The organism is Acidiphilium sp. JA12-A1, assembly GCF_000724705.2.
Lineage (GTDB): Bacteria > Pseudomonadota > Alphaproteobacteria > Acetobacterales > Acetobacteraceae > Acidiphilium > Acidiphilium multivorum.
Map to the genome: position 1 here is coordinate 1 of NZ_JFHO01000046.1, position 45,089 is coordinate 45,089.

Below are 45,089 nucleotides of genomic sequence, written 5' to 3' on the forward strand. Positions count from 1 at the left end.
CTCGCCGCGTCGACCCGCTCCGCCATCGCCCCGCTCGCATTGCAGGTGAGCAGTTCGGCCATGCCCTGGACGGAATCGACGAGATCGGCGCGCATCGTCGCCTGCAGCGCGACGGCGGCGCCGGCCGGGCGGCGGCCGAGGCCGAGGCTCGCCAGCGGCACCGCGACCCCGGCGACGACCAGCCCGAGCAGGAGCAGAAGCCCGGCCTCGGGCGAGACGATGGCGAAGCCGAGCGCCATGACCAGCGCCGCCGCCGCCGCGATCATGAAGGGCGAGGCGACGCGGAGGAAAAAATCGCCCAGCCGGTCGATATCGGCGACGAGGCGGGAGAGCAGGTCGCCGCCGCGCTCGCCGGCGAGGCCGACCGGGGCGAGCGGTTCGAGCCCGGCATAGGCGACCATGCGCAGCCGGGCGAGCAGGCGGAACGTCGCCTCGTGATCGACCAGCCTGCCGGCATAGCGGGCGAGCACGCGCAGGGTTGCGAAGAAGCGCACCCCGGCGGCCGGGGTGAAGAAGTTGAAGGCGTTCTGCGCCGCATAGCCGGCGACACCGACGACCCCGGTGGCGGCGAGGAACCAGCCGGAGAGCGCGAGCAGCGCGAAATTCGCCAGCACGGTGAGAACGCCGAGCCCGATGCCGGCGAGAACCCAGACCCGGTAGGGCGCGTAGAGGCGGAGCAGGCGGATCAGGTCGCGCATGGAGCCTCCGCGGCGCCGAGCAGGGCGGCATAGGCGCCGCCGCGGGCGAGCAGCTCGTCGTGCGTGCCGGATTCGGCGAGGCGCCCGCCCTCCAGCACCAGGATGCGGTCGGCCCGGCGGACGGTGGCGAGGCGGTGGGCGATCAGGATCGCGGTGCGGCCGCGGGCGAGGTCGGCGATGGCGGCGGCGATCTCGGCCTCGGTCTCGAGGTCGAGATGGGCGGTGGCCTCGTCGAGGATCAGCAGCGGGGTGTCGCGCAGGAAGGCGCGCGCGAGGGCGAGGCGCTGGACCTGGCCGCCGGACAGCCCGGCGCCGCCATCGCCGATGCGGGTTTCGATGCCGGCGGGCAGGCGGTCGATCTCGTCGAGCAGGCGGGCGCGGCGCAGGGCATCGCGCAGCGCCGCATCGTCCGCCTCCGGCCGGCCGAGGCGCAGGTTCTCGGCGATCGTGCCGGCGAAGACGCGGGGGGTCTGCGGCACATAGGCCAGCCGCGCCCACCACGCCTCGCGGTCGAGCGAGGCGAGCGCCGTGTCGCCGTTGACCATGACGGCGCCGGATTGCGGGGCGACGAAGCCGAGCAGGGCGGCGGCGAGTGTGGACTTGCCGGCGCCGGAGCGGCCGACGATGGCGGTGAGCGAGCCGGCGGGAAAGGCGCAGTCGATCCCGTGCAGCACCGTCTGGCCGGGTTCGTGGGCGATGGTGAGGCCGGCGCAGCGCAGCGATGGCGGGCCGGCGGGGGGAATGGCGCTGCCCCAGCTTGTGGCGGGCTTCGCGTCGAGCACGTCGAAGATGCGGCCGGCGGCGGCCAACGCCGTCATCCGCGCGTGATAATGGGTGGCGAGGCCGCGCAGGGGGAGAAAGAATTCCGGCACCAGCAGCAGCACGAAGAAGGCGGGAAAGAAGTCGATATGCCCGTGCAGCAGCCGCGCGCCGAACAGCACGGCGACCAGGGCGATCGAGAGCGAGGCGAAGAATTCCAGCACCGCCGAGGTGAGGAAGGCGACGCGCAGCCCGGCCATGGTGGCGCGGCGGTATTCATCGGCGATCCGCCCGATCAGCGCGATCTCGTCACGCGCCCGGCCGAACAGCCGCAGCGTGGTGATGCCCTGCACGGCATCGAGGAAGCGCGCGCTCATGGTCAGCAGTTCGCGCCATTGCCGGCGGTTGATCGCCTCGGCGCGGTAGCCGACGAAGACCATGAAGACCGGGATGATCGGGCCAGTGACGAGCAGGACCAGACCGCTGATCCAGTCGACCGGGAAGACGGCGGCGAGGATGGCGAGCGGGACCAGCGCGACCAGCGCCATCTGCGGCAGGTAGCGGGCGAGATAGGGCTCCAGCGCCTCGACCCCGTCGAGCATGGTGGCTGCGAGGTCGGCGCTGCGCTCGCCGGCGGCAAAGGCGGGGCCGAGGGCGAAGAGATGGTCGAGCAGCGCGCGGCGGAGCGAGAGCTTGACCGCGGCGGCGGCGTGGTGGGCGGCGAGTTCGGAGGCAAAGCTCAGCGCCGCGCGCAGGAGCAGAAGCCCGGCCAGGGAAGCGAGCGGCAGGGCCAGCGCGGCGGGGGCGGTGTGGCGAAAGATCAGCGCGGTGACGACATGGGCGAGCAGCAGCGCCTGGCCGATCACCGCGAGCCCGGCGGCGAATCCGAGCCCGATGGCGAGCGCGAGAAAGCGCCGCGCGCCCTGCCCCGCCGCGATCAGGCGGCGGTCGAGCGTGCGGCGGGGCGGGGCGGCGTCGTGGTTGTCTGCCTCGGTCAAGTCTGTCCTCTCACGCGGATCCGGCGGCCGCAGCGCCGGGCGCGGGCGGCGGACGGTTCACATGCGATGCCTGTTCTGGCATTGACATGAATCAATCGGTGTCGGGCAAGCCCTGTCCACGCTGGCCGGCCGGCGGAGGCTCCGGCCTCACGCAGGAATGACAGTCAAGGAGACCGGCCGGAATGGCGGCTTTGAAACGCAATCTCATTTTCGTGCTCGCCGCCATCATCACCGGACTGGTCTCCATCGCCTTCGGCATCGGCGTCGTCCGCGCGACGGCGCTGTTCCAGAACGTGACGGCGCAGCGCGGCTGGATCGTGTTCCTGCTCTGCCCGGCCGGGCTCGCGCTGATCGTCTATCTCACCCGGCAGGTGTTTCCCGGCGCGCAGGGCTCGGGCATTCCGCAGGCGATGGCCGGGTTGCAGATGCAGGATTCGGCCGATGTCGATTCGGTGCTGTCGCTGCGGATCGCGGTGGGCAAGTTCCTGCTCACCCTGATCGGCTTCGCCACCGGCGCGTCGATCGGCAAGGAAGGGCCGACGGTGCAGATCGGCTGTGCGGCGATGAACATTTGCGGGCGGATGGGGCTGGAGCGCACCCATGCGCTGCAACGGCTGCTGATCCTCGCCGGGGGTGCCGCGGGCATCACCTGCGCCTTCAACGCGCCGGTGGCCGGCATCGTCTTCGCGATCGAGGAGATGGCGCGCAGCTTCGACGACCGGCAGGTGCGCTCGATCATTCTCGCCGCCTTCGCCAGCGGCATCACCCTGCTCTTCGTCCTCGGCTACCAGCCTTATTTCGGCTTCTCGCACGCGGTGCTGAGGCTCGACTGGATCTGGCTGCTGATCCCGGTCTGCGCCGTGATCGGCGGGCTCGCGGGCGGGCTGTTCGCGCAGATCCTGGTGACGCCGTGGAAGTTCCTGCCCGGCACGGTCAACCGGCTCGCGCAGAAGCGGCCGGTGGTCTTCGCCGCCTTCTGCGGCCTCGTGCTCGCGGCGATCGGCTACGCCTCGCACGGGATGGTGTTCGATGCGAGCTATGCCAATGCGCGGGATGCGATGGTCTCGGGCGTGCTGCCGCCGGTCGATTTCGGGCCGCTGAAATTCCTCGCCACCCTGGTGTCGTATCTCTCGGGGATTCCGGGGGGGATTTTCGCGCCCTCGCTCGCCGTGGGCGTCGGTGTCGGCACGGCGTTCGTGCATCTGCTGCCGGGCCTGCCGGTGGCGGGATTCGCGATGGTCGGCATGGCCGGGTATTTCGCCGGCGTCGTGCAGTCGCCGCTGACGGCGGCGGTGATCGTGATCGAGATGACGTCCGATCCGTCGATGTCGGTGCCGGTGGGCATCGCCGCGATTCTCGGCACCATGGCCTCGCGGCTGGTCTGCAAGGAGCCGGTCTATCACGCGATGTCGCACCAGTTCCTGCGCGTCGTCGAAAACCGGCCGATGCCCAAGCCCAATACGGTCGAACCCGCCCCCGCCGCAGAGCATTGAGGCCCGCGCGGCGGCTTGCCTGAACCGCGCCGCAGCCGCATCTTCATCAACGAGGATCGATCTTCGGGAGACCGCCATGGATGCCGCCGAACTCCGCGCCCTGCAGGCGCCGCTGAAGCAGAAATACCGCGAGGACGCCGCCGCGGCGCGGATCGTCTCGCGCGCGGTGGGCGAGATCGTGCAGGGCGGGATCGCCTGCGTGGTGCGCGGCCATGACGGCGAGGTGACCGCCGGGCTGCACGAGGCGGCCGGCGGCGACGGCTCGCAGGCCTGTTCGGGCGACATGCTGCTGGAGGCGCTGGTCGCCTGCGCCGGGGTGACGCTCTCCGCCGTCGCCACCGCGATGGGGGTGATTGTGAAGCGCGGCAGCATCACCGCCGAGGGGGTGTGGGACGCGCGCGGCACGTTGGCGATCGACCGCGCCGCGCCGGTGGGTGTCACCGACATTTCGCTCCGCTTCGATCTCGACACCGATGCGGACGAGGCAACCGTGGCGCGGCTGATCCAGAGCACCGAGCGGCATTGCGTGATCCTGCAGACGCTGCGCAACCCGCCGCGGATCGAGGCGACGCGCGGCTGAACCCAATCAGCCGGGTTTTTGATCCGGCTGAGGTCAGTCAGCCGGGTTTTCGCGCCGGCTGAGGTCAGTCAGCCGGGTTTTTGATCCGGCTGAGGTCAATCAGCCGGGATCGAGGCGGAACAGGCCGGTCTCGCCGACATCGAGCGTGGTGAAACGCGCTGCCGGCAGGCCGGCGGCCTCACGGGCGGCGGCGAGGTCGCGCTCCGGGGCGTCGATCGCCTCGTCGGTGAGTTGGAACGTGCCGAAATGCATCCCCACCGCGCGGGCGGCCCCGAGCTCGGCGAAGGCGCGCACCGCATCCGCCGGGTTCATGTGGACATTGCCCATGAACCAGCGCGGCTCGTAGGCGCCGATCGGCAGCAAGGCGAGGCCGGGGCGGCCGAGGCGCTCGCGGATCATGCGGAAATAGCCGGTATAGCCGGTGTCGCCGGCGAAATAGAGCTGTCCGGCGGCGTGGCGCAGCATGAAACCGCCCCAGAGCGTGGTGTTGCGGTCGCGCAGGGTGCGGGCGGCGAAATGCCGCGCCGGGGTCAGGGTGATGCGGGTGCCGTGCAGCTCGGCATGGTGCCACCAGTCCAGTTCGGTGACCGGGCCGAGCCCCTTGTGGGTGAGAAAGGCGCGGTTGCCGAGCGGCGCGAAGATCGGGGTGCGGCCGAAGCGCGCGTGCAGGGCGGCGAGGGTCGGGATGTCGCAATGGTCGTAATGGTTGTGCGAGAGCAGGATCGCGTCCGGCTTCGGCATCGCGTCGAGCGTGAGGCCCGGCGGGCGGACCCGGCGCGGCCCGGCCCAGCCGACCGGCGAGCAGCGCTCCGACAGGATCGGGTCGGTCAGCAGCACGAGGCCCGGCAGGCGGATCAGGAAGCTCGCATGGCCGATGAACGTCACCGCCGCCTCGCCCTCCGCCACCTCGGCGGGCGGCGGAGCAAAGATCCGGTTTTCCACCCGGTCGGGCCATTTTGCCCGTCCCTCGCGCCGTGTCACCCAGCGGAGCATCGGGAAGCGGCCGGTGCGGCGGCGCGCACCTTCGGGGTTGAAGAAGCGCGCGCCGTCGTAATGATCCGAGACCGGGTAGGGCAAGGTCAGCCGAACGCCGCGTTGAAGGCGCCGCCATCGAGCAGCAGGTTCTGGCCGACGATGAAGCCCGCCTGTGCCGAGCAGAGGAAGGCGCAGGCATCGCCGAATTCCTCCGGCGTGCCGACGCGGCCGGTCGGGTTGGCGGCGGCGCGGGCGGCGAGTTCGTCCTCCACCGAGCGGCCGGAGGCGCGGGCGGCGGTGGCCGCGTTGTCGCGCAGCCGGTCGGTCATGAACGGGCCGGGGAGAAGATTGTTGATCGTCACGTTGTGCTTCGCGACCTGGCGGGCGAGGCCGGCGACGAAGCCGGTCAGCCCGGCGCGGGCGCCATTCGACAGGCCGAGGGCGGGGATCGGCGATTTCACCGCCGCCGAGGTGATGTTGACGATGCGGCCGAAGCGGCGCTCGATCATGCCATCGACCGTCGCACGGATCAGCGCGATCGGGGTGAGCATGTTGGCGCGCAGGGCGGCTTCCCAGTCGGCATCGGTGAACTTGCGGAAATCGCCGGCCGGCGGGCCGCCCGCGTTGTTGATCAGGATGTCCGGCGCGGGGCAGAGGGCGAGCGCCGCGGCGCGGCCCGATTCGGTGGTGATGTCGCCCGCCGCGATCTCGACCTTGACGCCGGTCTCGGCGCGGATCGCCGCCGCCGTTTCGGCCAACGCCGCCTCGCCGCGCGCGGTGATCACCAGATCCACGCCCTCGCGGGCGAGGGAAAACGCGACGGCGCGGCCGAGCCCCTTGCTCGCCGCGCACACGATCGCCCGCCTGCCCTTCAGTCCGAGTTCCATCTCTGCTCCCTTCCCTGTCCTGCTTGTGTCGAGGCCGCGTCCATAGCATCAGATGGGCGCGATACCGAATTCGACAGGGGACCATGACCACCGCCATGACCGAGCGCGCGCTGACCGGGCTGAAGGTGATCGACCTGACCAGGGTGCTGGGCGGGCCGTATTGCACGATGATCCTCGCCGATCACGGCGCGGACGTGATCAAGATCGAGCCGCCGCAGGGCGACGAGGTGCGCGACTGGGGGCCGCCCTTCCTCGAACGGGCGGACGGAGCGCGGGATGCGAGCTATTTCCTCGGCGCCAACCGCAACAAGCGGGCGATGACGCTCGACCTCGCGCACGAGCAGGGCCGCGCGGTGCTTCTGCGGCTGCTGGAGGACGCCGACGTGCTGGTGGAGAATTTCAAGCCCGGCACGCTGGAGAAATGGAATATCGGGCAGGCGGCGCTGGCCCCGCGCTTTCCGCGCCTCGTGCATTGCCGGATCTCGGGGTTCGGCGCCGACGGACCGTTCGGCGGGCTGCCGGGCTATGACGCGGTGGTGCAGGCGATGACCGGGCTGATGACCATCAACGGCCGTCCCGGCGAGGGGCCGCTCAGGATGGGCACGCCGGTGGTCGATCTCGCGACCGGGCTGTATTCGGCGATCGGCATCCTGATGGCGTTGCAGGAGCGGCAGCGCTCGGGGCGCGGCCAGTTCATCGACATGACGCTGCACGATGCGGGCATGGCGCTGCTGCATCCGGCGGCGGCGAACTACCTGCTCAACGGCAAGCGGCCGGCGGCGACCGGCAATGCCCATCCGAACATCGCCCCCTATGACACCTTCCCCACCGCGACCTGCGAGATCTTCGTCGCCGGCGGCAATGACGGGCAGTTCCGCAAGCTTTGCGCGCTGCTGGAGCGGCCGGACATCGCCGCCGATCCGCGCTTCGCCACCAATGCCGACCGTCTCGCCAACCGCGCGGCGATGACCGCGGCGCTGACCGAGGCCCTCGCCGCGCATGACGGCGAGGCGCTGGCCGAGCGGATGATCCGCGCCGGGATTCCCGCCGGGCCGGTGCGGCCGGTGGACGCGGCGCTGGAGAGCGCGCATGCGCGGCATCGCGGCATGGTGGCGGAACTGGACGGGGTGCGCACGCTGGGCACGCCGATCAAGTTCTCCCGCACGCCGGGCGGGCCGCACGCGCCGCCGCCCGGCTTTGCCGCGCATCTCGACGAGATCCTCGCCGAGCATGGCTATACCGAGGCCGAGATCGCCGCGCTGGAGGCGGCGGGCGCGATCCGCCGGGTGCGGCGCGCCTGATTTTTTTCTCCGCCGCGGCGCGGGGCTGGTCCCTGCCCTGCCCCGCGCGGGGCGGGGTCAGTGGATCAGGATGTAGTGGATGGTTGCCGTTACCTGCTCGGATTTCGCTTTCGAGCCTGGCGGGAATTTCGGCACATGCGCGCCGTTGAACAGACCGTACCACGCCATGTCGAGCAGCGGCGCGCCGGAGCGGCGGACCATGCGCAGGTCGATCACCCGCCCGTCGGGCAACACGGTGAAGCTGACCGTCACCGAGCCCTGCTGGCCCTGGGCGGCGGCACCCTCGGGGTAATAGTCGTGGGTGTTCACCCATTTGTTGAATGCGCTCTGCCAGTCCGGACCGGCCTTGCCCTTGAAGACGATGTCCGGCGCGTGCCGGTTGAAGTCGGGTGCTGCGGGGGCGAGGTTGAGCGCCGTGCTGCGGTGGGCGAGCGCGGTGGTCGGCCGGGTGCCGAACGACATGCCGTTCATCACCATGTAGGAGTGGCGCGGCGCGGGCCGGGCCTGGTGCGGCGGTGACTTCGGCACCGGCGGCGCCTGCGGGATGATGGCGGCCTGCATCGCCGGCGGGGTGAAGGTCTTCATGTTGAGATGAACCGCCGGCGGCGGGGCGGGCGACGGTGCCGGCCGAGGCGCCGGTTGCGGCTGTGGCGGCGGCGCGGCCATGGGCGGCGGCGGCGGCAGGTTCGGCACCGCGTTCGGCGCATGGGTCGGCGTCTTCGGCGCGGCGTTCCGCTTCGCGGTGTGGGTGAGGCCGGAATTCTGGAACACGACCGCGATGCCGGATTCGGGTTGCGGCTCCGGCAGCCGGCGGGAATGCACCACGTAGAGCAGCAGCAGCAGGATCGCCGCGTGCAGGGCCAGCGAAACCGGCAGGGGAATGCGCCAGCGCGGCCGCCGCCGCCTCTCCCGCGTCATCGGCGGCGGCGCGGCACCAAGCGCCGCGCCGCCGGCCCGGACCGGATCAGTAATGCGGATAGGCGTAGTAGCCGGGCGGCGCGTAGGCGGGCGCGCCGTAGTTGTAGGCCGGTCCGTATCCGCGCGCATAGCCTTCCATCTTGTTGCCGTGCGCCACCATACACTGCGCATAGGCCACGTTGTAGCGCGCCTGCATCGAGTCCGCCGCGTTCTGGGCGTTGCCCCCGCCCATGGCGCTGCCGAGCAGCAGGCCGGAGCCCGCGCCGATCGCGGCGCCGGTGCCGGCATTGCCGCCCGCGGCGCCGAGCAGCGCGCCGGCCGCGGCACCGAGCAGCGTGCCGCCGACCGCCGTGTTGGTGGCCGACTGGCCGGCGGCCTGCGCCTCGGCCGGGTTGATCTGGCGGCTCGCGTAATAACGGCAGAGCGAGTCGTCATGGCGGAACTGGTCGAACGAGACGCCCGGCCCGGGCATCGAGACGACGCTCGGCCCGCTCGGCGGCGCCACGGCGCAGCCGGCGAGCAGAAGGGCGATGGCGGCGGCGGCAGGCAGAACTGGCTTCATGTCCTTCATCCTGTTGGTTGTAGCCCCGTCCAGATAGTTGGCGCGCGGGCGGCGGAACGCAACGGCGATCGCCCGCGAGGCAGGCCGCCGGCCGTGAGGCGCGTCACAGCCCGTCGAAGAATTCCTTCACCTTGGCGAAGAATCCCTCGTGTTCCGGGCTGCCGGAGGCGGTGTTGCCGGCCTCGCGCTCGAATTCCTCGAGCAGTTCGCGCTGGCGCTTCGTCAGGTTCTGCGGCGTCTCGACCGCGACCTGGATATACATGTCGCCCCGCGCCGTGCTGCGCAGCACCGAGAACCCCTTGCCGCGCAGGCGGAACTGGTCGCCCGTCTGGGTGCCGGCGGGGATCTTGACGCGGGCGCGCGTGCCGTCGATCGCCGGAACCTCGATCTCGCCGCCGAGGGCGGCCTGGGCCATGCGCAGCGGCACACGGCAGAACACGTTGGCGCCATCGCGCTGGAAGATCGGGTGCGGGCGGATCGAGACATGAACGTAGAGATCGCCGGGCGACGCGCCGCGGCCGCCGGCCTCGCCCTCGCCGGAGAGGCGGATGCGCGTGCCGTCCTCGACGCCGGCGGGAATGGTGACCGAGAGCGTGCGCTCGCGCGGCACGGTGCCGGCGCCGGAGCAGACCCGGCAGGGATTGCGCACGGTGCGGCCGGCGCCACCGCAGGTCGGGCAGGTGCGCTCGACGACGAAGAAGCCCTGCTGGGCGCGCACCCTGCCGGCGCCGCCACAGGTCGGGCAGGTGTCGTTCGCGGCGGACTTGTCGGCCGAGCCGGTGCCCGAACAGGCATCGCAGGACACGCGCGTGGGCACGCGGATCTCGGTCTTGGTGCCGGTGAAGGCCTGGGTCAGGTCGATCTCGACGGCGGCGCGCAGGTCGGCGCCCGCGCGCTCGGTGCGGCCACCGCGGCGGCCGCCCATCGCCTCGCCGAACATTTGCTCGAAAATGTCGCCGATGCCGCCCTCGAACCCGCCGAAGCCGCCGAACCCGCCGCCGAAGCCGCCGGCCCCCGGCCCGCCGCCATTCTCGAACGCGGCATGGCCGAAGCGGTCATAGGCGGCGCGCTTCTGCTCGTCCTTGAGGACGTCGTAGGCTTCGTTGATGTCCTTGAATTTCTGCTCGGCCGCGGCGTCGCCCGGGTTGCGGTCCGGGTGGTACTGCATCGCCAGCTTGCGATAGGCCTTCTTCAGCTCATCGGCCGAAGCGCCCCGCGACACGCCGAGAAGTTCGTAATAATCCGTCTTCGCCATGGTCCCGGCTTAACCCCGACAATCTCTGAAACAAGAATGTCCCGGACCATTGCTGGCCCGGGACTGGTAACCGTCTATCGCGCGGCGGACGACGTCACGCGGACTTCTTCTTGTCGTCGACATCCTCGAATTCGGCGTCGACCACCTTGTCGCCCGGCGCGGCCGTCTCGGCGCCCGGCTGGGCGGCGCCGGCCTCGGCCTGCGCCTTGTACATCGCCTCGCCAATCCGCATGGCGACCTGGGTCAGCCGCTCGGTGGCCGACTTGATCGCCTCGAGATCGCTGCCCTCCAGCGCGGAGCGCACCGCGGCGATCGCTGCCTCGGCCTCGCCCTTGTCCTGGGCGGAGACCTTGCCCTCGTTGTCCTTCAGCGTCTTCTCGGTCTGGTGGACGAGGCCGTCGGCATGGTTGCGGGCATCGACCAGCTCGCGCTTGGCCTTGTCGGCCGCGGCGTTCGCCTCGGCGTCCTTCACCATGCGCTCGATATCGGTGTCCGACAGGCCGCCGGAGGCCTGGATGCGGATCTGCTGCTCCTTGCCGGTCGCCTTGTCCTTCGCCGAGACGGAGACGATGCCGTTGGCGTCGATGTCGAAGGTGACCTCGATCTGCGGCACCCCGCGCGGGGCCGGGGGAATGCCGGTCAGGTCGAAATTGCCGAGCAGCTTGTTGTCCGCCGCCATCTCGCGCTCGCCCTGGTAGACCTTGATGGTCACGGCGGTCTGGTTGTCGTCGGCGGTGGAGAAGGTCTGGCTCTTCTTGGTCGGGATCGTGGTGTTGCGGTCGATCAGGCGGGTGAACACGCCGCCCAGCGTCTCGATGCCGAGCGAGAGCGGGGTGACGTCGAGCAGGAGGACGTCCTTGACGTCGCCCTTGAGCACCGCGCCCTGGATGGCGGCGCCGATGGCGACCACCTCGTCGGGGTTGACGTTGCGGGCGGGTTCCTTGCCGAAGAAGGTCTTCACCGTCTCGATGACCTTGGGCATGCGGGTCATGCCGCCGACCAGGATCACCTCGTCGATCTCGCCGGCGGTGACACCGGCATCCTTCAGCGCCGCGCGGCACGGGCCGAGCGTGCGCTCGACCAGATCATCCACGAGGCTTTCGAGCTTGGCACGGGTCAGCTTCATCACGAGATGCTTCGGCCCCGAGGCGTCGGCGGTGATGAAGGGCAGGTTGATCTCGGTCTCCTTCGAGGAGGACAGCTCGATCTTCGCCTTTTCAGCGGCTTCCTTCAGGCGCTGGAGGGCGAGCTTGTCCTTGCGCAGGTCGATGCCCTGCTCGCGCTTGAACTCCTCGGCCAGGTAGTCGATCACGCGCTGGTCGAAATCCTCGCCGCCGAGGAAGGTGTCGCCGTTGGTGGACTTCACCTCGAACACGCCGTCGCCCAGTTCGAGGATCGAGATGTCGAACGTGCCGCCGCCGAGGTCGTAGACCGCGATCGTGCCGCCCTGCTTCTTGTCCATGCCGTAGGCGAGGGCCGCCGCCGTCGGTTCGTTGATGATGCGCAGCACCTCGAGCCCGGCGATCTTGCCGGCGTCCTTGGTGGCCTGGCGCTGGGCGTCGTTGAAATAGGCCGGGACGGTGATGACCGCCTGGGTCACGGCTTCGCCGAGATAGGCCTCGGCGGTTTCCTTCATCTTGGTCAGCACGAAGGACGAGATCTGGCTCGGCGCGTAGCGCTGGCCGCGCGACTCGACCCAGGCATCGCCATTGTCGCCGCGCACGATATTGTACGAGACGAGTCCCTTGTCCTTCTCGACGGTGGGATCGTCATAGCGGCGGCCGATCAGGCGCTTGACCGCATACAGCGTGTTCGTCGGGTTGGTGACCGCCTGACGCTTGGCGGACTGGCCGACCAGACGCTCGTTGCTCTCGGAGAAGGCGACCATCGACGGTGTCGTGCGTGCGCCCTCGCTGTTCTCGATCACGCGGACATCCTTGCCCTCCATGATCGCGACGCAGGAATTCGTGGTGCCGAGGTCGATACCGATGACCTTACTCATAGAAACGCTCCTTTCAGCGGGTGAGCCGGACCCGAAGCATCGGGCGCACCCCTATTGTTTCACCCCGTTGATGTATTGAACCACCCCCGAAGGCACAAGGGGCGGCCGGCCGGCGGCTGCGGAAATTTAGCCGCCCGGCGTTAACGAAAACTCAAGGCTCACGCCTCGATATCCAGCGGCTTGCCCGCCTGCGCCCTGGCGACGACGACCATCGCCGGCTTGAGCAGGCGGCCGTTCAGCGTCCAGGTGCGGCTCCAGGCCTGGATCACCGTGCCCGGCGGGGCATCGGATGTCTCCTGCTCGCCCATCGCCTGGTGCTTGTCGGCGTCGAATGTCGCGCCCATCGCCTCCTCGGCGCGGATGCCGTGGCGTTCGAGCATGGCGATGAAGCTGCGCTCCACCCCGGCGAAACCGTCGCGCAGCCTGGCGAGCAGTGGCGACTCGCCCTCCTGCGGCGGCGGCAGCGCATCCAGCCCGCGGCGAAGGTTCTCGGCGGTCTCGGCAACGTCGGCGGCGAATTTCTGCACGGCGTAGAGCCGCGCATCCTCCACCTCGCGCCGCGTGCGGGCCCGCAGGTTCTCCATCTCCGCCTGCGCGCGCACCCATTTGTCCCGCAGATCGGCGGACTCCGCCTCGAGGGCGGCGATCCGCTCGCGGGCGGCGGCAAGCTGCTCGGCCTCGGAAGCGGGCGCCCTCTCGCTGCCGGCCTCCAAGGGATCCGCCCCCGCGTCGAGCACGGGTTCGGCGTTCAGCGTGTCTTCGGTCATGCGCCGCAATTAGGACACGGCCCGACCCTGCACAAGGGCCGGCGCGGTCGGATGGCCGCGGAACGAAAGCCGCAACGATTACAATTTTTAATTTTGGGCGTTACATGACCACACGTATAACGTGCATATGCCAATTGCCGATCTCCGCCCGACCGACCTTCCGCGTTCCCCTGTCGATGCCGTCTTCCGGCGCATGATCGCGAGCCGCGACGAAAAGATCGCGGGATTGCAGGACCGGATTCTCGACCTCGAGGAAAGGCTGCGCCGGCAGGAGGCCCGCCATGCGCTGGACGCGGTGCACGCCGCGGCGCTCGCCCGGCTGAACGCCGAACTGGTCTGGCCCGATGGGCCCTGGCCGGTGCGCGCCGTGCTGCCGCTCGCCCGGCTGATCCGCCGCGTTACCCGGCGTTGAACGACACGTCGCGCTGCCGGCGCATCAGGTGCTCGCCGGCATCGACATAGAGCGTGGTGCCGGTGACCGACGGGGTTTCGACGATGAAACGCACCGCGCGCGCGATGTCCTCCGGCTGCGAGCCGCGCCGCAGCGGTGTTGCGCTCTGGCCGCGGCGGAAATTCTCCTCGCTCTGCTTCGCGGCGATCAGCGTCAGCCCCGGGGCGACACCGCAGACCCGGATCGCCGGCGCCAGCGCCATCGCGAGCATCTCGGTCGCCGCGGCGAGGGCGGCCTTGGACAGCGTATAGGCGAAGAAATCCGGGTTCAGGTTCGCGAGTTTCTGGTCGAGCAGGTTGACGATCACGCCCTGCCGGTCGCCGATCCGTGCCGCCATGTCGCGCGCCAGCAGCACCGGCGCGGCGAGGTTCGGCGCCATGTGGGCGGCGATCGAGGCGGCGGTGACGCTGGCGGCGGAATCGAACTCGAAGCGCGAGGCGTTGTTGACCAGCACGCTGATCGGCCCGGCCAGCGCCTCGGCCCGCGCGATCAGGGATTCGACCGCCGCCGGATCGGCGAGGTCGGCGGCCAGGACATGCGCCACCCCGCCCTGGGCGCGCAGCTCGGCGGCAAGGGCTTCGGCCTTGCCGGGCGAGGCGCGGTGGTGGATGACGACCGGAAAGCCGGCCTGCGACAGGCTGCGGACGATCGCGGCCCCCAGCCGCTTCGCGCCGCCCGTCACGAGCGCCGCGCCCTCGAACGGGGCGGTCATGGGAACAGCGCCGCGGCGAGGGCGGCGGGATCGTCGAGCAGCGCGGTCGGGCGCGGGGCGAGCAGGTCGAACAGCCGCGCGGTGCCGAAAGCGGCGAGATCGACATCCATCATGTCGGCGACCATCGCCTCGTAGTTGTCCTCGAGGCGGCGGCTCGCCGGATCGAGCCCGGTGACCAGCAGCAGCCCGGTCGGCGGGGCATCCAGCGCCAGCAGCCGCAGCTCCGGCCGGTAGCGGCGCAGCAGCACGGCGACCTTCCAGACATCGCCGGCCCACCAGCCGGGCACCACGGCGTCGCGGCGCAGGTCGGGGTTCTGGTCGCGGTTGGTGATGCGCGGGTCGATCGGCAGGCAGTCATGCAGCGCGATCACGCTGCGCCCGTGGCAGACATGCTCGGTGTTGACGATGTCGCGGAGCAGGAACTCGAAGCGGTGCATCCCGTCCAGGAAGGCGAAATCGACCGGGCCGCCGAGCAGCGCCAGCGGGTCGCGCCGGGCGAAGAAATCGTCGCTCGTGCAGGCGAAGAGATGGCAGGCGGGCTTGCCGGCGAGCACGTCGCGGTCGAGCCGGAAATCGGGGTCGATCGCGAGGCTCTCGGCTTCCGCCAAGGCCAGCGACTCGCCGCGCCAGACGCCGATCTCGAGATAGCGGCGCGGTGCAAGGGCACGGTGCAGCCGGCCGAGGCAGTCGAGATAGTCCGCACCCTGGTGGTGCGCCATCACCTCCGGCGCCGGCACGTTCATCGCGCCGTGCCGCGCGCCTGGCCGAGTTCGGACGGCGTCATCTGGAAGCCGACCAGCACCTGCTGCGCGGCGCTGCGCGGCGCGTTCGGGAAATCGAGCCGGATCGGCTTCGTGGTGGCGACGGCCTGCGTCGCGCCGTTGCGGAAATCGAAGCGCACCGGATAGACCTGCTTGGCGATGATGCTGTCGCCCTCGGTGATCGCCACGAAATACGGCAATGTGAAGTCGTCCTGCCGGGCGGCGAGGCCCTTGGTCGCGGCGAAGCCGATGCGGAAGACGACACGCTCGCCATGATGGCCGCGCGCGGTGCACTTGCCGGCGACGCCGGTGACCCTGGCATCGATGATCCGGGCCGCGACCTCGTCGGACGGGCCGGCGCTGCGGACCAGGCGGCTCGCCTGCTGGAGCACGGCGACCTGCGGGCAGTCGAGCTTCGGGCCGGACCCGCCGGCGCAGGCGGCAAGAGCGAGCGGGACGAACAGGGCGGCAAGGCGGGCGATGCGGGTCAACTCTGTCTCCATCCGATTTGTCGGTTCTCCCTTGCCATCAAATCGGCGATCGGTCATCTCCCGGGGCCATGGCAGTCTATACGGAAGTGACGGACGACGCGCTGGCCGCGTTCCTCGAAGGATACGACATCGGCCGCATGGTCGCGTTCCGCGGCATCGCCGAGGGGGTCGAGAACAGCAATTATTCGCTGCGCACCACCGAGGGCGACTTCATCCTCACGCTCTACGAACGGCGGGTCGACCCGGCGGACCTGCCCTGGTTTCTCGGGCTGATGGAACATCTCGCCGCGAAATCCCTGCCCTGCCCGCTGCCGGTGCGCGCGCGCGACGGCGCCAATCTCAATCCGCTGGCCGGGCGGATCGCGGCGATCACCACCTTCCTGCCCGGCGTGTGGCCGCGGCGGCCGACGGTCGCGCATTGCGGCCCGCTCGGCGCGGCGATGGCGCGGATGCATCTCGCCGGCGAGGATTACGCGCCGACCCGCGCCAACGCGCTCGGCCCGCAGGGCTGGCCGCCGCTGCTCGCGCGCTGCGGCGACAGCGGCGATGCGGTGCGGCCGGGCCTGACCGGCGAGGTTCGCACGGCGCTGGACGCCACCCTCGCCGCCTGGCCGGGAGCGCTGCCGCGCGGGCACATCCATGCCGACCTGTTCCCCGACAACGTGTTCTTCCTCGACCACGCGATCTCGGGGCTGATCGATTTCTATTTCGCCGCGACCGACCTTTACGCCTACGACATCGCGGTGTGCCTCAACGCCTGGTGCTTCGAGCCGGATTTCAGCTTCAACATCACCAAGTCGCGCGCGCTGCTGCGCGGCTACCAGGCGGTCCGCCCGCTCTCGGCCGCCGAGACCGAGGCGCTGCCGGTGCTCTGCCGGGGGGCGGCGATCCGCTTCCTGCTCACCCGGCTCTATGACTGGATCAACACGCCGGACGACGCGCTGGTGACGCGCAAGGACCCGCTCGACTATTACTGGCGCCTGCGCTTTCACCTGCAGGCGGGATCGGCGGCCGATTATGGCGTCTGAGCCGGGCGGACTGGTCGAGATCTGGACCGATGGCGGCTGCAAGCCCAATCCGGGCGCCGGCGGCTGGGCGGCGGTGCTGCGCTTCGGCGCGGCGGAGCGGGAAATGTCCGGCGCCGAGCGCGAGACCACCAACAACCGCATGGAACTGACCGCCGCCGCCGCCGCGCTGGAAGCGCTGAAGCGCCCGTGCCGGGTGAAGCTGCACACCGACAGCGAATATCTGCGCAACGGCATCACCCGCTGGCATACCGGCTGGGTGCGGCGGAACTGGCGCAACGCGCAGGGCGACCCGGTGGCGAATTACGAGCTCTGGCAGCGAGTGCTGGCCGCGGCGAAGCCGCACGAGATCGAATGGATCTGGGTGCGCGGCCATGCCGGCGACCCGATGAACGAGCGGGTCGACCAGCTCGCCACCGCAGCCCGCGAGGCGATGCTCCGCGAGCCGGCGGAGACGTCCACGGCCCGCAGGTAACCGCCCGCGGGCGGACGGTCAGGCGACGGTGAACCCGCCATCGACCGGCAGGATCGCGCCGTTCACCATGCTGGCCGCATCCGAGAGCAGGAAGGCGATCACCGACGCCACCTCCTCCGGCTGCGCGAACCGGCGCAGCGGGATCCGCGCCAGCATGGAGCCGGCCTTGGCGGGATCGCTCCAGGCGCGCTCGGCCATCGGCGTCAGCGTCACCACCGGGTTGACGCTGTTGGTGCGGATGCCGAACGGGCCGAGTTCCTGCGCCATCGTCATCGTCAGCGAATCGAGCGCCGCCTTGGACGCGCCATAGGCTGCGTGATCCGGCGTGCCCCAGAGGCTCGCGATCGAGGAGACGTTGACGATCGTCCCCTTCACCCCGCGGCGGATCCAGTCCCGCGCCACGACCTGGGCGACCAGCATCGGCGCCCGCGCGTTCACCGCCATGATCCGGTCGAACATCTCGGCCGTGGTGTCGACGAACGGCGCGAGTTCGGCGATCCCGGCATTGTTGACCAGGGCATCGACCGGCAGCGCCGCCTCCGCCATGGCCGCCGCCGCCGCCGCATCGGCGAGGTCGACGGCGTGGATCCGGCAGCCGGTCTCGGCGGCGAGGCTTGCGAGGTCGTCGGGCGCGCGGCTGGCGGCGATGACCTCCGCGCCCTCCGCCGCGAGCATCGCGACCGCGACCCGGCCGATACCCTTGCCCGCGCCGGTGACCAGGATGCGCCGCCCCGCGAAACGCCCGGTTCCCGAACCTCCCATCGCGTTCCTCCTCAATGTCCCGGCGGGCGCAACGCGGCCCCGCCTTGCGCGTCGAAGAGATGCATGTTGTCGGCCGGCACGGCGAGGTCGATCCGCTCGCCCTCGCGCCAGTGGCGCTCGTTGCGCGGCCGGCGGACGACGACTTCCTGGCCGTCCGCGGTGCGGAAATGCACCTCGATCTGCGCGCCGAGATGCTCGACCACGTCGATCACGCCGCCGATCGCCATCTCGCCGGGGGCGGCGGCGCCGGGCCGCGCATCCTCGCCGCGGAAGCCGACCAGCACGTCGTCCGGCACGGCCACGCCGGGCGGCAGCGGCGCGCGGAGCGACGGCGTGTCGATCACGTCGCGCCCGATGCCGTGGGCGGCGCGCACGAGGTTCATCCGCGGCGCGCCGATGAAGCGGGCGACGAAGGCGTTGGCCGGGCGGGCATAGATGTCGTCCGGCGTGCCCATCTGCTCGACGCGGCCGAAATTCATCACCGTGATGCGATCGCCGAGGCCCATCGCCTCTTCCTGGTCGTGGGTGACGTAGATCGTCGTCATGCCCACCTTGCGGTGGATCCGCAGCAATTCGGCGCGCATGATGGTGCGCAGCTGGGCATCGATGTTCGACAGCGGCTCGTCCATCAGCGAGACCGACGGCTCGCGCGCGATGACGCGCGCCAGGGCGACGCGCTGGCGCTGCCCGCCGGACAGCGCGCGCGGCTTGCGGTCGAGATAGGGCGCGATCTGCACCAGGTTGGCGACGAAGCCGATCCGCCGCTCGATCTCCGCGGCATCGAGGCCGCGCAGCTTCAGGCCGAGCGCGATGTTCTGCCGCACCGTCATGTGCGGATAGAGCGCGTAGTTCTGGAAGACCATGCCGACGTCGCGGCGGGCCGGCGGCAGCAGCGTCACGTCGGTGCCGCCGATCAGGATGCGGCCGGTGCTCGGCGTCTCGAGCCCGGCGATCATGCGCAGCAGCGTCGTCTTGCCGCAGCCCGAGGGGCCGAGCAGCACCATGAACTCGCCGTCGGCGATCGCGAGGTCGACCCGCTGCAGCGCCTCGACCGCGGCAAACCGCTTGGTCACGCCCTCGATGATGATCTCTGCCACGCTTGTCTCCCGCCGGCTACTTCACTGCGCCCAGCGTCAGGCCGCGGGCAATGTATTTGTGGATCGCGATGCCGCCGACGACGACCGGCGCGCAGATCATCACGGCGCAGGACATCACCGTCTGCCACGGGATGATGTAGCCGCCGAGGAATCCCATCATGACGACCGGCGCCGTCCGCGCATCGTTCGAGGGGGTGAGGATGAAGGCGTAGAGCAGGTCGTTCCAGGCGAAGATGCCGGCCAGGATGGCGGCGACGGTGATGCCCGGCAGCGTCAGCGGCAGGGTGATGCGCAGGAAGATGCCGAACCGGCTCATGCCGTCGAGCAGCGCCGCTTCCTCAAGTGCCACCGGAACCGCGCGGAACTGGTCGACCAGCAGCCAGACGACCAGCGGCACGACGAAGGTCTGGTAGATCAGGATCAGCACGACCGGGTTGTTGATCAGCTGCAGGTCGGCCGCGAGAAGATAGAACGGGATCAGCACCACGACGGGGATCAGCATCCAGTTCGTCACGTACCAGAACTGGATCTGCGCGCGGCCGCGGAACTCGTAGCGGGCCAGGGCATAGGCCGCCGGCGCGCCGACCGCGAGGCCGAGCGCCACCGCGCCCACCGTCACGATCACCGAATTGGCGAGGGCGCGCAGCATGTCGTTCTGGGTGATCGCCTTGGCATAACCGGCAAGGTCCGGCGCGAAGCGCCACGCCGGCGGCAGGCGGAAGATCAGCGATTCCGGCTTCAGCGAGGAGGCGATCATCCAGTAGAACGGAAACACGATCACCAGCGCCACGGCGAGCAGGAACAGTCCGTGCAGCAGGGTGAGGGCGCGCTGTTTCATCGCTAGCCCTCCGCCCGGTCCGAATAGAGGAATTTCACCACGGCCTGGGCGAGAAGGATGGTGAAGACGAGCGTCAGCACCGATTCCGCCGAGGCCAGCCCGACATCGAACCCGCGGAAGGCGATACGCTCGATCTTCAGCGAGACCATCTGCGTCGCGTTGCCGGGGCCGCCCTTCTGGATCGAGTAGATCATGTCGAAGGTCTTCACCGTGAAGATCGTCTGGAAGACGAGGCTGGCGACGATGCCCGGCCGCATGTAGGGCAGCTTGATGTGCAGGAAGCGGGCCCAGAAGCTTTCGGTCTCCAGCATCAGCGCCTCCTCGATGTCGCCGGGCACGGTGGCGAGACTGGCCGAGAGCACGAGGGCGACGAAGGGCGTCCATTCCCAGATCTGCGTCACCGTCACCATGCCGAACGCGGCGGTGCCGCTGCCGAGCCAGTCCACCTGGCCGAGGCCGAGGCGATGGCCGAGATAGTTCACGATGCCGAGCTGGGTGTTGAACATCAGCTGGACGAGCATGCCGACCACGCTGGGCGTGGTCGCGATCGGCACCACGAGGAGGATCTGCACGAGGCGGCGCAGCGCGGGGTTCCGGGTCTGGTCGAGCGCCAGCGCGATCGCCATGCCGAGGCCGAGCTCGACCGGCAGGGTGACGATGAGGAACTCGCCGGTCCGCCTGAGGGCGTCGAGAAAGCCGGGGGAGGTGAGCGCGTTGATGTAGTTCTCGAGCCCGGCGAAGGTCGGCGGGCCCATGCCCATCGTCCAGTTATGGAACGAGTAGTAGAGCACGAAGATCGTCGGGTAGAGGCCGACGAGCAGCAGCAGGAAGAGCGACGGCCCGACGAAGAACCACGGCTCCAGCCGGCGCGCCAGCGGCGTCTTCAACGTCGTGCTCGCGGCCGCGAGGCTTGCCGTTCCGTCCGTGTTTGCCATTGGTATCCGTTGCCCGTTTGCAGCGTGCGCCGCCGCGTCGCATGCGCCCCGCCGGACGGGGCGCATGGTTCGCGCCGGAAGATCAGCGCTTCGGCAGGTTGACCGAATTCCAGCAACCCGTCGAGTTCATGTAGTGCTGGAGCTTGGCGTTGAGCAGCTTCAGCCCCTTCGCGACCGGGTATTTGCCGGCCTCGATTTCGGAGCCGTAATCGGAGACCAGTTCAGAGAAATACGGATAGCAGGCGATCTGCGGGCGCCAGTCGGGCACGCTGCCGTTTTCCCAGGTTTCCACCATCGGCTTCAGGTAGGGATATTTCGCATCGAGCGCCGGGTCGGTATCGGCGCTCTTGCGGGCGACCACCGCGCCGTTCTCGATCAGCGGCTGCGCCATCGCCTTGGAGGTCAGCCACTGGATGAACAGCCAGGTCGCGTTCTGCTCCTTCGCCGGAACCTGCGCGCTGACCATGTAGGCGAAGCCGCCGAAGGCCGAGTAGCGGCCATTGGGCCCCTTGGGCTCGACGGTGACGCCGAGATCGTTGCCGATCGAGGAGGCCTTGAGCGTCGGGTAGAAGGCCGACCATTCGGTGATCATCGCCAGCTGCCCCTGGCCCATCAGCTGGACGACCTGCGAGTGATCATCCGCGATGATGCCCTTCGGCATGTATTTCACCAGCTCCTGGCGGAAGGTTTCGCCGGCGATCGCCGCCTTCGAATCCAGCGTCATCTTCTTCGCCTTGGCGTCGAAGTAACGCCCGCCCCAGGGCCAGAGGAAGCGGGTGAAGCTGTCGGCCGTCTGCGTCTCGCCGCGGGCCGACTGCAGCGCGTAGCCGTAGAGGTTCTTCGAGGGATCGTAGAGCTTCGCCGCGTAGTCGTTCAGCAGCTGGGTCCAGGTGGTCGGCGGGCCGGAGAAGCCGTGCTCCTTGAGGATCTTCTTGTTGTAGTAGAGCAGCCCGGCATAGGAATCGAACGGCAGGCCGATGAGCTTGCCGCCCACCGTGAAGGCATGGCGCCAGACCGGAAAGAAATCGCCGATGTCGATGGCGGGATCGGCGATCGCCGTGTCGGCAAGGAAATGATCGACCGGGACGACCCAGTGGGCGCGGGTGAAATCCACCGGCCAGACGACGTCGGTCAGGATCGCGTCGAACTGCTTGCTGTGCGAGACGAAGTTCAGCGTCTCGGCCTTCAGCGTGTTCTCGTACGGGTAGTTCACCCATTTCACGTGGATGCCGGTTTCCTTCTCGAATTCCGGCGTCAGTTTCTCGGCGGCCTTGTAACTCGGCCGGTCGAGCCCGACCACGGTCACCGTCATGCCCTTGTAGGGCGCGGAGGCCTGGGCAAGCGTCCAGGCATGGGCGGTCGGGGCGCTCGCGCCAAGGCCGACGAGCGCGCTCGTCGCCCCTGCCAGCGCGTATTTCAGCACTCTCTGCATGACGTATCCTCCTTGAAAGCGGGGTTGCCGCGACACTTGATTATTTTTTCACATATGCCCGGATTAATCATCGCCTGCAACCGGAATTATCCGGCCGTTCAGGCGTTCGGCAGGATGAGGCTCTTGAGCGCCCCATCGGCGCAGGCCGCCTGAATTTCAAAGGCGCGGGCGCCCTCGGCCAGCGGAAACCGGTGCGTGACGATGCGCGCGACATCGACCCGCCGTTCGGCGACGAGGCGGATGGCGCGCGGATAGACATGGCCCATGCGGCGCGAGAACTTGACGGAAAGCCCCTTGCGCCGCGCCGCCCCGGCGGCAAGCGTGTAGGAATCCCCTTCGGGAATGCCTACGAGGACGATCCGCCCGCCGATCCGCGCGACATCGGCCGCGTGCTGGAATCCCTCCGGCGCGTTGGTCGCCTCGAGCACGAGATCGACGCCGCGGCCATCGGTCCAGGCGGCGATGTCGTGCCGGTCGGCGCTGACGCGGTCGGCACCCAGCGCGCCGGCATGCGCGCGGCGATAGTCTACCGGATCGATCGCCAGGATCTGCCCGACGCCGGCGAGGCGGGCGAGCGCGATCATCAGCAGACCGATCGGCCCGCAACCGATCACCGCAACCGATTCCAGCAGGCGCGGCCTCGCGAGGTCGATGGCATGGATCGCGACGCCGAGCGGTTCCAGCATCATCGTCTCCTCGATCGTGAAATGCTGCGGCACCTTCACGACCTGCCGCGGCTCGATCGCCATGCGTTCGGCCATCGCTCCCTGATAGGGCGGCGCGCCGTTGAACACGGTGTCGGGGCAGAGATTGATCTCGCCGCGATGGCACCATTCGCAATGGCCGCAAGGCATGGCGGGGTCGACCGCGATGAGTTCGCCCTTGGCAAGGCCGAGTTCCGGACGCGCCTCGAGCACGCGGGCGGCGAATTCATGGCCCGGCACGAAAGGCTCGACGATGACCTGGCTGCCGATCGATCCTTCGAGGTAATAATGCAGGTCGCTGCCGCAGACACCGACGCCGGCGACCTCGACGGCAATGCGGTCGTTTCCCGGCACGGGCTCGGGCGCATCGCCGATCGTGATGTCCCGCACGCCGCGGATGTAGAGAGCCTTCATCGTGGTATCCTTTCAGGTCAACGGGGCGGCGCCGAACGGCCGCAGCGCCGGATAGAGCCCGGCATGAGCGCGGCGCAGGCGGGCATAGAGGGCGGCGCGGCCTGCATCCGGGGTGAAGCGCGCGGTCACCGCGCCGGCCATCGCCGATGCGGCCTCGGCAAATCCGGAATACCAGCCCGCGCCGACGGCGGCGGCCATCGCCGCGCCAAGGCTGGTGGCCTCGACCGTCGCCGATCTGAGCACCGGCACGCCATGCGCGTCGGCCAGGATCGCGCACCAGAGGTCGCTTTGCGCGCCGCCGCCGATGGCGACGATCTCGCGCGCGGCGAGCCCGGCCTCGGCCTCGATGCGCGCCATCACCCCGGCCTGCTCCAGGGCGATGCCTTCGTACAGCGCCCGCAGGAGATGCGCCCTGCCGTGATGCGGCGCGAGCCCGACGATCGCGCCGCGCGCGGCGCCGTCCCAGTGCGGCGTCATCACCCCCAGGAAATAGGGCAGGATCATCACCCCGTCCGATCCCGGCGGCAGCGCCGCCGCCGCGGGTTCGAGCTCGGCGAGCAGTGCTGCATCGCCGCCGAAGATGTCGCGCGTCAGCCAGTCGCAAAGCAACGTGCCCGAACGGAGCGAGGTTTCGAGAATATAGCCCTCGCCATCCGCGGCGATCATGGTGCGGAAGCCGCGCCCCACCCGGTAGCTCGCGCTCCGCATTCCGGCGACCACGGCGGTGCCGAGGTTGAGATAGGCCCGGCCCGGCTCCATCACATTCACGCCAAGACCGGCCGCCTGGCCGTCGCCGGCGCCGGCAATCACCTTCAGCCCTTCTTGCAGGCCGGTCGCGCGCGCGGCCTCGGCGGTCAGGCCGCCCAGCTTCGTGCCGGGCGGCAGCGCCGGCGCGAACCGCGCGGCGGACAGCCCGATCGCGTCGAGCAGGTCGTCCGCGTAGCGCTTCGCCGCGAGATCATAGACGCCGAGCGGATCGGCCGATGCGGTGCTGGTCGCGAACCGGCCCGTCAGCCGCTGGACCAGATAGCCATGCACCTCGGCGAACCAGGCGCTGGCGCCGAGCCGCTCCGGCTCGCAGCGGCGCATCCAGGCCAGCTTGTAAAGCGCCGGATTGGGGTCGGGGATCTTGCCGGTGACCCGGTGCAGATGGTCGGCGCCGAGGGCCTCCGCCATCGCAGCGGCATCGCCCGCCGCCCGCCCGTCGAGCCACAGGATCGCCGGCCGAACCGGCCGGAAACCGGCATCGAGCGGCGCGATCGTCTCGCGCTGGTTGGCGATCGCCAGCCCGGCGATCTCGATCCCGTCGAGCCCCGCGGCCAGTTCGGCGAGCGCCGCGCGGCAGGCCCGCCACCAGTCTTCCGGGTCCTGCTCGAACCGGCCTTCGGCATCGGGCGCGAAGGGGAGCCGGGCACGGCCGGTGGCCAGCACGCTTCCCTGCCGGTCGAAGGCCAGCGCCTTGACCGCGCTGGTGCTGCAGTCGAGCCCGATCACGGCCTCCACGGCGGTTCTCCCTGTCTCGCGCGCGCGAAACGCCGGCGCGTCACGCCTTCGCCACCCTGCGGGACGCGCCACGCGCCGCGCCGTCGTCGTTGTCCGCCACCAGGGACGAAGCGGTCCGCTCGTCGGTGATCAGCCCGGTGATCAGCCGGCCGCGCAGCATCGCGGCGATCGCGGCCTGCTTCTCCATCCCGCCCGCCACGGCGACGACCTCGCGATCGCCGCTTTCGGCGAGATCGATGCCGATCAGCCGGTCATGCAGTTCGGTGCGGATGCGCCGCCCCCCGGCGTCGAAGAACGAGCCCAGCGCCTCGGCCACCGCGCCGTCGCGCCGCGCCTGTTCCAGTTCCTCGGGCAGCAGCATGCCGGTCTGGCAGAGCGACGCCGTCCGCCCGATCTCGCCGATGCCCATGACATAGAGACTGGCCTCCGCCGCCACGGCGAACGCCTCGGCCACGCCGCGCTGGCGCAGCAGCACCCGGCGATCGGCGCGCGACTGGGCATAGAACGGCACCGGCGGCAGATAGGCCGCCGCCCCGGTCTTTTCCGCCAGCGCGTGGATCACGTCGAACGGGTTGGCGTCGATCCGCTGCGCGAGCGCGCCGATGATGGAGACGACCTTCAGCCCCTCCCGCGGCTCGCGCGGCAGGTGTTCGACCGTCGCGGCCATGGTGCGGCCATGCCCGAACCCGACGACACGATGCTGGCCGCGGGCGAAGGTTTCATGAAGAAACGCCGCCGCCGCGCGGCCGAGCGAGGAAATGACGCGGGACGATGCGGCGCCGCCCGCCGCGGCCGGAGCGTCGGGCAGCGCGGGAACGACCCGGCAATAGGTCAGGCCATGGCGCTCGATCAGCGTCCGCTCCAGGCCGAGGCAGCCGGCGAGATCGCCCTCGATGAGGATCCGCACGAGGCCGCTGCGCGCGGCGCCGGCGATCAGCCGCTGCACGCGCGCCGGCGGAATGCGAAGCTGCGCGCTGATCTCCGCCTGGGTCAGGGATGCCTCGTAGTAGAGCCACGCCACCCGGGTGACGAGTTCGGTATCGTCGCCGGATGGCCGGTCGCCTCGATCTGTGACCACGTTCCCGCCTGAGATTGATTATTTCTGCTATCGATAAAAAAATAATCATACTTGCGGCGGCAGCGTCAAGACCGGGCGCGCCGCGCCGGCGGCCTCATCGCCGGACCGGCGTCGCCCTGGCATGGTGCTCGGTCGCGGATGGATCGCTACGGCGCGCGCCGCGGCACCACCAGCCGGGCGAGCAGGATCTGCACCACCTCGCCGTTCTGGTTCAGCGTTTCCGACCGCATCACCACCCGCCCGCGATCGGGGCGCGAGGCGGAGGGGGTCATCTCCACGACGTCGGTAACCACACGCAGCACATCGCCCGGCCGCGTCGGCCGGGGCCAGGAGATATCGTTCCCGGCGCCGATCAGCCCGCCGGCGATCGGCACGCTCTCCACCAGCAGTCGCATCGTCACCGCCGCCGTGTGCCAGCCCGAGGCGGCGAGCCCGCCGAACAGCGTCGTCCGCGCCGCCGCATCGTCGAGATGGAAAGGCTGCGGGTCGTATTGCGCGGCGAACTCCCGGATCGCCGCCGCATCGAGCGTCGTCGTGCCGCTTTCGAAGCGGGTGCCCACCGCCAGATCGTCGAAGAACAGGCTCATCCGAGCAGCCGCCCGATCACCCGCGCGGTGTAATCCACCACGGGAATGATGCGCCCGTAATTGATCCGCGTCGGCCCGATCACGCCGATCGCGCCCACGATCCGGTCATCGCGCGAGCGCGCCGGGGCAACCACCATCGACATGCCGGAGGCGCCGAACAGCCCGCTTTCGGCGCCGATGAAGATGCGCACGCCTTCCGAGCGCTCGGCCAGTTCGAGCAGCTTCAGCATCGTCTCCTGCGCCTCCAGCCGCTCGAAGAGCTGCTGCACCGAGGCGAGTTTTTCCAGTTGGTCGACATCGGCGAGCAGCCGCGCCTGGCCGCGCACGATCAGCGAACCGCCCCTGCCCTCGTCCGACCAGGTCGCAAGACCGGCCTCGACGATGCCGGCGGCGAGATCGTCCAGCGCCGAGCGGTCCGCCCTCATGTCGTCGGCCACGCGAACGCGCAATTCGCCGAGCGACAGGCCGGAGAGCTGGGCATTGAGGTAGTTGCTCGCCTCCTGCAGCGCCGAGGGCGGCACGCCGGGCGGCGTCTCGATCACCCGGTTCTCGACCTGGCCATCCGCCGAGACCAGCACGACGAGGGCGCGGCCGGAACTCAGCGGCACGAATTCGATATGCTTGACCGCCCCTTCCGATTTCGGCGCCAGCACGATCCCGGCCGCCTGCGACAGGCCCGAGAGCAGGGCGGAGGCCTCGGTGAGCGTGTCCTGGATCGACCGGCCGGACTGGGCGAGCGCCGCCTCGATCCGCTCGCGCTCCTCGTCCGACAATTCGCCGAAATGCAGCAAACCGTCGACGAAGAGGCGCAAGCCCCGCTCGGTCGGCAGCCGTCCGGCCGAGATATGCGGCGAGAACAGCAGCCCGGCATCGGTCAGGTCCGCCATGACGTTGCGGATCGTCGCCGGCGACAGGCCCATCGGCAGCAGGCGCGAGAGCGTGCGGCTGCCCACCGGCTCGCCGGTCTCGACATATTGCTCGACGATTTCACGCAGCACCGCGGCGGAGCGTTCATCAAGCCCCGGCGGCAGCCGCACCGGCCCGACCGCCGGCTTTGGCCGACCGGCGCGGGCGGAGGAACGCTTGGATGTCTGGTCCATGGCGCCAGAGTCGGGTATCGCGGGGCGAAAATCAAGCGACACGTTTCAGCCGACAGGAGAGGCTTCATGCCCGAAATCAAGAGACCGAGCGGCCGCATGGCCGATGCGCTGCGCCAGGTGGAGATCGTCACCGGCTTCTCCCGCCATGCCGAGGGCTCGGCGCTGATCCGCATGGGCGGCACCGAGGTGCTGTGCGCGGCGAGCGTGGAGGGCCGGGTGCCGGGCTTCCTGCGCGGCGCCGGCCAGGGCTGGGTGACGGCGGAATACGGCATGCTGCCGCGCGCGACCCACACCCGCGGCGACCGCGAGGCGGCGCGCGGCAAGCAGTCCGGCCGCACACAGGAAATCCAGCGGCTGATCGGCCGCTCGCTGCGCGCGGTGGTGGACCGCACGGCGCTGGGCGAAATGACCATCACCCTCGATTGCGACGTGCTGAACGCCGATGGCGGCACGCGCTGTGCCGCGATCACCGGCGCCTGGGTCGCGCTCGCGCTCGCGATTCGCACGCTGCGCAAGGCGAACGTGATCGCGACCGACCCGCTGATTGGCCAGGTTGCGGCCGTCTCCTGCGGCGTGTTCGGGGGCGTCCCGGTGCTCGACCTCGATTACGCCGAGGATTCCAACGCCGAGGCGGACGCCAATTTCGTCCTCACCGGCACGGGCGGCATCGTCGAGATCCAGGCGACCGCCGAACGGGCGACCTTCGAGGAGGCGACCTTCGGCACCCTGCTCGGCCTTGCCCGCAAGGGCACCGCCGAGTTGTTCGCGGCACAGCGCGCGGCCCTCGATGCGGCCTGAGGCGGCGATGCGGCTCGAACGCGGCCAGCGGGTGGTGATCGCCACCCACAATGCCGGCAAGCTCGCCGAATTCGCCCTGCTGCTCGCCCCGCACGGGCTCGATTGTGTATCTTCCGGCGCGCTCGGCCTGAAGGAGCCGGTGGAGGACGCGCCGGATTTCGCCGGTAATGCGCGGATCAAGGCGCTCGCGGCGGCGACAACGAGCGGTCTCGCGGCGATCGCCGACGATTCGGGGCTGGAGGTCGCCGCCCTCGGCGGCGCGCCCGGCGTGCGCTCGGCGCGCTTCGCGCAGGAGGCGGGCGGCTATGCCGCGGCGATGGCGAACATCATCGCCGCCAGCCGGGCGGACGACCGCGCCGCCTTCGCCGCCGCCATCTGCCTCGCGACACCCGAAGGACGGACCTTCACCTATCTCGGCTGGTGCCGCGGGCGCATCGCCCCCGCGCCGCGCGGCGATGGCGGCTTCGGCTACGATCCGGTCTTCGTGCCGCTCGGCGAGACGCGCAGTTTCGCCGAACTCGACAAGGCGGAAAAATCGGCGATCAGCCACCGCTACCGGGCGCTGCGGCAGTTCGCCGCGGCGCATCTCGGCTGAAGATCTTCCGGCCGGTTACTCGGCCGGAATCTTCTCCACCGCCGGCGCCGTCATCGGAACCGGCAGGAAGCGCGCATAGTCGCGCGGCACCACCATCCAGAACCGCGCCAGCGTGCGCTCCCACTCGTTGAGCAGGCGCTCGGCATAGAGGCTCTGCGTCTCGCGCGCGTGCTCGGTCACGAGGTCGCGCAGATGCTGCGCCCAGTAGGCCTCCGTCACCCGATTCCAAAGCAGCGTGTCGGGGTTGACCCGCAGCTCGAAATCGGCGGCCGGATCGTAGACGAAGGCGATGCCGCCGGTGAAGCCGGCACCGAAATTGTCGCCCACCGGCCCGAGAATCACGACCGTTCCGCCGGTCATGTATTCGCAGGCATTCGACCCTGCCCCCTCGACCACCGCCACGGCGCCGGAATTGCGCACCGCGAAGCGCTCGCCCGCCTGGCCGGCGGCGAACAGCCGGCCCGAGGTTGCGCCGTAGAGGCAGGTATTGCCGATGATCGTGTTATCCTGGCTGACAAGCGTCGAGGACGGCGCCGGCCGCACCACGATGGTCGCCCCGGACAGGCCCTTGCCGACATAGTCGTTGGCATCGCCGAAGACCTCGAGCTTGAGCCCGCGCACCGCGAAGGCGCCGAGCGACTGGCCCGCCGCCCCGCGCAGCCGCACGGTGACGTGGTCGGCCTGCAGGTCGGCGCCGCGCTTGCGCCGCACGATCTGTCCCGAGAACTTGGTGCCGATCGCGCGATGCGTGTTGCGGATGCCGTATTGCAGCTGCATCTTCTCGCCGCGCTCGAAGAACGGTGTCGCATCCTCGATCATCTGCGCATCCAGCGTCTCCGGCACCTCGTTGCGGCCCTGCAGCGTGCAGAAGCGCGCATAGGGGCCGGGGTCGGCCTGGGCGAGCAGCGCGTTGAGATCGAGATCGTCGAGCAGCTCGGAGCCGCGCGAGATCTGGTGCAGGTAGTCGGTGCGGCCGATCACGTCCTCGAGCCGGCGGACGCCGAGCGAGGCGAGGATGTGTCGCACATCCTCGGCGATGAAGGAGAACAGGTTGATCACCTTCTCCGGCGTGCCCTCGAACTTCGCGCGCAGCGCCTCGTCCTGCGTGCACACGCCGACCGGGCAGGTGTTGGAATGGCACTGGCGCACCATGATGCAGCCCATCGCCACCAGCGAGGCGGTGCCGATGCCGAATTCCTCGGCGCCGAGCATGGCCGCGATCACCACGTCACGCCCGGTCTTGATGCCGCCATCGGTGCGCAGCTTCACCATGTGGCGCAGCCGGTTGAGCATCAGCACCTGATGTGTCTCCGACAGGCCCATCTCCCAGGGCAGGCCGGCATATTTGATCGAGGTCTGCGGCGAGGCGCCGGTGCCGCCGGAATGGCCGGAGATCAGGATCGCATCCGCCTTCGCCTTCGCCACGCCGGCCGCGATGGTGCCGATGCCCGAGCGCGAGACGAGCTTCACGCACACCGTCGCCTGCGGGTTGATCTGCTTGAGATCGTAGATCAGCTGGGCGAGATCCTCGATCGAGTAGATGTCGTGATGCGGCGGCGGGCTGATCAGCATCACCCCCGGCGTCGAATGCCGGAGCTTGGCGATCAGCTCGGTAACCTTGAAGCCGGGCAGCTGGCCGCCCTCGCCGGGCTTGGCACCCTGGGCGACCTTGATCTCGATCTCGCGGCAGTTGTTGAGATATTCCGCCGTCACGCCGAAACGGCCCGAGGCGATCTGCTTGATCGCCGACGACGCGTTATCGCCGTTCGGCCGCGGCGTCGCCCGTGCCGCGTCCTCGCCGCCCTCGCCCGAATCCGAGCGCGCGCCGATGCGGTTCATCGCGATCGACAGCGTCTCGTGCGCCTCGGGGCTGAGCGCGCCGAGCGAAATGCCCGGTGCGACAAGCCGCTTGCGGATTTCGGTGATGCTCTCGACCTCGTCCACCGGGATCGGCGTCATCCCCTCGCTGCGGAAATCGAGCAGGTCGCGCAGCGCCACCGGCGGCTGGGCGTTCACCGCATCGGCGTATTTGCGATACAGCGTGAAGCTGTCGGTCGCGACCGCGGTCTGCAGCATGTGGACCATCTGCCCGTCGAACGCATGCGTCTCGCCCTTGCGGCGCAGGCGATAGGCGCCGCCGACCGGCAGGGTGACGGCATCCGAATCCCAGGCGGTGCGGTGCAGTTCCAGCATCTTGTGGGCGATGCCGGGCAGGCCGATGCCGGAAATCCGCGAGGGCATGCCGGGGAAGAATTCCGCCACCAGCGCGCGCGAGAGTCCGATCGCCTCGAAATTGTAGCCGCCGCGATAGGACGAGATCACCGAGATGCCGAGCTTCGACATCACCTTGAGCAATCCCTTGTTCACCGCCTTCTTGTAGCGGCCGATGCACTCCTTCAGGCTGATCGATCCGAACAGGCCGCGGCGATGCCGGTCGGCGATGCTTTCCTGCGCGAGATAGGCGTTGATCGTGGTCGCCCCCACGCCGATCAGCACGGCGAAGTAATGCACGTCCATGCATTCGGCGGCGCGCACGTTGAGGCTGGTGAAGGTCCGCAGCGACTGGCGGACGAGATGCGTGTGCACGGCGCCGGTGGCGAGGATCATCGGGATCGGCGCATGCGCCTCGTCAAACGTCTCGTCAGTGAGGATGACATGCGTGCAGCCCGCGCGCACGCCTTCCTCGGCCTCGCGGCGGATCCGCTCGATCGCGGCGCGCAGCCCGCCCTCGCCATCGGCGACCGGGAAGGTGCAGTTCACCACGCAGGCATTGTCGCCCATCGTCCGGCGCATCGCGTCGAACTCGGCGGTCGAGAGAACCGGGCTTTCCAGCTGCAACAGATCGCACTGGCTGGAATCCTCGTCGAGCACGTTGCCGAGATTGCCGAGCCGCGTCTTCAGCGACATCACGCGGCTTTCGCGCAGACTGTCGATCGCGGGGTTGGTGACCTGGCTGAAGCTCTGGCGGAAATAGTGATGCAACCCGCGATAACGCTCCGACAGCACGGCGATCGGCGTGTCGTCGCCCATCGAGCCGGTCGCCTCGTTGGCGTCCTCGACCATCGGATGCAGGATGAGTTCGAGCTCCTCCAGCGTGTAGCCGACGCCGAGCTGGCGGCGGCGCAGCGCCTCGCCCTCGAAGAGAACCGGCTCCGGCGCATCGGTTTTCACGATATGGTCGATCACCTTGATGCCGGCGGTCCAGGCGCCGAAATCCTGCCGGGCGGCGAGATCGTCCATCAGCTCGGCATGATGGTAGAAGCGGCCATCGGCGAGATCGACGGCGATGGTCTCGCCCGGCCCGACGCGGCCGCGCTCGACGATCTCCGCCTCCTCGCGCTTGACCATGCCGGTTTCCGAGCCGACGATCAGCAGCCCGTCGCTGGTGCGGGTGAAGCGCAGCGGCCGCAGCCCGTTGCGGTCGAGCCCGGCGATGACGTAGCGGCCATCCGTCGCGGTGATCGCGGCCGGCCCGTCCCACGGCTCCATCACCGCGTTGCAATAGCTGATCAGGTTGCGATGCGCGGCCTTCATCGTCGCATCGGCGCCGATCGAGGGCGGGATCATCAGCGTCTTCGCCATCATCGCGTCGCGGCCGCCATGCACCAGCAGTTCGAAGACGGCATCGAGCGTCGCGGTGTCGGAACTGCCGGCCTGGATCACCGGCTTGATGTCGCCGAGATAATCATCGAGCGCGCCGGCGGCGAGGCGCGTCTCGTGGCTCTTCATCCAGTTCACGTTGCCGGCCAGCGTGTTAATCTCGCCGTTATGCGCAAGGCAGCGGAACGGCTGGGCGAGCCGCCAGGTGGGGAAGGTGTTGGTCGAATAGCGCTGGTGGTAAATCGCGAAGCGCGAGACGAACCGCTCGTCGAGCAGGTCGGGGTAGAACTCCGTCAGGCTCTCGGCGAGGAACATGCCCTTGTAGATGATCGAGCGGCAGGAGAGCGAGCAGATGTAAAGCTCGGGAATCTGCGCCGCGATCGCTTCCTTCTCGATCCGCCGGCGGATCACGTAGAGGTCGCGCTCGTACTCCTCCTCGGACTTGCCGAGCGCGTTCCACACCATGATCTGCTCGATCTCGGGGCGGGTCGCGTTCGCCTTCTCGCCGATGCAGGAGACGTCGATCGGCACCTGGCGCCAGCCATAGATGCGGTAGCCGAAATTCAGGATCTCGGTCTCGACGATCTGCCGGCAGCGCTCCTGCGCGCCGAGATCGGTCTTGGGCAGGAACACCATGCCCACCGCGATCGGCCCGCGGCGCATGCGGTCGCCGCCGCGCTCCACCGCATCGGCGAAGAAATCCTGCGGAATCTCGACATGGATGCCGGCGCCATCGCCGGTCTTGCCATCGGCATCGACCGCGCCGCGATGCCAGACGGCTTTCAGGGCGTCGATTCCGGCGACGACGACGTCGCGCCGCTTGCGGCCATCGAGCGCCGCGATCAGGCCGACGCCGCAGGCATCGTGTTCCTGCGCCGGATCGTAGCTGCCGGCGAGGGCCGTGGTGTTGCGCTGCCAGGCGGCGAGAAATTCGGAGGCGGTTTCATGGGTCATGGTCATCACTCCGCGGCGGTGGCGAGCGCGCCGTCGGGGCGCGCGGCGGCGGTTTCGAGATAGGCGTGCATGGCGTCGGCGGCATCGCGGCCGTCCTTGATCGCCCAGACGACGAGGCTGGCGCCGCGCACGATGTCGCCGGCGGCGAACACGCCGGGCAGCGCGGTCATGAAACTCTTCGAATCGACCTTCAGCGTGCCCCAGCGGGTCAGCGTGAGGCCCGGCTCGTTGAAGGCGCCGGGCAGATCCTCGGGGTCGAAGCCGAGCGCCTTTATGACGAGATCGGCCTCGATGGTGAATTCCGAACCCGCGATGGGCTCGACCGTCTGGCGGCCCGAGGCATCGGCGAGGCCGAGATGCATCCGCACCGCCTTCACCGCACTGACCCGCCCGGCGCCGACGAAGGCCTCCGGCGCGGAGAGCCAGGTGAACTCGACACCCTCGTCGATCGCGTTCGCGACCTCGCGCGCCGAGCCGGGCATGTTGGCGCGGTCGCGCCGATAGAGGCAGGTGACGGCGGCGGCGTCCTGGCGGATCGCGGTGCGGACACAGTCCATCGCCGTGTCGCCGCCGCCGATGACGACGACGCGCTTGCCGGCGGCGTTCAAGGCACCCGAATCATAGTCCGGCACCGCATCGCCCAGCCCCTTGCGGTTCGAGGCGATGAGATAGTCGAGCGCCGGCACCACGCCGTCGAGCCGGCTGCCCGGCACGTCGATCTCGCGCGCCTTGTAGACGCCGGTGGCGACCAGCACCGCGTCGTAGCGCGCGCGCAGCTCGGCAAAGCTCAGGGCGCCGCCGATATCCTCGTTCAGATGGAAATGGATGCCGCCGTCCTCGAGCCAGGCGCGCCGCCGGGCGACGATCTCCTTCTCCAGCTTGAAGCCGGGAATGCCGTAGATCAGCAGCCCGCCCACCCGGTCGTGCCGGTCATGGACATGCACCTGATACCCCTTGCGCCGCAGCGCCTCGGCGGCGGCGAGGCCGGCCGGCCCGGCGCCGATGATGCCGACACTCTGCGCGCGCTCGCGCCGCGGGCGGATCGGCCGGACCCAGCCATTCTCGAAGGCGGTGTCGGTGATGTAGCGCTCGACGGCGCCGATGGTCACGCTCTCGAACCCCTTCTCGATGACGCAATTGCCCTCGCAGAGCCGGTCCTGCGGGCAGATGCGGCCGCAGATTTCGGGGAACGTGTTGGTGGCGGCGGAAATCTCGTAGGCTTCCTCGAGCCGCCCCTCGGCCGAGAGCTTCAGCCAGTCGGGGATGTTGTTGCCGAGCGGGCAATGCACCTGACAGAACGGAATCCCGCACTGGCTGCACCGGCTGGCCTGGGCCGCCGCGTCCTTCGGGTCGAAATCGCGATAGATCTCGCCGAAATCCTCGCGGCGTTCGACGGCGGCGCGCTTTTCCGGCGGCTGCTGCGCAAGACGCACGAATTGCTGCATGTGCTCGGTCATCGGCACAACTCCGTTCCGTGGATAGCTGTTTCCGGCAGTATCTAGCTCACGGGAACGGAGATTGCCAGCAATAATTCGATGTTAAGTCATATCAACTGCCATATATGCTCGATTACCAGCTCTGCGCCCTCGTCACCGCGGTTTTGTGACAGAAAATTATGTCCCGTTTGAGACCTATCACGCTTCGCCGCCAGTCGGACGCCCGCCGCCATGCCGGTAGCGCCGCATGTAGGAGGGGACGACAAGGTCGATCGGCGTCGCGACGATGCCGAGATCGGCCAGCGTCCGCGCGTTCCGCGCGACCACGTTGTCGCGCCGGAGCAGCAGGAGCTGATCGGTCGTCAGCAACCGTCCGGGCAGGCGCTGGAGCACCGAAGCCTGCAACCAGGCGGCCCAGCGCGGCACGCCGATCAGGGCGCGGTGATGGCCGGTTTCCGCGTTGATATAGGCCAGCAGGTCGCGGAAGCTCCGCACTTCGGGGCCGCCGAGCTCGTAGGTTGCGCCGGCGAGTTCGGGCCGGTCGATCGCCGCCATCACCGCATCGGCGACGTCGCCGACATACACCGGCTGGAATTTCGTCTCGCCCTCGATCACCGGCAGGAACGGCAGTTGCGCCGCCATCGCGCCGAAGCGGTTGAAGAACCCGTCCTCCGGCCCGAACACGATCGAGGGGCGCAGGATCGTCGCCGCAGGAAAGGCCGCCCGCACCGCCGCCTCGCCCAGCCCCTTGCTCCGAGCATACTGGCTCGCCGCCTTCGGATCGGCGCCGATCGCCGAGACGTGCACGAGCGCGCGCACCCCCGCCTCCGCCGCGAGCGTCGCGATTCTCGCCGCCCCCTGGTGCTGCACCCGGTCGAAATCGCCGCGCCGCCGTTCGGCCAGGATTCCCACGAGATTGATGACGCAGGTCGCCCCCTCGATCGCGCGGCGCAACGCCGCCTCGTTGTCGAGCGGAGCATAGAGCGGCACGATCTGGCCGACATCGCCAAGCGGGCGGAGAAAGGCGCCGGCCTCGGTATCGCGCATCGCCGCGCGCACCACCCAGCCCGCGGCGGCCAGGCGTTTCACGACATGGCGGCCAATGAAGCCGGATGCGCCGAAAACCGTTGCAACCTTGCGCGATGCCATGAGGGTCTCCTTTTGATGGGTGCCTTCTGTTCGCATGACTGGCCCGCGCAAGACAACCGCCTCCCGCACGAAGGCGGATTGACGGCAGGGCGCCGCTTCGCTACAGCCCCGTTCACCGAAGCGCGCCGGTGCGGCGCGGTTAGCCTCCTTGCCCAGGTGGCGGAATGGTAGACGCGCAGGTTTCAGGTACCTGTGGCCGCAAGGCTGTGGAAGTTCGAGTCTTCTCCTGGGCACCAACTCTCAATAGTCCCGCGTGCGGGATCGTGATGGGCCGATGAGCCAGACCCAGTTTGCCGCCGGCGCCACCATCCACATCCATCGCCACGACCTTCCGGACGGGCTCGATCTCGGCCCCGTGGTCGCCGTCGACACCGAAACGATGGGCCTCGATCCGCGGCGCGACCGGCTCTGCCTCGTGCAGCTCTCCGCCGGCGACAACAGCGCGCATCTCGTGCAGATCGTCCCGCCCGCCCTGGGCGGGCGCGGCGCCGACTGCCCGAACCTGAAGCGCCTGCTCGAGCATCCCGGCGTGACCAAGCTGTTCCACTTCGCCCGGTTCGACCTCGCGATGCTGCATCACGCGCTCGGCGTGACGACCGCGCCGGTGATCTGCACCAAGATCGCCTCGAAGCTGGTCCGCACCTATACCGACCGCCACGGGCTGAAGGATCTCTGCCGCGACCTCGTCGGCATCGAGATCTCCAAGCAGCAGCAGACCAGCGACTGGGGTTCGGCCGAGCTCTCGCCCGAGCAATGCGCCTATGCGGCGTCGGACGTGCTGCACCTGCATGCGATCTGGGCGCGGCTCGAAGCCCTCCTGGTCCGCGAGGGGCGGCGCGAACTGGCCGATGCGTGCTACCGGTTCCTGCCGGCGCGCGCGAAGCTCGATCTGCTCGGTTTCGAGGACCCCGACATTTTCAGCCATCGCTGACGGCGGCCCCGCCCCGCGCGTCATTCTGTTGACCCGGCGCGGCGCATCGTCACATACAAGGCCATGACGAGCGGACAGACCATGCCTGTTGCCCCTCCACGCCGCGATCAGTCCCCGACGGCCGCCACCGACGATCTCGCCATCGCGCGCGACGTGCTCGCGACCGAGGCGGCCGCGCTCAACGCCCTGGCCGCAACGCTGGGCGAAGGCTTCACCGCGGCGGTGACGACGCTGGCAGACATCGCCGGTCGCGTCGTCGTCACCGGCATGGGCAAGTCCGGCCATGTGGCGCGCAAGATCGCCGCCACCCTCGCCTCCACCGGCACGCCGGCGCTGTTCGTCCACCCGGCCGAGGCGAGCCACGGCGATCTCGGCATGATCGTGCCGGGCGACGCGGTGATCGCCCTGTCGAACTCCGGCGAGGCCGCCGAACTCGCGGCCATCGTCTCCCATGTCCGCCGCTTCGCCCTGCCGCTGGTCGCGATCACCAGCCGCGCCGAGAGCACCCTGGCCCGCGCCGCCGACCTCGTGCTGCTGCTCCCCGCCGCCCCCGAGGCCGGGCCGATCGGCATGGCGCCGACCACCAGCACGACGATGCAGATGGCGCTCGGCGACGCCATCGCCGTTGCCCTGCTCGCCCGGCGCGGCTTCACCGCCGCCGATTTCGGCCTGTTCCACCCCGGCGGCAAGCTCGGCGCCCGGCTCCGGCGCGTTCGCGACCTGATGCATGAAGGCGAGGCCGTGCCGCTCGCCGGGCCGGACACGCGCATGGATCAGGCGATCCTGCTGATCACCGCAAAGCATTTCGGATGTCTCGGCATCATCGACGGCGAACGCCGCCTGCTCGGCGTGGTGACCGACGGCGACCTCCGCCGGGCCATGGCGCCGGATCTGCTGACGCGGGAGGTCGGCCGCATCATGACCACCAGCCCGCGCGTGATCGGGCCCGAACGCCTGGCCGAGGAGGCGCTGCACGACATGACGGCGCTGACCCCGCGGGTGATGTCGCTGTTCGTGGTGGACGAGTCGCGGCGGGTGCTCGGCATCGTCCACATGCACGACCTGCTGCGGGCGGGTGTCGCATGAACACCGCGCGCACCCCCGACCAGCCCGGCAAGCCGCAGCGGCACGGCACGCTGTTCTCGCAGGCCGACGGGCTGTTCGCCGCCCTGGCCCACGCGCGTGACCGCCAGCGCGCCGCCCTCGGCCGGCAGCGGCGCATCGTCGGCATCGCCAAGATCGTTCTCCCGGCGATCGCGGCCGTGCTGCTCTTCGCCATCGTGATCTTCCCCGACCTGCGCAGCGGCGCGAGCTTCGGCCGGGTCACCTATCGCGAATTGCCGCAAGCCTCGGGCGCCGCCCTCTCGCGGATGAGCACGGCGGAATATCGCGGCGTGGACGCGCGCGGCGAGAAATTCACCATCACCGCGCGCCACGCCGTGCAGACCGGCGGCGACCGGCTGAGCCTGACCGGGCCGAAAGGCGACATCACGACGAAAGGTGGCGCCTGGTTCATGCTCGATGCCCGCAACGGCGTCTATCACCAGAAGACCCAGCGTCTCGACCTGGCCGGCAAGGTGACGCTCTACCGCGCCGACGGCACCACCATGCGCACGCGCCAGGCAACGATCGACATCCAGGCCGGCACCGCCGACGGGCACGACCCGGTCAGCGCCTTCGGCCCGTTCGGAACGCTGACCTCGGCGCAGGGCTTCACCGCGCGCAATCGCGGCCAGATCATTACTTTCACCGGGCCTTCGCATCTCGTGCTCGACCAGGCGGATCCGTCATCGACCGCCACGGGTGCCGGAGGCGGTTCATGAGGCCGCTGGCGGCGCCGCTCACGGCGCTCCTGCTCGTGGCCGCCCTTCCCGCCGGCGCCAGCGCGCAGTCGCTCGGTTTCGGCACCGCCGGCGGCCAGCCGGCGCCGATCGACATCACGGCGCAGAACGGCATTTCCTGGAACCAGAAGACCCGGATCGTGACCGCGAAGGGCAATGCCAGGGCGGTGCGCGGCAAGGTCACGGTGACGGCGGACGAACTCGTCGCCCATTACAGCCCGAAGCCGGCCAGCGGCGCGGCAAAGCCGACGCCGGCGGCGAAACCTGATGCTTCGGCCGGAGGCCTCGGCGGCCTCGATTCCGGCGCGTCGCAGATCACCCAGCTCGACGCGGTGGGCCATGTCCACATCTTCACCGCGACCGAGCAGGCCTTCGGCGATCTCGCGGTCTATCACATGGCCCGCCACGAACTCGTGCTGACCGGCGGCAACCTGCGGCTGATCACCCCGACCGAGACGGTCACCGCCACCAGGGCGCTGCAATACTGGTCCGAGGCCCGCAAGGCGGTCGCGATCGGCCATGCGAAAGTGGTCGGCAAGGACGGCCGGTCCGTCACCGCCGACCGGCTGACCGGCTATTTCACCGCCGCCCCCGCCGCGCCGAAAGCCGGCGGCACGCCACCGGCGGGCTCCACGGCGGAAGCGAGCCAGCTGCGCAAGGTGGTGGCGGAGGGGCATGTCGTCGTGACGACGCAGACCGATGTCGCGACCGGCGATCACGGCGTCTATCATCCGGCCACCGGAATCGCGGTGCTCACCGGCAATGTCCACATCACCCACGGCCCGAACGAGCTTGCCGGCCACATCGCCCAGGTCAACATGAAGACCGGGGTGGCGACGCTGGTCTCCGCTCCCGGCCATCGGGTGGAGGGCCTCATCCTGCCGGACTCGGCGCCGGCCGCAAAACCCGGTGCCGCGAAATCGCCGCAATCGGGCGCCAGAGCGAAATGATGAAGGAGCAGCTTCGCGTCATCGAGGGCGGCGTTCGCGAACGCTTCCCCGTTCCCGGCACTCTGGCCGAGCAGGGGCTGGTCGCGCGTGGCCTCGGCAAGAGTTTCCGCAAGCGTCCCGTGGTGCGCAACGTCTCGGTCACGCTGCGGCGCGGCGAGGCCGTCGGGCTGCTCGGCCCGAACGGCGCCGGCAAGACCACGACCTTCTACATGATCGTCGGGCTGATCCAGCCGGATTCCGGATCGATCATGCTCGACGGCGCCGATATCTCGACCCTGCCGATGTATCGCCGCGCGCGGCTCGGCATCGGCTACCTGCCGCAGGAAGCCAGCGTGTTCCGCGGCCTGACGGTCGAACAGAACATCACCGCCGCCCTCGAGGTGGTGGAGAACGATCCCGACCGGCGCGAGGCCATGCTGGATGCCCTGCTCGCCGAATTCGGCATCTCGCACCTGCGCCGCACGCCGGCCCTCGCCCTGTCCGGCGGCGAGCGCCGGCGGGTCGAGATCGCCCGCGCGCTGGCCACCGGGCCGAGCTACATCCTGCTCGACGAGCCGCTCGCCGGCATCGACCCGATCGCGGTCGGCGAGATCCGCGACATGGTGGCCCAGCTCAAGCAGCGCGGCCTCGGCGTGGTCATCACCGACCACAATGTCCGCGAGACGCTGGAAGTGATCGACCGCGCCTATATCCTGCACGAGGGCCATGTCCTCATGGAAGGCGCGCCGGACGAGGTGGTGGCGCATCCCGAGGTCCGCCGCGTCTATCTCGGCGACCGCTTCATGCTCTGACCCGCCCCCGCCGCCACGCGGATGGCGCGCATGCGGCGACAAAACTTGTCACGCCCGCCCCGATGGGCTAGGCGAACCCTGCCGGCACCCCTGGAGGCCGGTTTTTTTCATTGAGTTCATGGAGCGAAGAATGGCCAAGTTCGAGACCATTGCGGCCGAGGATCGCGCGCGGGCCGGCAAGGGGGTGGCGCGGGCGACACGGCGGGCCGGCAAGGTGCCGGCGGTGATTTACGGGGCGAAGCAGGAACCCACCCTGATCGCGCTCGACCCGCGCATCGTGCTGCGCGAGATGAAGCGCGGCGGCTGGCGCTCGCGCCTCTACGAGATCGAGACCGCTTCGGGCAAGGCCCGCGCGCTGATGCGCGACATCCAGCTGCATCCGGTCACCGACCAGCCCGAGCATGTGGACTTCCAGCGCCTCGCCGCCGGCGAGCCGGTTCGGGTGGCTGTGAACGTCAACTTCCTCAACGAGCTGATCTCGGTCGGCATGAAGCGCGGCGGCGTGCTGAACGTCGTGCGCCACGCCGTCGAGGTGCTGTGCGACCCGGATCACATCCCCGATCATTTCGAGGCGGATCTCGGCCCGCTCGACATCAACGACAATATCCGCTGGTCGGACCTCAAGGGCACCGGCGAGGCGAAGCCGACCATCACCGACCGTGACTTCGTGATCGCGACCATCGCGCCGCCGACCGTGGTGGCCGAGGCGGCCCCGGCCGAGGGCGCCGCCGCCGCGCCGGCCAAGGGTGCCGCCAAGGGCGCTGCCAAGGGCGGCAAGAAGTAATATCGCGGAACCCTCGCCATGAAGCTGTGGGTCGGCCTCGGCAATCCCGAACCCGGGATGGCGCGGAACCGTCACAATATCGGCTTCATGGCGATCGACGTGATCGCCGACCGCCACGGCTTCGCGCCGTGGCGGAAGCGCTTTTCCAGCCTCGTGAGCGAGGGCAGCGTCGGCGGCGAGAAGATCGTCGCGCTCAAGCCGCTGACCTACATGAACGAGTCGGGCCGCGCGGTGCAGCCGGCCAGCGCCTTCTTCAAGCTGCCGCCGGACGCCGTCACCGTCTTTCATGACGAGCTCGACCTGATCCCCGGCAAGGTGCGGGTGAAGCGCGGCGGCGGCGCGGCCGGCCATAACGGCCTGCGCAGCATCGACCGCACGCTCGGCACCCAGGACTACTGGCGCGTGCGCCTCGGCATCGGCCATCCGGGCGACAAGGCGCGGGTGCACGGCCATGTGCTCGGCAATTTCGCGAAGACGGACGAGGACTGGCTGGTCGACACGCTCGAAGCCGTCTCCGACGCCGCCCCCCTGCTCGCCGCCGGCAAGCCGGAAGATTTCATGACGAAAGTCGCCCTCCTGACCAAGGACACCGCCTGAGATGGGTTTCAACTGCGGCATCGTCGGCCTGCCCAATGTCGGCAAGTCGACCCTGTTCAACGCGCTGACCGCGACCGTCGCGGCGCAGGCGGCGAATTATCCGTTCTGCACGATCGAGCCGAATGTCGGCCGCGTCGCCGTGCCCGACCCCAGGCTCGACGTGCTGGCGAAGATCGGCAAGTCGGTGAAGACCGTTCCCACCAGCCTCGAATTCGTCGACATCGCCGGCCTCGTGCGCGGGGCGGCGAAGGGCGAGGGTCTCGGCAACCAGTTCCTCGCCAATATCCGCGAGGTCGATGCCATCATCCACGTGCTTCGCTGCTTCGAGGATGACGACATCACCCATGTCGAGGGGCATATCGACCCGCTGCGCGATGCCGACACGGTCGAGACCGAGCTGATGCTGGCCGATCTCGAAAGCCTGCAGAAGCGCGTGCCTAACCTGCAGAAGAAGGCGCGCGGCAACGACCGCGCCGCCGCCGCCGAGCTCGCCCTGATCGAGCCGCTTCTGAAAGTCCTCGAAGACGGAAGGCCCGCCCGCACCGCGATTCCCGCTGGCGAGGAGGAGGCGGTGCGCCGGCTGCAGCTGCTCACCGCCAAGCCGGTTCTTTATGTCTGCAACGTCGAGGAAGCCTCGGCCGCGACCGGCAACGCGCAGTCGGCCCGCGTCGCCGAGATGGCGGCGGCGCAGGGGGCGGCGCATGTCATCGTCTCCGCCGCGATCGAGGCCGAGGTGGCGCAGCTTCCGGCCGGCGAGCGCGAGGAGTTCCTCGACGGGCTGGGCCTTGCCGATTCCGGGCTCGACCGGGTGATCCGCGCCGGCTACGACCTGCTCGGCCTGATCACCTATTTCACCTGCGGCCCGAAGGAGACCCGCGCCTGGACGATCACGCGCGGCACCGCCGCCCCCGCCGCGGCGGGCGTGATCCATGGCGATTTCGAGCGCGGTTTCATCGCCTGCGAAACCATCGCCTATGACGACTACGTCGCCTGCAACGGCGAGGCCGGCGCGCGCGAGGCCGGCAAGCTGCGAATCGAGGGGCGCAACTATATTGTCCAGGATGGCGACGTCCTGCTGTTCCGCTTCAACGTCTGACCCGGCCCGCGCCTGATGGCGCTGGTCTCCGTGCTGCTGCCCTACGCGTTCGATGCCGCCTTCACCTATGAGGCGCGCGAGGCGCCTCCGCCGCCGGGCGCCGTCGTCACCGTGCCGCTCGGCCGGCGCATCGTGCATGGCGTGGTGTGGGACGACGCGCCGGAGCCGGGCATCGCGCCGGCCCGGCTGAAGACGCTGCACGCCGTTATCGCCACCCCTGCCCTGCCCGGTCCGCTCCGCCGCTTCATCGACTGGGTCGCGCAGTACACCATGGCGCCGCGCGGCGAGGTGCTCGCCCTCGCCCTCAAGACCGGCCTGCTCGACCCGCCCGCCCCGCGCGCCGGCTGGGCGGCGGGCGCAGCGCCGTCCGGGCGGATCACCGCCACGCGCCAGCGCGTGCTCGATGCGCTCGCGACGCTCGACCGCCCGACCACCGCCGAGCTCGCCGCCGCGGCCGGCACCGGCGCCGCCGTGGTGCGCGGCCTTGCCGATGCCGGGCTGCTGCGCCCCGCCGTGCGGGATCCGTCTGTTCCGCTGCCCGACCCCGACCACGCGCCGCCCGCGCTGTCGGCGGCACAGGAAGAGGCCGCCACCGCCCTGCGCGCCTCGGTCGCCGCACGGCGGTTCGAGGTCACGCTGCTCGAGGGCGTTACCGGCGCGGGCAAGACCGAGGTGTTCTGCGAGGCCATCGCCGCCTGCCTGCGGGAGGGGCGGCAGGCGCTGGTGCTGGTGCCGGAAATCGCGCTCTCCGCCCAGTTCGCCGCGCGCTTCGCCGCCCGCTTCGGCGCGGCGCCGGCGCTGTGGCATTCCGGGCTGACACCCGCGACCCGCCGCGCCAATTACCACGCGGTCGCGAGCGGCGCGGCGAAGCTGGTGCTCGGCGCCCGCTCGGCGCTGTTCCTCCCCTTCGCCGATCCCGGCCTGATCGTGGTCGATGAGGAGCACGAGGCCGCCTACAAGCAGGAGGACGGCGTGACCTACCATGCGCGCGACATGGCGGTGGTGCGCGGGCGGATCTCCGGCTGCGCCGTCATCCTCGCCTCCGCCACGCCGAGCCTCGAATCGGCGGTGAACGCCGAAGCCGGCCGCTACCGCCACATCACCCTCGCCGCCCGCCATGGCGGCGCGAGGCTGCCGGCGATCGAGGCGATCGACCTGCGCGCCGCCCCGCCCGCGCGCGGCCGCTTTCTCTCTCCCGTGCTCGCCGGCGCGCTGGAGACCACGCTGGAAGGCGGCGGCCAGGCGATGCTCTTCCTCAACCGCCGCGGCTATGCGCCGCTCACGCTCTGCCGCGGCTGCGGGCACCGGCTCACCTGCCCGAACTGCACCGCCTGGCTGGTGGAACACCGCCGGCCCGGCCACCTGCTCTGCCACCATTGCGGTCACGCCGCGCAGGTGCCCGCCAAATGCCCCGAATGCGCGGCGGAGCAGAGCTTCGTCCCGATCGGCCCCGGCGTGGAACGCATCGCCGAGGAAGTCGCCGAGCTGTTCCCCGCCGCCCGCACCATCCTGATGGCGAGCGACGCCATCACCACCGCCGAGCAGGCGGAGGCGGCGCTGCGCGCCATCGTCGCCCACGAGATCGACCTCGTGATCGGCACGCAGATGATCGCCAAGGGCTGGCACTTCCCCGACCTCGTGCTGGTCGGCGTGGTCGATGCCGATCTCGGCCTCGGCGGCGGCGACCTGCGCGCCGGCGAGCGCAGCGCCCAGTTGCTGCACCAGGTCGCCGGCCGCGCCGGGCGCGGGCGCCTGCCCGGCCGTGTCCTGCTGCAGACCTACGCGCCGGAGCATCCGGTGATGCGCGCCCTCATCGGCAACGACCTCGCCGGATTCCGCCGCGCCGAGGCCGATCTGCGCGCGCCGGGCCACTGGCCGCCCTTCGGAAGGCTCGCCGCGCTGATCGTCAGCGCCGACGAGGCCGCCACCGCCGCCGCCGCCGCCGCCGCCCTCGCCCGTACCCAGCCGCGCGATGGCGTGCAGGTGCTCGGCCCGGCGCCGGCCCCC

At 70.0% G+C, this 45,089-nt stretch carries 41 protein-coding genes, 1 tRNA gene and 1 pseudogene; 18 read left to right on the forward strand and 25 right to left on the reverse strand.

Translation table 11 applies throughout. The features are described 5' to 3' along the window. Together RT91_RS09135 and cydD are read right to left on the reverse strand one after the other, a co-directional pair. A pseudogene (locus RT91_RS09135) lies at nt 1–698 on the reverse strand (thiol reductant ABC exporter subunit CydC); the annotation flags it as partial. Beyond that, the gene (gene cydD, locus RT91_RS09140; protein ID WP_011942389.1) at nt 686–2,455 is read right to left on the reverse strand and encodes a thiol reductant ABC exporter subunit CydD; all 1,770 of its coding nucleotides are present in this window, start codon (nt 2,453–2,455) and stop codon (nt 686–688) included. The pseudogene RT91_RS09135 and the gene cydD, both read right to left, overlap by 13 nt. A gap of 182 nt (nt 2,456–2,637) precedes the next feature. On the opposite strand from cydD, the gene RT91_RS09145 reads away from it, so the two are divergent. Both RT91_RS09145 and RT91_RS09150 read left to right on the forward strand, forming a co-directional pair. After that, nucleotides 2,638–3,948 carry a chloride channel protein gene (locus RT91_RS09145; RefSeq protein ID WP_011942390.1) on the forward strand — a complete coding sequence of 437 codons (1,311 nt, stop codon included), beginning with the start codon at nt 2,638–2,640 and terminating at the stop codon, nt 3,946–3,948. Between the two features lie 76 nt (nt 3,949–4,024). Then, entirely contained in the window at nt 4,025–4,528 is a 504-nt protein-coding gene (locus tag RT91_RS09150; RefSeq protein WP_035186945.1) for an OsmC family protein, read from the forward strand. 99 nt (nt 4,529–4,627) lie between these two features. Here the strand turns inward: RT91_RS09150 and RT91_RS09155 are convergent, their stop codons facing one another. Both RT91_RS09155 and RT91_RS09160 read right to left on the reverse strand, forming a co-directional pair. Further along, nucleotides 4,628–5,605 carry an MBL fold metallo-hydrolase gene (locus RT91_RS09155; RefSeq protein WP_035186947.1) on the reverse strand — a complete coding sequence of 326 codons (978 nt, stop codon included), beginning with the start codon at nt 5,603–5,605 and terminating at the stop codon, nt 4,628–4,630. A gap of 2 nt (nt 5,606–5,607) precedes the next feature. Continuing rightward, complete coding sequence (locus RT91_RS09160) at nt 5,608–6,390, reverse strand: SDR family oxidoreductase (RefSeq protein ID WP_011942393.1); 783 nt, start codon at nt 6,388–6,390, stop codon at nt 5,608–5,610. An 83-nt stretch (nt 6,391–6,473) separates the two neighbouring features. On the opposite strand from RT91_RS09160, the gene RT91_RS09165 reads away from it, so the two are divergent. Continuing rightward, entirely contained in the window at nt 6,474–7,691 is a 1,218-nt protein-coding gene (locus tag RT91_RS09165; RefSeq protein ID WP_035186949.1) for a CaiB/BaiF CoA-transferase family protein, read from the forward strand. A gap of 57 nt (nt 7,692–7,748) precedes the next feature. On the opposite strand, the gene RT91_RS09170 is transcribed toward RT91_RS09165, so the two are convergent. The 5 genes from RT91_RS09170 to RT91_RS09190 form a co-directional block, all read right to left on the reverse strand. Next, the gene (locus RT91_RS09170; RefSeq protein ID WP_035186952.1) at nt 7,749–8,609 is read right to left on the reverse strand and encodes an energy transducer TonB; all 861 of its coding nucleotides are present in this window, start codon (nt 8,607–8,609) and stop codon (nt 7,749–7,751) included. 46 nt (nt 8,610–8,655) lie between these two features. Then, entirely contained in the window at nt 8,656–9,171 is a 516-nt protein-coding gene (locus RT91_RS09175) for a glycine zipper family protein (protein ID WP_035186982.1), read from the reverse strand. A gap of 103 nt (nt 9,172–9,274) precedes the next feature. Then, nucleotides 9,275–10,426 carry a molecular chaperone DnaJ gene (gene dnaJ / locus RT91_RS09180; RefSeq protein WP_007421612.1) on the reverse strand — a complete coding sequence of 384 codons (1,152 nt, stop codon included), beginning with the start codon at nt 10,424–10,426 and terminating at the stop codon, nt 9,275–9,277. Between the two features lie 94 nt (nt 10,427–10,520). Continuing rightward, complete coding sequence (gene dnaK / locus RT91_RS09185; protein ID WP_007421611.1) at nt 10,521–12,428, reverse strand: molecular chaperone DnaK; 1,908 nt, start codon at nt 12,426–12,428, stop codon at nt 10,521–10,523. A gap of 158 nt (nt 12,429–12,586) precedes the next feature. Next, nucleotides 12,587–13,195 carry a nucleotide exchange factor GrpE gene (locus tag RT91_RS09190; protein ID WP_007421610.1) on the reverse strand — a complete coding sequence of 203 codons (609 nt, stop codon included), beginning with the start codon at nt 13,193–13,195 and terminating at the stop codon, nt 12,587–12,589. A gap of 127 nt (nt 13,196–13,322) precedes the next feature. Here RT91_RS09190 and RT91_RS09195 point away from each other — a divergent pair, with 127 nt between their 5' ends. Continuing rightward, nucleotides 13,323–13,607 (forward strand): hypothetical protein, encoded by a 285-nt coding sequence (locus tag RT91_RS09195; RefSeq protein WP_011942396.1) that lies wholly within the window; start codon nt 13,323–13,325, stop codon nt 13,605–13,607. Here the strand turns inward: RT91_RS09195 and RT91_RS09200 are convergent. From RT91_RS09200 to RT91_RS09210, 3 genes are read right to left on the reverse strand one after another with little or no spacing between them, the layout of a single operon-like run. Continuing rightward, nucleotides 13,594–14,358 (reverse strand): SDR family oxidoreductase, encoded by a 765-nt coding sequence (locus RT91_RS09200; protein WP_035186954.1) that lies wholly within the window; start codon nt 14,356–14,358, stop codon nt 13,594–13,596. The genes RT91_RS09195 and RT91_RS09200 overlap by 14 nt on opposite strands. Continuing rightward, nucleotides 14,355–15,101 carry a class I SAM-dependent methyltransferase gene (locus RT91_RS09205; protein ID WP_013640131.1) on the reverse strand — a complete coding sequence of 249 codons (747 nt, stop codon included), beginning with the start codon at nt 15,099–15,101 and terminating at the stop codon, nt 14,355–14,357. The genes RT91_RS09200 and RT91_RS09205 overlap by 4 nt, the downstream gene beginning before the upstream one ends. Next, nucleotides 15,098–15,610 (reverse strand): hypothetical protein, encoded by a 513-nt coding sequence (locus RT91_RS09210; RefSeq protein ID WP_231844324.1) that lies wholly within the window; start codon nt 15,608–15,610, stop codon nt 15,098–15,100. Before RT91_RS09210 ends, RT91_RS09205 begins: the two co-directional genes overlap by 4 nt. A gap of 68 nt (nt 15,611–15,678) precedes the next feature. On the opposite strand from RT91_RS09210, the gene RT91_RS09215 reads away from it, so the two are divergent. Then, entirely contained in the window at nt 15,679–16,638 is a 960-nt protein-coding gene (locus RT91_RS09215) for a homoserine kinase (RefSeq protein ID WP_011942400.1), read from the forward strand. Continuing rightward, nucleotides 16,628–17,110 carry a ribonuclease HI gene (rnhA, locus tag RT91_RS09220; RefSeq protein WP_007421928.1) on the forward strand — a complete coding sequence of 161 codons (483 nt, stop codon included), beginning with the start codon at nt 16,628–16,630 and terminating at the stop codon, nt 17,108–17,110. Before RT91_RS09215 ends, rnhA begins: the two co-directional genes overlap by 11 nt. 18 nt (nt 17,111–17,128) lie before the next feature. On the opposite strand, the gene RT91_RS09225 is transcribed toward rnhA, so the two are convergent. The 10 genes from RT91_RS09225 to hrcA form a co-directional block, all read right to left on the reverse strand. Further along, a complete protein-coding gene (locus tag RT91_RS09225) occupies nt 17,129–17,872 on the reverse strand; it encodes an SDR family oxidoreductase (RefSeq protein ID WP_007421927.1) in 744 nt (247 codons plus the stop codon). Between the two features lie 11 nt (nt 17,873–17,883). Then, entirely contained in the window at nt 17,884–18,969 is a 1,086-nt protein-coding gene (locus RT91_RS09230; protein WP_007421926.1) for an ABC transporter ATP-binding protein, read from the reverse strand. Between the two features lie 16 nt (nt 18,970–18,985). Next, nucleotides 18,986–19,807 (reverse strand): carbohydrate ABC transporter permease, encoded by an 822-nt coding sequence (locus tag RT91_RS09235; RefSeq protein ID WP_007421925.1) that lies wholly within the window; start codon nt 19,805–19,807, stop codon nt 18,986–18,988. A 2-nt stretch (nt 19,808–19,809) separates the two neighbouring features. After that, nucleotides 19,810–20,742 (reverse strand): carbohydrate ABC transporter permease, encoded by a 933-nt coding sequence (locus tag RT91_RS09240; protein ID WP_007421924.1) that lies wholly within the window; start codon nt 20,740–20,742, stop codon nt 19,810–19,812. An 82-nt stretch (nt 20,743–20,824) separates the two neighbouring features. After that, entirely contained in the window at nt 20,825–22,174 is a 1,350-nt protein-coding gene (locus RT91_RS09245) for an ABC transporter substrate-binding protein (protein ID WP_035186958.1), read from the reverse strand. 98 nt (nt 22,175–22,272) lie between these two features. Then, a complete protein-coding gene (locus tag RT91_RS09250; RefSeq protein ID WP_035186960.1) occupies nt 22,273–23,292 on the reverse strand; it encodes a zinc-binding dehydrogenase in 1,020 nt (339 codons plus the stop codon). Between the two features lie 12 nt (nt 23,293–23,304). Beyond that, nucleotides 23,305–24,795: an FGGY-family carbohydrate kinase gene (locus RT91_RS09255; protein ID WP_035186963.1), complete on the reverse strand. Its 1,491-nt coding sequence runs from the start codon at nt 24,793–24,795 to the stop codon at nt 23,305–23,307. Between the two features lie 40 nt (nt 24,796–24,835). Further along, entirely contained in the window at nt 24,836–25,873 is a 1,038-nt protein-coding gene (locus RT91_RS09260; protein ID WP_035186966.1) for a sugar-binding transcriptional regulator, read from the reverse strand. Nucleotides 25,874–26,019: 146 nt separating this feature from the next. After that, nucleotides 26,020–26,460 (reverse strand): MaoC family dehydratase, encoded by a 441-nt coding sequence (locus RT91_RS09265; RefSeq protein ID WP_035186967.1) that lies wholly within the window; start codon nt 26,458–26,460, stop codon nt 26,020–26,022. Continuing rightward, nucleotides 26,457–27,560 (reverse strand): heat-inducible transcriptional repressor HrcA, encoded by a 1,104-nt coding sequence (hrcA, locus tag RT91_RS09270; RefSeq protein WP_007421917.1) that lies wholly within the window; start codon nt 27,558–27,560, stop codon nt 26,457–26,459. Before hrcA ends, RT91_RS09265 begins: the two co-directional genes overlap by 4 nt. Before the next feature lie 66 nt (nt 27,561–27,626). Here hrcA and rph point away from each other — a divergent pair, with 66 nt between their 5' ends. Continuing rightward, the gene (rph, locus tag RT91_RS09275) at nt 27,627–28,358 is read left to right on the forward strand and encodes a ribonuclease PH (RefSeq protein WP_007421918.1); all 732 of its coding nucleotides are present in this window, start codon (nt 27,627–27,629) and stop codon (nt 28,356–28,358) included. Between the two features lie 7 nt (nt 28,359–28,365). Continuing rightward, nucleotides 28,366–28,953: an RdgB/HAM1 family non-canonical purine NTP pyrophosphatase gene (gene rdgB / locus RT91_RS09280; protein WP_011942406.1), complete on the forward strand. Its 588-nt coding sequence runs from the start codon at nt 28,366–28,368 to the stop codon at nt 28,951–28,953. A gap of 15 nt (nt 28,954–28,968) precedes the next feature. On the opposite strand, the gene gltB is transcribed toward rdgB, so the two are convergent. From gltB to RT91_RS09295, 3 genes are all read right to left on the reverse strand, one after another. Then, a complete protein-coding gene (gene gltB, locus RT91_RS09285; protein ID WP_011942407.1) occupies nt 28,969–33,507 on the reverse strand; it encodes a glutamate synthase large subunit in 4,539 nt (1,512 codons plus the stop codon). A gap of 5 nt (nt 33,508–33,512) precedes the next feature. After that, the gene (locus RT91_RS09290) at nt 33,513–34,964 is read right to left on the reverse strand and encodes an NAD(P)-dependent oxidoreductase (protein WP_011942408.1); all 1,452 of its coding nucleotides are present in this window, start codon (nt 34,962–34,964) and stop codon (nt 33,513–33,515) included. A 177-nt stretch (nt 34,965–35,141) separates the two neighbouring features. Then, nucleotides 35,142–36,092: a complex I NDUFA9 subunit family protein gene (locus RT91_RS09295; RefSeq protein ID WP_007421913.1), complete on the reverse strand. Its 951-nt coding sequence runs from the start codon at nt 36,090–36,092 to the stop codon at nt 35,142–35,144. A 150-nt stretch (nt 36,093–36,242) separates the two neighbouring features. On the opposite strand from RT91_RS09295, the gene RT91_RS09300 reads away from it, so the two are divergent. The 10 genes from RT91_RS09300 to RT91_RS09345 form a co-directional block, all read left to right on the forward strand. Next, nucleotides 36,243–36,328 (forward strand) — tRNA-Leu (locus RT91_RS09300). Between the two features lie 38 nt (nt 36,329–36,366). After that, entirely contained in the window at nt 36,367–37,023 is a 657-nt protein-coding gene (locus RT91_RS09305) for a ribonuclease D (RefSeq protein WP_007421912.1), read from the forward strand. Between the two features lie 81 nt (nt 37,024–37,104). Continuing rightward, nucleotides 37,105–38,109 (forward strand): SIS domain-containing protein, encoded by a 1,005-nt coding sequence (locus tag RT91_RS09310; RefSeq protein ID WP_007421911.1) that lies wholly within the window; start codon nt 37,105–37,107, stop codon nt 38,107–38,109. Further along, complete coding sequence (gene lptC / locus RT91_RS09315; protein ID WP_035186973.1) at nt 38,106–38,846, forward strand: LPS export ABC transporter periplasmic protein LptC; 741 nt, start codon at nt 38,106–38,108, stop codon at nt 38,844–38,846. The genes RT91_RS09310 and lptC overlap by 4 nt, the downstream gene beginning before the upstream one ends. Beyond that, nucleotides 38,843–39,814, forward strand: a complete 972-nt coding sequence (locus RT91_RS09320) for an LptA/OstA family protein (RefSeq protein ID WP_007421909.1) — start codon at nt 38,843–38,845, stop codon at nt 39,812–39,814. The genes lptC and RT91_RS09320 overlap by 4 nt, the downstream gene beginning before the upstream one ends. Beyond that, a complete protein-coding gene (lptB, locus tag RT91_RS09325; protein WP_011942411.1) occupies nt 39,811–40,605 on the forward strand; it encodes an LPS export ABC transporter ATP-binding protein in 795 nt (264 codons plus the stop codon). The genes RT91_RS09320 and lptB overlap by 4 nt, the downstream gene beginning before the upstream one ends. Before the next feature lie 130 nt (nt 40,606–40,735). After that, the gene (locus RT91_RS09330) at nt 40,736–41,389 is read left to right on the forward strand and encodes a 50S ribosomal protein L25/general stress protein Ctc (RefSeq protein ID WP_007421907.1); all 654 of its coding nucleotides are present in this window, start codon (nt 40,736–40,738) and stop codon (nt 41,387–41,389) included. 18 nt (nt 41,390–41,407) lie between these two features. Beyond that, nucleotides 41,408–41,986, forward strand: coding sequence for an aminoacyl-tRNA hydrolase (pth, locus tag RT91_RS09335; RefSeq protein WP_035186976.1), 579 nt, complete (start codon nt 41,408–41,410; stop codon nt 41,984–41,986). 1 nt (nt 41,987) lies between these two features. Continuing rightward, nucleotides 41,988–43,082 carry a redox-regulated ATPase YchF gene (gene ychF, locus RT91_RS09340; RefSeq protein ID WP_035186978.1) on the forward strand — a complete coding sequence of 365 codons (1,095 nt, stop codon included), beginning with the start codon at nt 41,988–41,990 and terminating at the stop codon, nt 43,080–43,082. A 15-nt stretch (nt 43,083–43,097) separates the two neighbouring features. Further along, nucleotides 43,098–45,089: primosomal protein N' (locus tag RT91_RS09345; RefSeq protein ID WP_035186980.1), on the forward strand; the 1,992-nt coding region annotated here is incomplete at its 3' end.

Excerpts from the sequence above, each read along its gene's own strand:
- RT91_RS09145 (WP_011942390.1), top strand. The coding sequence starts at position 2,638 with ATGGCGGCTTTGAAACGCAATCTCATTTTCGTGCTCGCCGCCATCATC.
- RT91_RS09150 (WP_035186945.1), top strand. The coding sequence starts at position 4,025 with ATGGATGCCGCCGAACTCCGCGCCCTGCAGGCGCCGCTGAAGCAGAAA.
- RT91_RS09160 (WP_011942393.1), bottom strand. The coding sequence starts at position 6,390 with ATGGAACTCGGACTGAAGGGCAGGCGGGCGATCGTGTGCGCGGCGAGC.
- RT91_RS09165 (WP_035186949.1), top strand. The coding sequence starts at position 6,474 with ATGACCACCGCCATGACCGAGCGCGCGCTGACCGGGCTGAAGGTGATC.
- RT91_RS09170 (WP_035186952.1), bottom strand. The coding sequence starts at position 8,609 with ATGACGCGGGAGAGGCGGCGGCGGCCGCGCTGGCGCATTCCCCTGCCG.
- RT91_RS09175 (WP_035186982.1), bottom strand. The coding sequence starts at position 9,171 with ATGAAGCCAGTTCTGCCTGCCGCCGCCGCCATCGCCCTTCTGCTCGCC.
- dnaJ (WP_007421612.1), bottom strand. The coding sequence starts at position 10,426 with ATGGCGAAGACGGATTATTACGAACTTCTCGGCGTGTCGCGGGGCGCT.
- dnaK (WP_007421611.1), bottom strand. The coding sequence starts at position 12,428 with ATGAGTAAGGTCATCGGTATCGACCTCGGCACCACGAATTCCTGCGTC.
- RT91_RS09190 (WP_007421610.1), bottom strand. The coding sequence starts at position 13,195 with ATGACCGAAGACACGCTGAACGCCGAACCCGTGCTCGACGCGGGGGCG.
- RT91_RS09195 (WP_011942396.1), top strand. The coding sequence starts at position 13,323 with ATGCCAATTGCCGATCTCCGCCCGACCGACCTTCCGCGTTCCCCTGTC.
- RT91_RS09200 (WP_035186954.1), bottom strand. The coding sequence starts at position 14,358 with ATGACCGCCCCGTTCGAGGGCGCGGCGCTCGTGACGGGCGGCGCGAAG.
- RT91_RS09205 (WP_013640131.1), bottom strand. The coding sequence starts at position 15,101 with ATGAACGTGCCGGCGCCGGAGGTGATGGCGCACCACCAGGGTGCGGAC.
- RT91_RS09215 (WP_011942400.1), top strand. The coding sequence starts at position 15,679 with ATGGCAGTCTATACGGAAGTGACGGACGACGCGCTGGCCGCGTTCCTC.
- rnhA (WP_007421928.1), top strand. The coding sequence starts at position 16,628 with ATGGCGTCTGAGCCGGGCGGACTGGTCGAGATCTGGACCGATGGCGGC.
- RT91_RS09225 (WP_007421927.1), bottom strand. The coding sequence starts at position 17,872 with ATGGGAGGTTCGGGAACCGGGCGTTTCGCGGGGCGGCGCATCCTGGTC.
- RT91_RS09235 (WP_007421925.1), bottom strand. The coding sequence starts at position 19,807 with ATGAAACAGCGCGCCCTCACCCTGCTGCACGGACTGTTCCTGCTCGCC.
- RT91_RS09240 (WP_007421924.1), bottom strand. The coding sequence starts at position 20,742 with ATGGCAAACACGGACGGAACGGCAAGCCTCGCGGCCGCGAGCACGACG.
- RT91_RS09245 (WP_035186958.1), bottom strand. The coding sequence starts at position 22,174 with ATGCAGAGAGTGCTGAAATACGCGCTGGCAGGGGCGACGAGCGCGCTC.
- RT91_RS09250 (WP_035186960.1), bottom strand. The coding sequence starts at position 23,292 with ATGAAGGCTCTCTACATCCGCGGCGTGCGGGACATCACGATCGGCGAT.
- RT91_RS09265 (WP_035186967.1), bottom strand. The coding sequence starts at position 26,460 with ATGAGCCTGTTCTTCGACGATCTGGCGGTGGGCACCCGCTTCGAAAGC.
- hrcA (WP_007421917.1), bottom strand. The coding sequence starts at position 27,560 with ATGGACCAGACATCCAAGCGTTCCTCCGCCCGCGCCGGTCGGCCAAAG.
- rph (WP_007421918.1), top strand. The coding sequence starts at position 27,627 with ATGCCCGAAATCAAGAGACCGAGCGGCCGCATGGCCGATGCGCTGCGC.
- rdgB (WP_011942406.1), top strand. The coding sequence starts at position 28,366 with ATGCGGCTCGAACGCGGCCAGCGGGTGGTGATCGCCACCCACAATGCC.
- gltB (WP_011942407.1), bottom strand. The coding sequence starts at position 33,507 with ATGACCCATGAAACCGCCTCCGAATTTCTCGCCGCCTGGCAGCGCAAC.
- RT91_RS09290 (WP_011942408.1), bottom strand. The coding sequence starts at position 34,964 with ATGACCGAGCACATGCAGCAATTCGTGCGTCTTGCGCAGCAGCCGCCG.
- RT91_RS09295 (WP_007421913.1), bottom strand. The coding sequence starts at position 36,092 with ATGGCATCGCGCAAGGTTGCAACGGTTTTCGGCGCATCCGGCTTCATT.
- RT91_RS09305 (WP_007421912.1), top strand. The coding sequence starts at position 36,367 with ATGAGCCAGACCCAGTTTGCCGCCGGCGCCACCATCCACATCCATCGC.
- RT91_RS09310 (WP_007421911.1), top strand. The coding sequence starts at position 37,105 with ATGCCTGTTGCCCCTCCACGCCGCGATCAGTCCCCGACGGCCGCCACC.
- lptC (WP_035186973.1), top strand. The coding sequence starts at position 38,106 with ATGAACACCGCGCGCACCCCCGACCAGCCCGGCAAGCCGCAGCGGCAC.
- RT91_RS09320 (WP_007421909.1), top strand. The coding sequence starts at position 38,843 with ATGAGGCCGCTGGCGGCGCCGCTCACGGCGCTCCTGCTCGTGGCCGCC.
- lptB (WP_011942411.1), top strand. The coding sequence starts at position 39,811 with ATGATGAAGGAGCAGCTTCGCGTCATCGAGGGCGGCGTTCGCGAACGC.
- RT91_RS09330 (WP_007421907.1), top strand. The coding sequence starts at position 40,736 with ATGGCCAAGTTCGAGACCATTGCGGCCGAGGATCGCGCGCGGGCCGGC.
- pth (WP_035186976.1), top strand. The coding sequence starts at position 41,408 with ATGAAGCTGTGGGTCGGCCTCGGCAATCCCGAACCCGGGATGGCGCGG.
- ychF (WP_035186978.1), top strand. The coding sequence starts at position 41,988 with ATGGGTTTCAACTGCGGCATCGTCGGCCTGCCCAATGTCGGCAAGTCG.